Here is a 54,922-nt window from a genome sequence, read left to right on the forward strand (position 1 = left end):
GGTCGTCGAGCAGCTGTGCGCGCAGGGTGGCGGTGTCGAACGGAGTTTCGGAAAGGCTGAAATGCTTCGTCATGTCGTTGCTGCTGTTCCGGTCAGCCGCCGCTGACCGGAGGAATGAAGGCGATCTCGCTGCCGGCGCGAACCGGCTGTTCCCAGCGCGCGAACTCGCCGTCGACGGCCACGCGCAGGCGCTCGGGCGGCAGGGCGAAGCCATGGCGCGCGCGCAACGTCTCGTACAGGCCGCGCAGGTCGCCCGCCGCCTCGACCGATTCGCTGGCGACGCCGGCGGCATCGCGCAGGCTGGCAAAGTACAGCACGGTGGCCGCAGCCATCAGCCCATCGTCCCGATGTCATGGCGGCCGCCGCGCTTGCCCAGCACCCGCGCCGGGCCCAGAACGATCGCGTGCGAGAGCGCCTTGCACATGTCGTAGACCGTCAGCGCTGCCACGGTTGCGCCGGTCAGCGCTTCCATCTCCACGCCGGTTCGGTGCGTGGTGCGCACGGTGCATTCGATGCGCAGCGTGGTCGTGCCGTCCCAGTCGACGGCTATCCGGCAACCGTCGATCGGCAGCGGATGGCAGAACGGAATCAAATCATGGGTACGCTTGACCGCCATGGTGCCGGCGATGATCGCGGTATCGACGATGCCGCCCTTGGCGCTTTTCAGCCCGGATGCGCGCAACTGCGCTGCCACGGCCGGGGGGAAGCGCACCTTGCATTCGGCGCGCGCCTCGCGCGCGGTCACTGCCTTCGCGGAAACGTCGACCATGGCCGGACGGCCGTCCGGGTCGATATGCGTCAGCTGCTTTCGCGTGGATGCTTTTCGCATGGATGGAGTCTGGGCCTTCATTCAACCGCCGATCAGGTACATCTCGACATGCTGGCGCGATGCGCCAGCCGCTCCGCGCAGTTCGCTGTAACGGTCACCACGGTGCGTCCACAGGCGGGTCACGCGCTCGCGCAATGACGACTCGCCCTGCGCCAGCGCCGGTCGCAGGTCGTGGCCGTCGGACGCAAACAGGCAGGTATAGAGCTTGCCGTCGGCAGACACGCGGGCGCGATGGCAGTCGCCGCAGAACGGTTCGCTGACCGAGCTGACGAAGCCGACTTCGCCCAGGCCATCGGCAAAGGCGTAGCGCGATGCCACTTCGCCGCGGTAGTTGGCTTCCAGGGCACGCAATGGCCGGCGCGCGGCGATGCGGTCGCGCAGCTCCGCCGAAGGCACCACGCGATCGCGCACCCAGCCGTTGCAGGTGCCCACGTCCATGTACTCGATGAAGCGCAGCACGTGGCCACTGCCACGGAAATGCTCGAGCAGCGGCAGTACCTGGTCTTCGTTGATGCCGCGTTCGACCACGCAGTTGAGCTTGATCGAGGCGAAACCCGCCGCCTGCGCAGCCTCGATGCCCGCCAGCACATCGGCGATGTCGCCGCGGCCGCCGCTCATCTGCCTGAAGCGCTGCGGATCGAGTGCATCCAGGCTGACCGTGATGCGGCCCAGGCCGGCGTCGCGCAGCGCGCGCGCCTGCGGCGCCAGCAGGGAACCATTGGTGGTCAGGGCGATGTCTTCCAGCCCGCCGATCGCCGCCAGCCGTTCCACCAGCTGCGGCAGCCGCTTGCGCAGCAACGGCTCGCCGCCGGTGAGGCGCAGCTTGTTGACGCCGAGCGCCACGAAGCCGCGCACCAACGTCTCGATTTCGTCGAACGACAGGCGCGACGCCGCATCGAAGCCGTAATCGTCCGGCACGCGCTCGGCCGGCATGCAATACGGGCAACGGAAATTGCACGCCTCGATCACCGACAGGCGCAGATCACGCAACGGCCGGCCGCGCAGGTCATGCGGCAGCGACGACGGCGGCAGCGGCGACGGCGACGGTACGGCACTCATGCCGGCTGCACCTGCATGGCCGTCGGCGCCTCAAGCGCCACGACCTGGCCCGGATGGGCGACGCGGTAACCGCGGGCGGCCAGAATCTCGCCTTCCTCGCGATTGCCATAGTGGTACAGCAGGCAGCGCGCGAGCAGCGCCGCCGTGTATTCGCGTTCGAGGTCTTCGATGCCGCTGTGCGAGGGGTTGCCGTGCAGCGCGCAATCGTGGGCGATCAGCTCACCCGCATCGGCATAGCGCGCCAGCATCTCCGGGATCGGGCGGGTGTCGCCGGTCCACACCACGCTGCCATGCAGTCGCAGACCATAGGCGGTCTCGGGCCAGTGGTGGCGGGTGGCGAATACTTCCAGGCGCACGCCGTCGTGCCAGAAGGAGCCGCCGACCGGGATCACATGGAAGGCATCCCAGAAGTTGACCCCGCCTTCGGCCAGCGCATTCGGGTAGTCGCCCACGCGCTGGTGCAGCAGCGGCAACACGGTGGCCGGCACGTACAGGCGGACCTTGCCGCGCCGTTCCGGATTGAAGAAGGTCGAAACGAACAGGCGCTCGAAGCCGGCGACGTGGTCGAGGTGGGTATGGGTGATGAACAACGCCGACGGTGCATCACCGTAATACGCCTGGTACGCGGTCAGGCCTTCGCCGCCACAGTCGATGGTCAGCCATGGCGCCCCATTGCGCTCGATGGTCGCCATCGCCGAGCCGAGCTCGACCGCGGACGCATTGCCGACTCCGTGCAGGCGCAGTTGCCAAGCCATGCTCAATAGCCTCGATCCCAGGCGCGGTCGTAGGCCTCGCGCAGACGGCCGAAATCGCGCTCGACTTCCTCGACGCTGCGGTTGCCGCGCAGCTTCAGCAGCGACCTCTTGAGCCGTGCGAGGTTGCGTTCGCGCCAGGCGGTGGCGGGAATGCGCATGCGGCCACGGTCGAGGTCGATGATCCAGCCTCTACCGGTGGTGGTGAACAACAGGTTGTGGGCGTTGAGGTCGGCGTGGTCGAGGCCGGCGCGATGGGCGCGGGCGATCAGGCGGCCGGCCTCTTCCCAGGGCGCACCGTCGCCGGCGACCGCGGCGCGGTCGGCCAGGGTGCGCACGTCATCGAGGCGCTCCAGCAGGATCGCGGCGCGGTAGAACATGCCGTCGCGGCGATAACAGGCAGCGATTGGCCGCGGTACCGGCACGCCCTTCTCGGCCATGGTCCGGGTCAGGCGGAACTCGGCGAAGCTGCGCGTGCTGGCGGCGCCGTGCCACCAGTAGCGATCGCGGCTGACGCGAGCCGCCATGCCGCCGCGCAGGTAACGCCGCAACAGTGCGGGGCCGAACGGCGCGTCGACGAACCAGGCGCCACCGCGTCCGCCACTCTCGACCGGGCGCGCACGTTGCTCCCAGAACGACGGCACGAACCACTCCGGGCTCGCTTGCCGCACCCGGTTACGGTCGAACAGAATGGCTCCGTATCCGCTGTCGTCGCGGAACGGCGTCAACTCTTCGGTAGCATCGAACCCCGTCATTCCCCGGAGTCTAGCAATTCACGTGCCCAGCAACCTGCCTTCACGCGCCGCATGCAATCCGTCCGGACGGATCGACCGCGGGGCCGCCGGGCGCATGCCGCCCACGCCGAGCGGTCCTGCTAGGGCGCGCAGTCGATGAAGCCCACTGCCGCTGCACCGGAATCGATCTGCCTGCTGCGCCTGTCCGCGCTGGGTGACGTGACCCATGTCGTGCCACTGGTGCGCACGCTGCAGGCGGCCTGGCCGCAGGCACGGATCACCTGGGTGATCGGCAAGGGCGAGCATCGCCTGCTGGCAGGCCTGCCCGACGTCGACTTCGTCGAGTACGACAAGAAGACCGGCCTGGCCGGCATGCGCGCCGTGCGCCGCGAACTGCGCCAGCGCCTTGGCGGAAAGCAGCGCTTCGACGTGCTGATGCAGATGCAGGTCGCGGCCCGCGCGAACCTGCTTTCTGCCTTCATTCCGGCACGCCGGCGGATCGGCTACGACCGCTCGCGCTCGAAGGACCTGCACGGCCTGTTCGTCAACGAACGCATTCCCGATCGCCCTGGCATCCATGTCCTCGATGCGATCGGCAGTTTTTGCGAGCCGCTGGGCCTGCACCAGGACCGCGTGCAATGGGACCTGCCGGTACCCGACGAGGCGCGGCAATGGGCACGTGAGCAATGGCCCGACGACGGCACGCCGACGATGCTGGTCTCGCCCTGCTCCAGCCATGCCCGCCGCAACTGGCGGCCGGAGCGGCATGCCGCACTGGCCGACCACGCCGCCGCGCGTGGCTGGCGGGTGGTGCTGTGCGGCGGACGCAGCGAACTGGAACGGCAGACCACCGACGCGATCATGGCCGCCATGCATCATCCGGCGCTCGACCTCGTCGGCAAGGACACATTGAAGCAGCTGCCTGCCCTGCTCGAACGCGGCCAGTTGCTGGTGACTCCGGACTCCGGCCCGATGCACATCGGCAATGCGATGGGCACGAAGGTCCTGGGCCTGCACGCGGCCAGCAACCCGGCCCGCAGCGGCCCCTACAGCGACCGCCGCTATTGCGCCGACCGCTACGACGATGCCGCGCGCAAATACCTCGGCAAGCCGGCGGCGGAACTGCGCTGGGGCACCAAGATCGAGCATGACGGCGTCATGGACCTGGTCACGGTCGAAGACGCGATCGACGCATTCGAGCGCTATTGCGCCGAGCGACTGCCGCCTCGCGCGGCCCCGGCAAGTGCGGAGACGAACTGATGGCTGCCTGGTTCACCGTGGTCGCGCCGCTGCTGCCGGAACTGCTCCGCGCGGCCCGCCCGATGTTCACCCGCGGCAAGGAGCCGACCCAGATCCCGCAGCAGATCCGCGAGCTGCAGGATGCAGTCGACCTCAACCACCAGGCGATCAAGACCCTGGCCGCCGAAATGGAAATGACCATCACGGCGCTCAAGCAGGCGTCGCTGGAACTGGAGCGCACGATCGCCGAACTGCGCCAGCACCAGGCCGCGCAGGAGCAGCGCCTGGTGCGGGTGCAGATCGTGGCGGCGGTGGCCGCCACGGTGGCGGCGCTGTCGTTTGCGGTGGCCGCTTACGCGCTGGCCAACTGACGCGCTGGCCAACTGACGCGTTGGCCAACTGACAGCAAATGAGGATTACGGCGTCGCGCCGGTCCGGTAGTCCTGGTACGACTTCTCCTCCACATAGGCCGAGCCCAGCGCGAGGTTGATGTCCTTCTTGATGCGGGCGCGATCGTCGTTCTCGAAGTAGACGGCGCGGGCCAGGCGCACGAACTCCTCATCGAAGGCCTGCGCCTTCTCCTTGATGCGGATGTCGTCCTCGATCACCCACAGGCGTTCGTTGACGGCCTTGAGCTCGGCGCGCAGGCGGGCGATGTCGTTGCCGGCGGCCGGATGTGCCATCCAGGTCTTTTCCAGCGCGGACAGTTCATTGCGGACATTGGCCAGTTTGGCGGGGTCGCTCATGCGCTCGGACTTGATCTGCAGGATCGCGATCTTGTCGAGCAGTTCGCCAAAGGACACCGGGACCAGGATTTCGGACATGACGTCGCCGTTCGTTCAGGGGATCGATAGTGTAGCCGGCGGAAGTTGCCGGCAAACCGGACCTGGTGCTTGCCGCAGGCGCGCAAGCCCCGTAGAATTGCCGGCTCGCTGCACCACCCGGAGAGGTGGCAGAGTGGTTGAATGTACCTGACTCGAAATCAGGCGTACGTTTATAGCGTACCGGGGGTTCGAATCCCCCCCTCTCCGCCAGATTCACGCAAACGCCCCCTCGTGGGGCGTTTTGCGTTTTGAGGGCATTGGCGGGCCCGGGCCGCAGCGGGTCTGGATATTGCGTCGCCTCCCCCGCCTTCTCCTTGCCTCGCGGCCGCTCGGCCACGATGATTCCGTTATCCGCCATCAAGCACCCTGACAGCGACGGCATCATCGACGCATGATCGAATTCGGACACCTCACCCACGTTGGCCTGCGCCGGGAACTCAACGAAGACACCTATTACGGTGACGGCGAGCTGGGTCTGTGGCTGGTTGCCGACGGCATGGGCGGGCATGAATACGGCGAAGTCGCCAGCGCGCTGGCGCGCGAGACCATCGTCCGCGAGATCCGCGACGGCACGCCGCTGGCGCAGGCCATCCGCATCGCCGACGAAGAGATCATCCGGACCTCCAAGCGCCGCAACGACGCGCTGCCGATGGGCACGACCGTGGTGGCCGCGCGCATCGCCGGCAACCGCTTCGAAGTCGCCTGGGTCGGCGACAGCCGCGTCTACCTGTGGCGCGAAGGCCACCTGGCGCAGCTGTCGCAGGACCACAGCTACGTCCAGGAGCTGATCGCCAACGGCGCGATCACCCACGAACAGGCGCGCAGCCATCCCCACCGCAACGTGGTGACGCAGGCGCTGGGCGTGACCGACCCGCGCAACCTCAACGTCGAGACCATGACCGGCGAACTGCGGCCGGGCATGCAACTGCTGTTGTGCAGCGACGGGCTGACCGAGGAAGTCGACGACCGCGGCATCGCCAGGGTGCTGGCACAGGACGACTGCAGCGCGCAGGAATGCGTGGACTCGCTGGTCGCCGCCGCGCTGGATGGCGGCGGCTCGGACAATGTCACGGTGATCCTGGTGCGTCACCACTGACGTTGGGGTGACGATCCCGGGTGCGCTGCGCTTACCCGGGCTACGCGGAGAGACTCAGGCGGGTTCCAGGACCTGTTCGTCGGCCGCTACCACGATGAACTGGTCCCAGACGCACTTGCCGGCCTTCTTGCGCAGCTTCTCCAGACGGGCTTCGTGCGCGGCCTGCTCTTCGGCCGACACCTGCACGCGCGGACGCGCGGCGGCCGGATCGGTACGGAAGCTGACCACCTCGACTTGCGAGCCGGCGGCGTCGCTGGCAAAACCAATCTCTTCCTGGCCCGACGTCAGGGCGAGGTAGACCTCGGCGAGGATCTGGGCGTCGAGCAGCGCGCCGTGCAGCTGGCGGTGCGAGTTGTCCACGCCCAGGCGCTTGCACAGTGCATCGAGCGAGTTGCGCTGGCCGGGGAACCGCTGCCGCGCCATCAGCAGGGTGTCCTCGACGTTGCAGCGTTCGCGCAGGCCGCCGTACTGCGAGCCCACCAGGCGCAGTTCGTTGTCGAGGAAGCCGACGTCGAAGGCGGCGTTGTGGATGATCAGCTCGGCGCCATCGATGAAGGCGAGGAACTCTTCCACTACGTCGGCGAACACCGGCTTGTCGGCGAGGAAATCCAGGGTCAGCCCGGTGACCTCCTGCGCGCCCTGCTCGAAATCGCAGTCCGGCTTCAGGTAGACGTGGAAGGTGCGGCCACTGGGGCGACGCTCGACGTATTCCACGCAGCCGATTTCGACCACGCGGTTGCCGCGCTCCCAGCTCAGGCCGGTGGTTTCGGTATCAAGGATGATCTGCCGCATCGGCGCCATTCTCACACGTCAGCCGCTCGTCGGGCACGGCGACAGCGCGCAACCGGCGCCATCAGCGCGCCACCACCGAACCGCCGCGCAGGCGCTGCGCCTGCAGGCGCGCGAGCACGTCGACGCGCTCGTTGTCGGGGTCGCCGGAGTGGCCCTTTACCCATTTCCACTGAATCGAATGACGCTGCGCCGCCGCATGCAGGCGCTCCCACAGGTCACGGTTCTTGACCGGGTCGCCGCCGGCGGTCTTCCAGCCGCGGCGGACCCAGTTGCCGATCCATTCGGTGATGCCCTGGCGCACGTACTGCGAGTCGGTGTGGAGGATCACGTCGCACGGCTCGCTGAGCGTTTCCAGGGCCATGATCGCCGCCATCAGTTCCATGCGGTTGTTGGTGGTATCGGACTCGCCGCCGGCGACCTCGCGTTCGCGACCGCGGAAGCGCAGCAGCGCGGCCCAGCCGCCGGGACCCGGATTGCCCAGGCAGGCACCGTCGGTGTGGATTTCGACCTGCTTGCGCGCGCCGGTGGTGCTTTCATCTTCATTCATCGCGGCATTATCGCCGCATTGTGCAGCCACCTACACCTGGCTCCAGCGCAGGTTGCGCAGCGGCGCCGGCGGGATCAGGGCATGCACGCGCTTGTTGACGGTCAGGGCGATGCCGGCGCGCAAGCGATCGGCCGCACCGACGCCGACTTCGCCATGGGCCACGCGCCAGTGCGGCCCCAGCCATTGCAGGCTGACCGTGTCGACGGCAAACCCGGTTCGCCGCAACGCCGACTGCCAGACGCCCGGGTCGTGGGCATGCAGTCCCGTGCGCGCCCAGCGCGCGCGGTACGGACTCCACGGATTCAACGCCGCCAGCCATAGCGTGCCGCCCGGCATGAGCATCCGCGCGCAATCGTCCAGGACCAGATCGATGGCAAATCCGTCATCGAGGGCATGCTGGATCAGGATCGCGCCGAAGGCCTCGCTGGCGAATGGCAATGGCAACCGGCAGCTGACGCCGCCGAGGAAGCCGGTGCCATGCCGACGCAGGGCCAGGCCACGGCCTTCGGCGATCTCGGGCGCGGTCGCCCCGCTGACCCCGATCCACGCCCAGGGTGCCGCCGGCGGCCGCGACGCCAGCACCCGCGCCATCGCCGCCTCCTGCACCGCCAGCAGCCCCTGCCCGGCCTCGCTGCTGAACCAGGCGAGCGGCGCATGAGCCGGGTCTGGTTGACGGGGGTGGGAACGCGAGGGCATGGTCGGGACCGGTTCGGATGGGTTGGGAGCGGTTCGCGGTCGGGTCCGTCGATTGTGCGGCACTCCCACTACCCGCGGGCAAGCTCCCGGCAGTCGATCAAGCATCAAGGAATCGCGCATGCGCCTTCAGGCCCTCCCAGCCCTGAGCGACAACTACATCTGGGTCTGCGCCGAAGACGACGGCTCGCGCGCCCTCATCGTCGACCCGAGCGAAGCCGGACCGGTCCTGGCCGCGGCCGAGGCAGGCCTGCAGCCGGCCGGAATCCTGCTGACCCACCACCACCACGACCACATCGGCGGCGTGCCGGGCCTGCTCGAACGCTGGCCGCAGCTGCCGGTGTTCGCCCCGGTCGACGAGCGCATCGCCACGGCGACGACCCGCGTCGGCGACGGCGACCGGGTCGAAGTGGCCGGCTGGCAGTTCGAGGTGATCGCCCTGCCCGGCCACACCCTCAGCCACGTCGCTTACCTCGGCCATGACCTGCTGTTCTGCGGCGATACCCTGTTCAGCCTCGGCTGCGGGCGGCTGTTCGAAGGCACCCCGGCACAGATGCATGTTTCGCTTTCGCGGCTGGCCGCCCTGCCCGGTAAAACGCGGGTCTGTTGCGGACATGAGTACACGCTCTCAAACGCGGCCTTTGCCCGCGTGGTAGAACCCGGAAACCCGGCGCTGACGCGTCGCACCGAGGAAGCCCTGACGATGCGCCAGACCGGTCAACCGACCCTCCCCAGCACCATCGCCAGCGAGTTGGCGACCAATCCGTTCCTTCGCGTCGACCACCCGGAGGTGCGTGCGGCGCTGCAGCGGCAGACCGGCCGGGCCCCGGCCGACAGCGTGGAAGCATTCGCCGGGTTGCGGCGCTGGAAGGACGGATTCGTCGCGTGACCTGCGCCCACCCGTGGCGCCGGCGGGCCGCCGGACTCCTGCTGGGCTGCGCAATTGCGTTGCCCGCGGCGGCCCAGGACACCCTGCCTTCCCGGGAGACCGGGCAGGAACCGCTGCAGGCGCCGGTCGCCACGGCCGACCCGACGACCCGCAACGGCCGCGAAATCTACGAGGACTTCCGTCGCGGCCTGGCCGAACCCGAGTGCGAGGCCGGTGGCGTCTCCAAGCGCTGGCGCGAGCACTTCGCCACCGCCCCCAAGCGCCTGGCCGCGGACGACGACCTGCTGCCGCTGTTCGGCTACGTCGTCGACGCCCTGCGCCAGGCCCACCTGCCGACCGAATTCGCGCTGATCCCGTTCGTCGAGAGCGGCTACCACCCCGGCGCGCGCAGCCCCGCCGGACCGGCCGGCTTGTGGCAGATGATCGCCATCACCGCGCGCAACCATGACGTGCCGATGCGCAAGGGTTACGACGGGCGCCTGTCGCCGGTCGACTCGACCGCGGCCGCCGTGCGCTACCTCAAGACGCTGCACGGCATGTTCGCCGGCGACTGGCGGCTGACGGTGATGGCTTACAACGCTGGCGAGTATCGCGTGCTCGGCGCGCTCAAGCGCAACGGCCAGACCGCGCGCGATGCCAGGCCCGAACAACTGGAAGGTCTGTCCGACATCACCCAGGCCTACGTGCGCAAGCTGCACGCGCTGTCGTGCCTGATGGAACAGGCCGACGACCGCGAGGAGTGGCTGCGCCAGCTCGACCGGCCGGTGCCGCGATTGCAGGCAGTGACGCTGCCGGCGGAGATCAAGCGGATCGACCAGTGGGCGGACCGGACCGGCCAGGACCGCGATCAGCTCAAGCGCCTGAACCCGGTCCACGCCGACGGCATCGGCAGCCGCCCCGCCCGCCTGCTAGCGATCGCCGCTCCTGCTGCGCCTGCGCCGGTCGATGCGGTCGCATCGGCCACAGCGTCCGCCGACACCCCGGCGGCGCCCACCCAGGCCGCGCCGTCACGCCGGCATACCGTCAAGCGCGGCGAGAATGCGTCGACCATCGCGCGGCGCTACGACGTCCGCGTCGCCGACCTGATGCAGCGCAATGGCCTGGGCGCCAGCGCCGTGCTCAAACCTGGGCAATTGCTGGTCATCGACCCGCACGACGGCCAGGGAAACCGCGTCCCGAGCGAAGCCGGCTCGCCCTGACCGCGTTGCCGACCCTACGCCGCCGCATCGTCAAACCGTGTGCGGCGCCCCCGGCAACCGCCCCCCGCAGGCGGCTACACTAGAGTCTTTGCTCGACCGCGCTAGGCTCACTCGCTGCGGTCATCAACATCAGAAAGGAACGGCTCATGGGTTTTCTGCAAGGCAAGCGTGCACTGATCACCGGCATCGCCAGCGAGCGCTCGATCGCAAGCGGCATCGCCGAGGCCATGCACCGCGAGGGCGCGCAGCTGGCGTTCACCTACCAGAACGACAAGCTCAAGTCGCGCGTGGAGTCGGCCGCCGCCGAATACGGCAGCAACATCGTCCTGCCGCTCGACGTCAGCGATGACGCACAGATCGCCGCCTGCTTCGAGCAGCTCGGCCAGCAGTGGAGCGACGGCTTCGACATCCTCGTCCACGCCATCGCGTTCGCCCCGCGCGAAGCCATCGCCGGCCAGTTCCTCGACGGCCTGACCCGCGAGAACTTCGCCATCGCCCACGACGTCTCGTCGTACTCGCTGTCGGCGCTGTCGAAGGCGGCACGCCCGCTGATGAAGGGCCGCAACGGCTCGATCCTGACGCTGAGTTACCTGGGCGCCGAGCGCGCGCTGGTCGGCTACAACCTGATGGGCGTGGCCAAGGCCAGCCTGGAAGCATCGGTGCGCTACCTCGCCTGCAACCTCGGCCCGGAAGGCACCCGCGTCAACGCGATCTCCGCCGGCCCGATCAAGACCCTCGCCGCTGCCGGCATTGCCGGCTTCCGCAAGATCCTCGGCCACGTCGAAGAGAACGCCCCGCTGCGCCGCACCGTCACCATCGAAGACGTCGGCAATGTCGCCGCCTTCCTGTGCTCGGACCTCGCCAGCGGCGTCACCGGCGAAGTCACCTACGTCGATGCCGGCTACAACATCCTGGGCATGACCGGCATCGGCAACGAGTGATCCGTCGCGGATGAAAATGAAAGCCCGGCCATGCCGGGCTTTTTTTTTGGAGCAACGTCCATGGGTTCCCGCCTTCGCGGGAATGACGAGCAAAAGGTCCCGCAACAAGAAGGCCCGGCATTGCCGGGCCTTTTCGCTTCAACCATCAGGGCGATCAGAGATTGCGCTCGACCACCGTCACCTTGACCCGCTTGCGCAACTGCGACACCAGCGCGCGCATGTCATCGGTACCGCCGATGCGGGCAATCTGCTGCTGCAGCATCTCGCGCTGCGGCGCCGGCATCGACGCCACATCGCCCGGCGTCACCTTGCTCACCGCGAACAACACGACGCGACCATCCGCCAGCGACGACTGACCCGGCGTCACCTTGCCGGCAGCCGGCGCAGCGACCGCGAAGATCGCGTCCGACACACTGGCCTCCGGAATCGGCGCACCGCGCGGCACGCCCGGCAACACCTGCGGCGGCGGCAACTGGCGCGATGCCGCGATGGCCTCGAGCGACTCACCACCCTTCAAGCGTGCAACGAGCGCGTCGGCATCCTTGCGCGCCGCCTGGGCACTGCGGTCCGCGCGCACGGCAGCGATGACCTGGTCACGCACCTGCGCCAGCGTCAGCGCACGCTCGGGCGTGTGCGCAATGACACGGATCAGCACACTGTGGCCCGGTGCCAGTTCGATCGGATCGCTGATCGTCCCGTCCTGGATCAGGTTGTCGGAGAACGCAGCACGCAGCACCGCCGGATTGGCAGCGATGCCCTCGCCCTTCGTCCGCGCGAACGGACCGAGCTTCTGCAGCGGAATGTTCATCTCGCGCGCGGCCGGCGCCAGCGAGGACGGATTCTTCAAGGTCAGGTCGACCAGGCGGCTGCTGAACTCGCTGGTCGCGCGCTCGCGGTCGGCCTCGGCCTGCTCGCGCGCCAAGGCATCACGCACCTGCTCGAAACTTTCCTGCGCGCCGCTCTTGAGCTCGCGCAGCTGGATCACGTGCCAGCCGAACTCGCTCTTGACCGGGCCGCTGATCTCGCCAGCCTTCATCGCGAACAACGCGTTCTCGAACGGACCGACCATCATGCCCTTGCTGACCCAGCCCAGGTCGCCGCCGACGGCCTGCGAGCCGGAGTCGTCGCTGTTGGCGCGGGCCAGTGCAGCGAAATCGGCGCCGGGCGCCTTGGCCTGGGCGGCCAGCTGCGTCGCCTTCCGCTCGGCGGCCTTCTGCGCGGCCGCGTCCGCACCTTCGGGCACGCGCACGAGGATGTGCGAGGCCAGGCGCTGCTCGGCTTCGATGAAGCGGTTCTTTTCCTGCTCGTAGCGCTGGCGCAGCGTGGCCTCATCGGCCGGTGCCGGTGCCGGCAGCGTCGCACTGTTGATCTCGACGTACTCGATCGTCACCGCTTCCGGCGCGCGGTACTGCGTGGCATGGCCGTCGTACCACTTCTGGATTTCCGCGGCTGATACGGCACCGGTGTCGGGAACCGGAGCGGGCAACGGCAGCACGCTGACGTCGCGCTGCTCGCCCATCAGCTGCAGCAGGCGGTCCATCTCGGCGGCGGTGACGAAATTGCTGGAGGCCACGCCCACGGTCATCATCGACTGCTGCAGGCTGTCGCGCACCTGCTGCTCGAACTGGCGCTCGGTCAGCGGCGGCACCTGCGAGGCCAGTGCCAGCTTGTAACGCGTGTAGTCGAACTTGCCATCGACCTGGAACCCGGGGACTTCCTGGATCGACTTGCGCACCATCGCATCGCTGACGACGATGCCATCGCGCTGCGCGGACAACTGCTGCACGCGTGCATCGATCAGGCCGTCCAGGATCGCGCGCTTGTTGTCGACGCTTTCGAATGCACGCGCGTCGAACGCCTCGCCCTGCTGCGCGCGCTGCTGCTGGCGCGCCTGCTCGAAGGCCCGGCGGAATTCGTCGATGGCGATGGCGTCGTGCTGCCAGAACACCGACACCGGCCAGAACGACGGCGCCGACGGCCACCAGGTCGGCGGCACGTCGATCTTCGCCACCGAGTTGTCGGAGCGCTGGCCGAGGTACTGCTCGATGCCGACGAAGGCGAAGGGAACGATCAGCAGGCCCAGGATCACGGTGGCGATCCAGCCCGAGGTCTTGTCGCGAAGTTTCTGCAGCATATCCGGCACGCGTCAGTCGTAAGCCCGACAGTTTAGCGTGCTTGGAGGCCTGTAAACGGGGCCCGGCGGCGGGGGGATCCCCTACCTGGCGGCCGGGCAAAAAAAACGCGCCGTTTCCGGCGCGGTTTGAAAAAAGGGCGCCAAAGGCGCTCCATACAAAGAATAGGCGCCGTTGCCGGCGCTTCACAAAAGATTAGGGCGCCGTCGCCGGCGCTTCACAAAAGATTAGGGCGCCGTCGCCGGCGCCCTAGGTAAAACTGGCGGAGTGGACGGGACTCGAACCCGCGACCTCCGGCGTGACAGGCCAGCATTCTAACCGACTGAACTACCACTCCGCGCTTTGAAACCTGGCAAAAACGCTGCCCTTACCCTTTGGAAAACAAAGGCGCCGTTCCCGGCGCCTTTGGCGAAACTGGCGGAGTGGACGGGACTCGAACCCGCGACCTCCGGCGTGACAGGCCAGCATTCTAACCGACTGAACTACCACTCCGCACTTTTGAAAACGTTCACAGCCTGGGGCTTTTTGGTGGGTGCTGAGGGTTTCGAACCCCCGACCCTCTCCGTGTAAAGGAGACGCTCTACCGCTGAGCTAAGCACCCGAGTGCGAGTCGCTTAGTTTACGGCATCCTTGAGCGCCTTGCCAGCCTTGAACGAAGGATTCTTCGAGGCCTTGATCTTGATCGTCTCGCCGGTCTTCGGGTTGCGGCCCTGGCGGGCGGCGCGCTTGCGGACCTGGAACGTGCCGAAGCCGACCAGCGTCACCGTGTCGCCCTTCTTCAGCGCCTTGGTGACGACGCTGATCACGGCGTCGACGGCGTTGGCGGCATCGGTCTTGGACAGCTCTGCAGCTTCGGCGACGGCGCCAACAAACTCAGCCTTGTTCATTCGTTTTGACTCCCTGTGCGGATGTTGCCGCATGTTCTGATAATCGGGACATGCGCCCGATCGACTGGTGCCGCGCAGATGCTGAATTCGTCAGCCATCTGCGCGGTCGCAGCCGTTATACCAGCGGCATTTTGGGGGTGCAAGCCTGAAAGCTAGCTGTGGCGCGGCTTCCAGCGTGATCTTGTCGCGTGTCGAGTTGATCGAAACGAGCAACTGATCAGTGCTTGAGGTCCGCCTGGGTCACAGTGGCCGAGCCGTCGCGCACCGGTACCTCACCCTGCCCCGATGCCGGCACGGGTGCCAGCGGACGTTCCAGCGCGATGTCGAGCACTTCGTCGATCCACTTCACCGGAATGATCTTCATGCCCTGCGTCACCGCCTTGGGCAGGTCGACCAGATCCTTGCGGTTCTCGTCCGGGATGATCACGGTGTGGATGCCACCGCGCAGCGCGGCCAGCAGCTTTTCCTTCAGGCCGCCGATCGGCAGCACGCGGCCACGCAGCGTGATCTCGCCGGTCATGGCCACGTCGGCCTTGACCGGGTTGCGGGTCAGCATCGAGACCAGGGCGGTGGCCATGGCGATGCCGGCGCTGGGGCCGTCCTTCGGGGTGGCGCCCTCGGGCACATGGACGTGGACGTCCTGCTTCTGCAGGAAATCCAGGTCGATGCCGAGGCGATCGGTGCGGGCACGCACGACCGACAGGGCAGCCGAGGCCGACTCCTTCATGACGTCGCCAAGCTGGCCGGTCAGCAGCAACTGGCCCTTGCCCGGCACCAGCGTCGACTCGATCTGCAACAGGTCGCCGCCCACTTCGGTCCAGGCCAGGCCGGTCACCAGGCCGATCTCGTTCTGCTCCTCGGCGCGACCGAAGTCGTAGCGGCGCACGCCCAGGTACTTGTCGAGGTTCTTCGAAGTGACGCTGACCGCCGTGGTCTTGGCCTTCTTCGGCTTCGGTCCGGCGAGCGCGATTTCCTTGACCACCTTGCGGCAGATCTTGGCGATCTCGCGCTCGAGGCTGCGCACGCCCGACTCGCGTGTGTAGTAGCGCACGATGTCGCGCACCGCGCCTTCGGCCACCTTCAGCTCCTCAGGCTTCAGGCCATTGGCCTTGATCTGCTTGGGCATCAGGTAACGCATGGCGATGTTGAGCTTCTCTTCCTCGGTGTAACCCGGGATGCGGATCACTTCCATGCGGTCGAGCAGCGGGCCGGGAATGTTCAGCGAGTTCGACGTCGCCACGAACATCACTTCCGACAGGTCGAGGTCGACTTCCAGGTAGTGGTCGTTGAAGGCGTTGTTCTGCTCGGGGTCGAGCACTTCCAGCAGCGCCGACGACGGATCGCCGCGGAAGTCCATCGACATCTTGTCGATCTCGTCGAGCACGAACAGCGGATTCTTGCTGCCGATCTTGTTGAGGTTCTGCACGATGCGGCCCGGCATCGAACCGACGTAGGTGCGGCGATGGCCACGGATCTCGGCCTCGTCGCGCACGCCGCCGAGCGACATGCGCACGAACTTGCGGTTGGTCGCCTTGGCGATCGACTGGCCAAGCGAGGTCTTGCCCACGCCCGGCGGGCCGACCAGGCACAGGATCGCGCCCTTCATGTGCTTCACGCGCGACTGCACGGCCAGGTACTCAAGGATGCGTTCCTTGACCTTTTCCAGGCCGAAATGGTCGGCGTCGAGCACGTCCTGCGCGGCCTTGAGGTCCTTGCGGATCTTGCTGCGCTTCTTCCACGGCACGCCGAGCAGCCAGTCGAGGTAGTTGCGCACGACGGCCGCTTCGGCCGACATCGGCGACATCTGCTTGAGCTTGTTGAGCTCGGCCTTGGCCTTGGTTTCCACCGGCTTGGGCATGCCGGCTTCGGCGATCTTGCGGGTCAGCTCGTCGATGTCGTTGGGCGCGTCATCGATCTCGCCGAGCTCCTTCTGGATCGCCTTCATCTGCTCGTTGAGGTAGTACTCGCGCTGGCTCTTCTCCATCTGCGACTTGACGCGGCCGCGGATGCGCTTTTCCAGCTGCTGCACGTCGATCTCGCCGTCGACCAGGCCGACCAGCGTTTCAAGGCGCGTGCCGATGCCGTGCGTTTCGAGCAGCTTCTGCTTGTCGCCGATGCGCACGCCCAGGTGGGCGGCGATGGTGTCGGCGAGGCGGCCAGGTTCGTCGATGCCCGACAGCGTCTGCATCAGTTCCGGCGGCAGCTTGCGATTGGTCTTTACGTACTGCTCGAACAGGCCCATGAGCGAACGCGCGATCGCTTCGATCTCGCGCTCTTCGCGGTCGTTCTCCGGCTCGACGACTTCGGCCTGGCCGGTGAGCGCGCCACCGGCCTCGACGACGTCGTGCACGTTGACGCGCGACACGCCCTCGACCAGCACCTTGATCGTGCCGTCGGGCAGCTTGAGCAGTTGCAGCACCTGCGCCAGCGTGCCGATCTGGTAGAGATCGGCCGCGCCCGGGTCGTCGGTTTCAGCGGACTTCTGCGCAACCAGCAGGATGCGCTTGTCGGCTTCCATCGCCTGGTCGAGGGCATGGATCGACTTGTCGCGGCCGACGAACAGGGGGATCACCATGTGCGGGAACACGACGACGTCGCGCAGCGGCAGTACCGGCAGGCTCAGCGTCTCGCGGTCTGGTGAGTCGGTCATGAGGGGGGACTCCGGATAAGCGTGGACGGGCTCGGCGCCCGAGGGATCGGTGGGCTTCGAAGCCCATGGCCACGGTTATGGGGGTCCGCGCGAAAGGATGCAAGCGGCACGCAGGGAAAGCTGCGGGCCGGTCACAATTAATCGTTATGAATCAGGTATTTAGCGCTATTTTCCGGGCGCTGTCCGGAGCTCCCGGCCGAGCGGCCGGGAGGAACCTGAATGGCCCCCTCAGGGACCGTCCGCTTACTCGGCGGAAGCGACCTTGGGAGTGGCCGGCGGCGTCTGGTAGATCAGGTACGGCTCGGTCTTGTGGTCGATCACCGACTCGTCGACGACGACCTTGCTGACGTTCTCCAGCGACGGCAGCTCGTACATGGTGTCGAGCAGCACCGACTCGACGATCGTGCGCAGGCCACGGGCACCGGTCTTGCGCTTGAGCGCCTTGCGGGCGATCGCGGCCAGGGCGTCCGGGCGGAACTCCAGTTCCACGCCTTCCATGTCGAACAGCTTCTTGAACTGCTTGGTGATCGCGTTCTTCGGCTCGGTGAGGATCTTCACCAGCGCCGGCTCGTCGAGCTCCTCGAGGGTGGCGACCACCGGCAGGCGGCCGACGAACTCGGGGATCAGGCCGAACTTGATCAGGTCTTCCGGCTCGACGTCGGCCAGCAGCTTGCCGATGTCGGACTTGCGCTCACTGCTCTTGACCTTGGCGCCGAAGCCGATGCCGCCGGCCTCGGTGCTGCGCTGCTGGATGATCTTGTCCAGGCCGGCAAACGCACCGCCGACGACGAACAGGATGTTGCGCGTGTCGACCTGCAGGAATTCCTGCTGCGGATGCTTGCGACCGCCCTGCGGCGGCACGCTGGCGACGGTGCCTTCGATCAGCTTGAGCAGCGCCTGCTGCACGCCTTCGCCGGACACGTCACGCGTGATCGACGGGTTGTCGCTCTTGCGCGAGATCTTGTCGATTTCGTCGATGTAGACGATGCCCTGCTGCGCCTTCTCGACGTCGTAGTCGCACTTCTGCAGGAGCTTCTGGATGATGTTTTCCACGTCCTCGCCGACATAGCCGGCTTCGGTCAGCGTGGTCGCATCGGCGATGGTGAACGGCACGTTGAGCAGGCGCGCCAGCGTTTCGGCCAGCAGCGTCTTGCCCGAACCGGTCGGACCCACCAGCAGGATGTTGGACTTGGCGAGCTCGACGTCGTCGTTCTTCTGACGGCTCTCGATGCGCTTGTAATGGTTGTACACGGCGACCGCGAGCGTGCGCTTGGCGCGCGTCTGGCCGATCACGTACTGGTCGAGCACCTCGAGGATCTCGCGCGGCTTGGGCAGGTGGCTGCGGGCCGACTGCGCCTTCTCCTCGAGTTCCTCGCGGATGATGTCGTTGCACAGCTCGACGCACTCGTCGCAAATGAAGACGCTCGGGCCCGCAATGAGTTTGCGGACCTCGTGCTGGCTCTTCCCGCAGAACGAGCAATACAGAATCTTGTTGCTGTCGCCGGTGCTGCGGCCCTGTCGGTCGTCGCTCATGCTTGTGCCCAAGTGTTGCTTTTGGTGGTGCTTTTGGTGGTGCTCGAGCCGGAACCCGTCCAATGCTGGACGCGTTCAGGTGCTACGGCCCGAGAATAACACAGCGCTCCGGCCCGCTTCGCGGGCCGGCTCGTTGGCCTAAATGGTTGCTGGATCAAGGACCTGGACGGACTCAGGGGGGCGTCTCAGGCGGTCTGGATCGAGTCTTCCGGGCGCCGTTCCAGCACCTGGTCAACCAGACCGTACTCGCGGGCGGCCTCGGCGCTCTTGAAGTTGTCGCGCTCGGTGTCGCGCGCGATCGTCTCGAGGGCCTGGCCGGTGTGCTTGGCGAGGATCTCGTTGAGGCGCTGGCGCAGGGTCAGGATCTCGCGGGCGTGGATGTCGATGTCCGTGGCCTGGCCCTGGAAGCCGCCCAGCGGCTGGTGGATCATCACGCGCGAGTTCGGCAGCGCGTAGCGCTTGCCCTTGGCACCGGCGGCCAGCAGCAGCGCGCCCATCGAGGCGGCCTGGCCGACGCAGATGGTGCTCACGTCCGGCTTGATGTACTGCATGGTGTCGTAGATCGCCAGGCCGGCGGTGACCACGCCACCGGGCGAGTTGATGTACAGGCTGATGTCCTTCTCGGGGTTTTCGGCCTCGAGGAACAGCATCTGCGCCACGATCACGTTGGCGACATGGTCGTCGACGCCGCCGACGAGGAAGATCACGCGCTCCTTGAGCAGGCGCGAGTAGATGTCGTAGGCGCGCTCGCCGCGGCTGGTCTGTTCGACCACCATCGGGACGAGGTTCAAAGCTCGGGTCAGGTTGTCCATGGAATCGACGGCACCTTGGGTCTGGAATTGGGCGCTTGGAAGCGTAGTACGGTCAAATTGGGGCCAACCGGACCGGAGCGCAAGGGGCACGGATCAACGAGCACGCAGACAGATCGACCCGGACCGCGACGGCAAGGCCGCCGCGGTACCGGACAAAGCGATTACTGGCGGATCGCTTCGTTGAACGACAGCGGCTGCTCGGTGTGCTGGGCGCGCTCGGCGATCCAGTCGATCACCTGCTCTTCCATCACGCGCGCCTGCAGGCCCGACATCAGCTGCGGATCGTTGCGGTACAGGTCGACCACCTGCTGCGGCTCCTCGTAGGTCGAGGCGATCAGCTGCAGGGTCTCGTTGACGCGCTTGGGCTCCAGGCGCAGTTCGTTGCGGCGGGCGATCTCGCCGACGATCAGGCCGACCAGCACGCGCTTGCGGGCGGCGTCCATGAAGCCCATGTGGGCGTCGGCCGGGATCTCGCCGATGGCGCGACCCTGGCGGCGGGCCTGCTCGATGGTCTGGCGGGCCATGTCGCGGGCCTCGTTCTCGACCAGCTTCGGCGGCATCTCGACGTGCGAGTAACCGGCAATCAGCTGCTCGCCGACTTCACGGCGCAGGCGGGTCATCAGGGCGCCCTTGAGCTCGCGCTCCAGGTTGCTGCGGATGTCGGCGCGGAACTGCTCGGCATCGCCACTGCGAACGCCGAAGCTCTTGATGAAGGCGAAGTCGACGTCCGGCAGGACCGGCTCGGACACCTTGTTGGCCTTCAGGTGGACCTGGACGGTGCGGCCGGCGAACTGCGGGACGCGCCATTCCGGCGGGAATTCGACCTCGGCGACCTTCTCGTCGCCGGCCTTCATGCCGACCAGGGCCGACTCGATCGCCGGCAGCATGGCGGCCGAACCGATGATGGTGGCACCGTGCTCGGTGCCCTCGGCGGGCAGGCGCTCGTCGCCGGCCTGCGACCAGGTCTCCAGCTCGACCGCGTCGCCGGCAACGGCTTCGCGCTCGACCGGATTCCAGCTGCGGCGCTGCAGGCGCAGGTTCTCGATCATCGCGTCGATGTCGGCATCGCTGACGTCGGCGGTGTGGCGGATCACGTTGAGCTTGGCGACGTCGATGTCGCCGAAGTCGGGCACGACTTCGAAGGTGGCCACGTAGGCCAGCTCCGCGTCGGCGGCCGGAACGATCTGCGGGTTGCCGGCGATCTGCAGCGACTGCTCGCGGATCGCATTGGTGAAGCCCTCACGCAGCAGGCCGTCGAGGACCTCGGCGCGGACCTGGGCGCCGAAGCGCTGCTCGATCACCTTCGCGGGGATCTTGCCGGGGCGGAAACCCTTGATCTTGGCGCCGCGCGAAATTTCGCGCAGACGGCCACCGACGACGGCTTCCAGGCGGTCCGCCGGGAGGCTGAAAGTCATACGACGTTCGAGGTTGCCGAGCGATTCGACCGAAACTTGCATATCCACTCCTGCCACCGCGGCGACCAGCCACGGCACGATGTTGATGATCCTGTCCGACCGCGGCCGCAGCGAAAACGAGCCCGCCGGCCAGCGGAACGGGATAGTTTCGCCGATAACGGGCCGCGCCGCCAGCGTGGTGACGGATTCAGGAAGAGGTGGATGTGGGGGGCGCATAGGCCCTGCCGGGGTGGCAAAAGCCCGGCACGTCGAGGCGGCTACTCGCGAGCGCTCGTTCGACTGCAATGACAGCCTGCCGCAACCGCCCGGAGCCTTGGGGTGGCAACTCGCGACGGCTCGCTCAACCGAGTCGGCCGCCCATTATTCCGGCGGCGTGGTGCGAAAGGCGGGACTCGAACCCGCACGCCTTGCGGCACTGGAACCTAAATCCAGGGCGTCTACCAATTCCGCCACTTTCGCCTTGCCACGCACGGCCGGAACCGTCGCGGCGGCATTCTAGGCCGGAACCCCGGCGTTGGGGTGCCGGAAAAGAAAAAAGCACCTGGGGCTGCCAGGTGCTTTCCGGGATTGGTGGGCCGTCAAGGATTCGAACCTTGGACCTATTGATTAAGAGTCAACTGCTCTACCAACTGAGCTAACGGCCCGGAACAACTAGGTGCGAAATCATAACAACAAAAATCGATCTCGCCAACATCACATCACAACAATATGGGGTGGCTGAGGGGACTCGAACCCCCGACATCTGGAATCACAATCCAGTACTCTAACCAACTGAGCTACAGCCACCATAAAGCTTGTTTTCGCGTGTTTCTGACAAATGTGCCGGCACATGTGCCAGCCCACTTGTTTGGCGCGCCCGGCGGGACTCGAACCCACAACCACCGGCTTAGAAGGCCGGTGCTCTATCCGGTTGAGCTACGGGCGCCAGCGTCGCATCTTAACTGACACTTCAACTGACACTCGGCAAACACGTCGGTCGAGCACTGGCGGATGGTCGGGGCAGAGGGATTCGAACCCACGACATCCAGCTCCCAAAGCTGGCGCTCTACCAGGCTGAGCTATACCCCGAGTCCCGGACTTCCGTTGCGCGCCAACGCCGCGAAAGGCCGGCTAGTTTGGGCGGACGGCGCGCCCATGTCAACGAGACCGGGCGCTTTTTCCTTCATTCAGGCGCCCGCGTCCGAATGCACCGCCACGCCCTTGCGCGCCGGCCACAGCATCGCGATCACGGTGATCGCGCCGAGCAGCCAGCTGTAGTGAACGCTGCCGGCGAGCGCCAGCGGCGAAACCGCTCCCAGAGAAGCCGCCAGCAGGATCTGCGCGCCATACGGCAGCACGCCCTGGGTGACGCAGGCAAAGATGTCGAGCACGCTGGCCGCACGCGCCGGCGGCACACCGTGCTGCTGGGCGATGTCACGCGCCAGGCCGCCGCTGATCAGGATCGCGACGGTGTTGTTGGCGGTGAACACGTCGGTCGTCGCCGACAGCGTGGCGATGCTGATTTCGCCGGCACGACGGCTGCGGTGGCCGCGGGCGAAACGCCCGATCACCTGCGCCAGCCAGCTCAGCCCGCCGGTGGCTTTCATCAGCGCGCCGAGGCCGCCGACCAGCAGCGACAGCAGCGTGATTTCCACCATGCTCTCGAAGCCCTCCCAGATATGGGTGGCGTACGAGGCGACACTGAACTCGTCGGCGAAGATCGCGCCGAACGCACCGGCGATCACCAGCCCCAGGCTCAGCACGATGATCACGTCGACGCCGGCCAGCGCCAGGCCCAGCACGACCAGGTACGGCAGGATCAACCACGGCGACACCGGATCGAGCGGCTGCACCGGCGCGGTATCGGCCACCAGGCCCAGCACGATTACGGTCAACACCGCCGCCGGCAGCGCCAGTTTCAGGTTCTCGCGGAACTTGTCGCGCATGCTGCAGCCCTGGGTGCGGCTGGCGACGATCGCGGTATCGGAAATCACCGACAGGTTGTCGCCGAACGTCGCGCCACCGATGACCGCGCCGAGCACCAGGGCCCGATCGAGCCCCGATGCGTCGGACACGCCCAGCGCGATCGGCGCGACCGCGGCAATCGTGCCCATCGACGTGCCCAGCGACAGCGAGATGAAACCGGCAACGACGAACAGCCCCGGCAGCAACAGCGCCGGATGCACGTGGCCGATGCCGAGCGCGACGATGGCATCGACCGCACCAATGGCCTTGGACACTTCGACGAAGCCACCGGCGAGCAGGAAGATCAGGCACATCAGCACCACGTTGTGGTCGCCCATGCCCGACAGCAGCGTCTCCAGCGGCTTGAGCCCGCGCCGCCAGGCGATGAACGCCGACAACGCCAACGCCGGCAGGATCGCCACCGGCGCACGCAGCTGGTAGAAGCCCATGGCCTCACCGTGCGTCGTGTAGTAAAGGCCCGCACCGAAGAACAGCGCCAGGAACAGCAGCAAGGGCGCCAGCGCCCAGGCGCTCGGGCGGACCGATTCGTTCATCTTTCTATCCGGATGGATTTGTAAGCCGGTGGATTTTGCAGTGCAGCACGGGCGCTGTCGAGTGCATGGACGGAACGATGGCTGCGCGTGGGTGAGGATGGCGCGCAGGCGGTGACGGGTGTACGTCCAATGGCCCAAACGCAAACGGGGCGCCGAAGCGCCCCGTTTGGAACCGAACCGGACCGGAAGGATCAGATCCGGCTGGCGATCGCCTTCGCGAACGACATCGTGTTGCCGCTGCCACCCAGGTCCGGGGTCAGCGAATCCTTCGCCTCGAGCGTGGCGATGATCGCCGCGCGCAGGCGGCTCGCCTTCTCCGGCTGGCCCAGATGGTCGAGCATCTGCGCAGCGCCCAGCAGCAGCGCGCACGGATTGGCCTTGCCCTGCCCCGCGATGTCCGGAGCCGTACCGTGCACCGCCTCGAAGATCGCCGCATCGGTGCCGATGTTGGCGCCCGGCGCCAGGCCGAGACCACCGACCAGACCCGCGCACAGATCGGAAATGATGTCGCCGAACAGATTGGTCGTGACGATGATGTCGAACTGCTCCGGACGCATCACCAGCTGCATGCAGGTGTTGTCCACGATCATCTCGTTGCACTCGATGTCCGGGTATTCCGTCGCCACCGCACGCGCGGTCTTGAGGAACAGGCCCGACGTCGACTTGAGGATGTTGGCCTTGTGCACCACCGTGACCTTCTTGCGGCCGGTCTTGCGGGCCAGCTCGAAGGCGTAGCGCACGATGCGCTCGGAACCGCGACGCGTGACCTTCTGGGTCAGCATGGCGACTTCGCCGTCTTCCGACAGCGTCTGGCCCTCGCCGATGTAGGCGCCTTCGGTGTTCTCGCGCACCGTGATCAGGTCGACGCCGGTCGGGAAGCGCGACTTGGTGTTCGGGAACGACTTGGCCGGACGCACGTTGGCGTACAGGTCGAAGCGCTTGCGCAGCTCGACGTTGATCGAGCTGAAGCCCTCGCCGACCGGCGTGGTCAGCGGGCTCTTGAGCGCGATGCGGTTCTTGCGGATCGAGTCCATCGTCGCCTGCGGCAGCAGCTCGCCGTGCTTCTCGAGCGCGACCAGGCCGGCGTCGGCGAATTCGTACTGCAGTCCGACATCCATCGTGTCGAGCACGTGCAGGGTGGCGTCCATGATTTCCGGGCCGATACCGTCGCCACGGATGACCGTGATGGTCTGCGTCATAGGGGATTTCTTCCAGGCTGATGGGCGCCCTGCGGAGGGTACGGCGCCGGATGGTTAGCCCCGGAATTATGCCGGAAGCCGCCCGGTCCTGCAGGACCGGGCGGCTCGGACTTTCGTCTGAGCGACTTCGCAGCGGGCCTGGACAGGCCGTTCAGGCAGGCCCGGAATGCGCCAAGGGCCGTCGAGGCGGACCCAGCCGCCACGACAGGCACATCCTCGACCAGGCCTCAGCCGTGGTCGTGGCCTTCCGGCGCCGCCGCCTCGCCCTGCTCCAGCCGGTCGAGGAAATCGACCGCGCGGCGCAGGTGCGGGATCACGATCGAACCGCCGACCACCAGGCCGACGGAGAACGCTTCGAACATCTCGTCGCGGTTGACCCCGGCTTCCTTGCACTGGGCAACGTGGTAGCTGATGCAGTCGTCGCAGCGCAGCACCATCGAGGCCACCAGGCCGAGCAGCTCCTTGGTCTTCAGGTCGAGTGCACCGGGCTGGTAGGTCTGGGTGTCGAGCGCGAAGAAGCGGCGCACGACCTGGTTGGGCTCGGCCAGGATGCGCTCGTTCATGCGCTTGCGGAACGCGGTGAACTCGGCGACGCGGTCGCCCTCGGACTTGCCGGTCGGCTCGCTCATGCGCCACCTGCCAGGAGAGGTTCCAGGCCGCCCGCACGGTGCAGGGCGATCATGTCGTCGTAGCCGCCCACGTGCGTGTCGCCGATGAAGATCTGCGGCACGCTGGTGCGACGGGCACGGCTGAGCATCAGCTCGCGCTGCGCCGGGTCAAGATCGATCCGGACCTCTTTCCAGGTCTGGTTCTTGCTCTTGAGGAAATTCTTCGCCGCGACGCAATAGGGGCAGATCGCGGTGGTATAGATGGTGATCTCGGGCGCGACGGAACCATCGGTTCCAGGCGCGGCGGATGCGGTGCTGCTCAAAACGATCTCTCCTGGTTGATGCTCGTGACGAAGCGGGCGACTGAACTCGCCGATGCCGTTGTGGTCGAATATGGGCCTGCCCCGGGTTCATTTCCAGCCCATGCACGGAACACAGCCGTTGCGCGGGTGACCCCAAGCCCGTCCAGCGCGACCGGACTGCAGAAAGGATTAACAGCCGATTCATCCGGACGAACGCCCCGCCCCGCATCCTGCGGACGCGCCTCGCCCACATGAGGGACCACCCGCTTGCGTCGCATCGCCCTGCTTACCGCCGCCCTCACCCTTGCCGTCGCCAGCGTCTGCGCGCCGGCGCAGGAGGCCAACCTGCCCGACATCGGTTCGTCGGCCGGCGAGCTGCTGACCCCGCGCCAGCAGGGCGAGTACGGCGCGATGATGCTGGCGCAGCTGCGCCACTACGACTACCTGCTGGAAGACCCGCTGATCGACAGCTGGCTCGATACCCTGGGCACCCGCCTGGCCGCCAACAGCGACAAGCCACGCCAGCCGTTCACCTTCTTCATGCTGCGCGAGCGCCAGATCAACGCCTTCGCCACCCTAGGCGGCTACATCGGCGTCAACTCCGGCCTGGTGCTGGCGGCCGAACGCGAGGACGAGGTCGCCGGGGTGATGTCGCACGAGATCGCCCACGTCACCCAGCAGCACGTGCTGCGCGGTGCCGAACGGGCCCAGCGCGACCAGCTGCCGATCCTGCTGGCCATGCTCGGCGCGATCGTCGCGGCCCAGGCCGCCGGCGGCAATTCCGACGATGACGCCGCGCAGGCCGCCATGGCCGGCGCCATGGGCCTGATGCAGCAGCGCCAGATCGACTACACCCGCTCGAACGAATCCGAGGCCGACCGCCTCGGCATCCAGACCCTGGCCCGCAGCAATTACGACCCCGAAGCGATGGCGGATTTCTTCGCCACGCTGCAGGCGCGCTCGCGCAGCAACGGGGCCAATTACTGGGGCGAGTCGCCGGACTGGCTGATGACCCACCCGGTCACGATCACCCGCATCACCGAAGCCAAGGAACGCGCGGCCAAGCTCAAGCGCGACAAGGGCGGTGTCGCCGAGGTCTGCGTGCGCGATCCGGACGGTCCGGCGCAGTGCCGCAGCGAGAACACCGGACAGCCGCAGTACTCGCTCGACAACAGCAGCAACCCGCTGCTGCCGCCCAACCTGGACGTGGGCGGCCAGCTCACCGCCTCGGCGCAGAGCGGCGGCACCGGTCGCTTCGAGTACGCCCGCGAGCGCCTGCGCGTCCTCAGCGCCGACTCCCCCGGCGATGCCCTGCGTGAGTACGAGCGCCTTGCCGGCGGCAAGAAATTCACCGACGCACAGCGCTACGGCCAGGCTCTGGCCCGCCTGCGCGGCAACCAGCCCGCCGCGGCCGCGACCACCCTGGGCGAGCTGCTGCAGGCGCATCCGGGCGACATGTGGCTGACCCTGGCGATGGGCCAGGCCGAAGCCCGCACCGGCAAGGCGGCCTCGGCCGACGCCCGTTTCGAATCACTGCTGCGGCAGACGCCCAACAATCGCGCGGTGGTGCTGACCTATGCCGAGGTGCTGTCCGAGCGCAACACCACCGAGGCCGGCAAGCGTGCGCAGGCAGTGCTGCGCCCGCTGATGGGCAATTCCGGCAACGATGCGATCTTCCAGAATGTCTTTGCCCGGGCCTGCGAAATCGCCGGGGATCCGATCCGTGCCGGCGAGGCCTACGCCGAGGCGGCCTACCTGAATGGTCGGCCGGAACAGGCCCTGGTCCAGCTCAACACCCTCAAGCGCCGCGGCGACCTGGACTATTACGCCCGCGCCCGCATCGAGTCGCGCATCGCCGCCATCACCCCGACCGTGCTCGAGCTCAAGCGCCAGGGCATCCGCGACGAGGACCTGCGGCGGCAGTAGCCAGCGGCAGACAGGGGACGCGCCCGGTTTAGATGACCATGTCATGCCATCGTCACAAAACGGTAGTGTACTGACGCGGCTTCAAGGACCCATCCATTCGGGCCCCTTCAGTCCTATCCCCCGGTGACCGTGTGCAGAAGCGCATCCTCATAGTCGAAGACGAACCTGCCATCCGCGACATGGTGTCGTTCGCCCTGCGCAAGGGCGAATACGAGCCTGTCCACGCCGGCGACGCGCGCGAGGCCCAGGCGGCCATCGCCGACCGCGTCCCGGACCTCATCCTGCTGGACTGGATGCTGCCCGGCACCAGCGGCCTGGACCTGGCCCGGCGCTGGCGCAAGGAACAGCTCACCCGCGAGATCCCGATCATCATGCTGACCGCGCGCGGCGAAGAGAACGACCGCGTCGGCGGGCTCGAGGCCGGCGTCGACGATTACGTGGTCAAGCCGTTTTCGGCACGCGAACTGCTGGCGCGCATCCGCGCCGTGCTGCGGCGCTCGCGCGAGGACGACGAGGACGGCAGTGTCGGCATCGGCCCGCTGCGCATCGACGGCGCCGCGCACCGCGTGTTCGCTGCCGCCGACGGCAACGACCAGCCGGTGCAGATCGGCCCGACCGAGTACCGCCTGCTGCACTTCTTCATGACCCACCCCGAGCGCGTCTACACCCGCACCCAGCTGCTCGACCATGTCTGGGGCGGCAGCGTGTACGTGGAAGAGCGCACGGTCGACGTGCACATCCGCCGCCTGCGCAAGACGCTGGAACCGCATCGCCTCGACGGCATGGTGCAGACCGTGCGCGGCGCCGGCTACCGCTTCTCCGCGTCGCTGGCCGCATGAAGCGGACGCGGCCGGTGCCGACCGACCGCCGCCCACCGCCGGGCCCTCATTCGCGACGCAGTGACCATTCGCAGGGCCACACGCTGGCGGCCAGGCAGGCCGCTCGCTACGCTCGGGAAGTAGCCATCACCCTCATGGACAGTTGATCGACGGCCATGCCGCCCCGCGCCCGCTCCGCCTGGTTCCGCACCCTTGGCCAACTCGCCCTGATCCTGGCCATCGCCGCCGTGGCCGGCATGGCCATCGGCCAACCGTGGCCGGTGATCACCTTCGCCGCGCTCGGCGTGGTCGCCTGGCATTACTGGCGCCTGCGCAGCGTGCTGGTGCGCCTGACCGCGCGCCAGCGCCTGACGCCGCCAGTGGGCGAAGGCATCTGGAACGAACTCGACCGCCTGCTCCACCGCAGCCAGTCGGAAATGCGCGGGCGCAAGAAGCGCCTGATCGACATGTTGCGTGCGTACCGTGCCGCCGCCGCGGCGCTGCCCGATGCGATAGTGGTGGTCGAGCGCAACAGCCAGCGCATCCAGTGGTTCAACGAGGCGGCGATCGTCCTGCTGCAGCTGAAGTACCCGCGCGACATCGGCGGCCCGATCGTGCAGCGCCTGCAGCCCTTGCAGCTGTCGCACTGGCTCGCCTCCGGGCGCAACGCCGAAACGCTGGAAGTCGCCTCGCCGTGGAATCCGGCGGCGACGCTGAGCCTGCGCCTGATCCCCTACTCCGACGACCTGTGGCTGCTGGTCGCGCGCGATGTCAGCCGCCTGCTGCAACTGGAGCAGATGCGCCGCGACTTCGTCGCCAACGTCTCGCACGAACTGCGCACGCCGCTGACCGTGGTGCACGGCTACCTCGACATGCTCGACCCCGCCGAGCACCCGGACTGGGCGCCGATGCTGGCCGAGATGCAGCGCCAGTCGCAACGCATGACCCAGCTGGTCGAGGACCTGCTGACGCTGTCGCGCCTGGAATCGCAGGACAGCCTGCCGGCCGAGGAAACCGTGGCGATGTCGCCGATGCTGACGACGCTGCGGCGCGAGGCCGTCGCGCTGAGCCAGGGCCGCCATGAAATCCTCGTGGAGGACGCCGCGGTGGTCGACCTGTGGGGTTCCAACAAGGAGCTGCACAGCGCATTCTCCAACCTGGTCGGCAACGCGATCCGCTACACCCCGGCCGGCGGCACGATCCGCATCCGCTTCCGCCCGGAGCTCACCCGTTCGGAGGGCAAGGGCGCGGTGCTGGAAGTCGTCGACAGCGGCTACGGCATACCGGCGGCGCACCTGCCGCGCATCACCGAACGCTTCTACCGCGTCTCCACCAGCCGATCGCGCGAAAGCGGCGGCACCGGCCTGGGCCTGTCGATCGTCAAGCACGTGCTGAACCTGCACCAGGCTCGGCTGGAGATCAGCAGCGAAGTCGGTAGAGGGAGTACCTTCTCCTGTCATTTCGGCGCCGAACGCGTGCGCCCGCGCGAGGACCTCGCGCTGTCCTTCGAGGCATTGCCATGAACGCCGCAGTAGTGACACCCGCAGCTGATTCGCCGCTCGAATCCGATCCGCTGCGCGACCCCGGTCTGTACTTCAACCGCGAGCTGTCGCAGCTGGACTTCAACTTCCGCGTGCTGGCCCAGGCCCAGGACGCGACCGTGCCGCTGCTGGAGCGCCTGAAGTACCTGTGCATCTCGTGCACCAACCTCGACGAGTTCTTCGAGATCCGCGCCGGCACCCTGCGCCACGCCCAGGACCTGGGCATCGCCACCGGCGCCGACGGCCTCTCGCCGGCGACTGTGCTGGCGCGCATCCACGAACGTGCCGCCCAGCTGGTGCAGGCGCAGTACGAGTGCTGGAACCAGGTGCTGCGCCCGGCGCTGTGGGACGGCGGCGTGCGCGTGCTCGGCCGCGATGCGTGGGACGAGAACCAGGCACGCTGGCTGCGCGATTATTTCCGCGACGAGATCATGCCGGTGCTGTCGCCGCTCGGGCTCGACCCGGCGCACCCGTTCCCGAAGATCCTCAACAAGTCGCTCAACATCGTCGTCGTGCTCAAGGGCAAGGACGCATTCGGCCGCGAAGGCCACCTCGCCATCGTGCGCGCGCCGCGCTCGCTGCCGCGCATCATCCAGATTCCCGAGGAAGTCAGCGGCGGCAAGCACGACTTCGTGTTCCTGTCGGCGGTGCTGTCGGCGTTCGTCGACGAGATGTTCCCGGGCATGCAGGTCAAGGGTGCCTACCAGTTCCGCGTGACCCGCAACTCCGAGCTGATCGTCGACGAGGACGAGGTCGAGAACCTGGCGCTGGCGCTGCGCGACGAACTGGTCGGCCGCGGCTACCTGCGCGCGGTGCGGCTGGAGATCGCCGAGCAGTGCCCGGACGACATCGTGCGCACGCTGCTGGAGAACTTCGACCTGACCGAGAACGCGGTCTACCGCATCAACGGCCCGGTCAACCTCAACCGCGTGATCCAGGTCTACGACCTGGTGCAGCGCCCGGAACTGAAGTTCCCGCCGTTCCAGCCGCGACAGCTGTCGGGCATCGAGGCGATGTTCGAGAAGGTGGCCGAGGGCGATGTGCTGCTGCATCACCCGTTCGAGGCGTTCACGCCGGTGCTGGAGCTGCTGCGGCAGGCGTCGGAAGACCCGAACGTGCTGGCGATCAAGCAGACGCTGTACCGCACCGGCAAGGACTCGATGATCGTCGACAGCCTCGTGCAGGCGGCGCGCAACGGCAAGGACGTCACCGTCGTGGTCGAGCTGCGCGCGCGCTTCGACGAGGAGGCCAACCTCGGCCTGGCCGACCGCCTGCAGGATGCCGGCGTGCAGGTCGTGTACGGCGTGGTCGGCTACAAGACCCACGCCAAGATGATGCTGATCGTGCGTCGCGAGGGTCGCAAGCTGCGCCGCTACGTGCATATGGGCACCGGCAACTACCACAGCGGTACCGCGCGCGGTTACACCGACTTCGGCCTGATCACCGCCGACCCCGACATCGGCGCCGACGTCCACATGATCTTCCAGCAGCTGTCCGGGCTGGCACCTACCATCAAGCTCAAGCGCCTGCTGCAGTCGCCCTTCACCCTGCATGCCGGCGTGCTCAAGCGCATCGACCGCGAGACCCGCCACGCCAAGGCCGGCAAGCCGGCGCGGATCATCGCCAAGATGAACGCCCTGAACGAACCGCAGGTGGTGCGGGCGCTGTACCTGGCCTCGCAGGCCGGCGTGCAGATCGACCTGATCGTGCGCGGCGCCTGCACGGTGCGTCCGGGCATGCCCGGCATCTCGGAGAACATCCGGGTGCGCTCCATTGTCGGGCGCTTCCTCGAGCACCACCGCGTCTACTGGTTCGCCAACGACGGCGCGCCGGACCTGTTCTGCTCCAGCGCCGACTGGCTCGAGCGCAACCTGCTGCGGCGGATCGAGGCCGGCTTCCCGGTGCTCTCGCCGGAGCTGGCCAAGCGGGTCTACGTCGAGGCGCTCGAGAACTACCTCAACGACAACGTCAACGCATGGGAACTGCAGACCGACGGCGAGTACGTGCGCGTGACGCCGGCCGAAGGCGTTCCCGCCCACTCCGCCCAGTCCTGGCTGATGTCCAAGATCTGCGCCTGAACGACGTCCCGGCGGTCGCGGCGACGTCCATGAGCACGTCCATCCGCACAAGGATGGACGCGGCGGTACCTTAACGGGGATCATGTGCCGATGAGCGACGCCTTCCCCACCAGCAAACTGCCGCTTGCCGACGGCGACCTGCTGGCTGCCGTCGACATGGGCTCGAACAGTTTCCACATGGTGGTCGCGCGCTACGTGCTCGGCCAGCTGCGCATCGTCGACCGCCTGCGCGAGACGGTGCGCATGGCCGAGGGCCTCGACCGCCGCGGCGGCCTGTCGCCGGAAGTGCGCCAGCGCGCGCTCGACTGCCTGGCCCGCTTCGGCCAGCGGATCCGCGACATCCCGCCGCAACGGGTGCGCGCGATCGCCACCAACACCGTGCGCCGCCTCGCCGTTCCGCAGGCATTCCTGATGCCGGCCGAAGCCGCGCTCGGGCATGCGATCGAAGTCGTCGCCGGCCGCGAGGAGGCGCGCCTGATCTACCTTGGCGTCGCCCACGCGCAGCCGTCCAAGCCCGGCGAGCTGCGCCTGGTGATCGACATCGGCGGCGGTTCGACCGAATGCATCATCGGTTCGGGCTTCGAGGCGATCGAGCGCGAGAGCCTGCAGGTCGGCTGCATCGCCACCACCCGCCGCTTCTTCGAGAACGGCAAGCTGTCGAAGAAGAAATGGCGCGACGCGCTGACCGAAGTCACCGCCGAGTTCCAGCAGTTCGCCGGCACCTACCGCGCACTGGGCTGGGATGAAGCACTGGGCTCGTCCGGCACCAACAAGGCCATCGGCGACATCTGCGCGGCGATGAAGCTGACCAAGGGTGCGGTCACCGCAGAAGCACTGCCGGTCCTGCGCGATCGCCTGCTGCAGGCCGACCGCATCGACGCGATCGAACTGCCCGGCCTGTCGTCCGAACGCCGCCCGGTGATCGCCGGCGGCGTGCTGATCCTCGAGGCTGCCTTCGATGCCCTCGGTCTCAAGCGCATGGCGGTCAGCAAGGCGGCCATGCGCGAGGGCGTGCTGTACGACATGCTCGGCCGCGGTGGCGTCGACGACCCGCGCGATGCCGCCGTCGCCGCGCTCATGCAGCGCTACGGCATCGACGACGGCCAGGCACGTCGCGTCGAGGCCACCGCACTGCGCATGTTCGACCAGATCGCCCAGGCGTGGCAGCTCGATGCCGACGACCGCCTGATGCTGCAGCGCGCCTCGCGACTGCACGAGCTGGGCCTGGCCATCGCGCACAGCCAGTACCACGTGCACGGCGCGTACGTCGTCGAGAACTCCGACATCGCCGGCTTCTCGCGCCAGCAGCAACAGTTCCTGGCAGCGCTGGTGCGCACGCATCGCCGCGGCATCCCCAAGTCGGCCTTCGACGCCCTGCCCGACCGGTTGCTCTCGTCGGCGCGTCGCCTGGCCGCACTGCTGCGACTGGCGGTGCTGCTGCATCGCGCGCATGAGGCCGACCCGATTCCGCAACTCGATGCACGCGCGGACGGCAATACGCTGACCCTCGGCATGTCCCGTCGCTGGATCGACATGCGCCCGCTGGTGCGCGCCGACCTGGAAGGCGAACCGCAGGACATGGCCGGGCTGGGCGTCGTGCTGAAGCTGGAAGCGGTCTGACCCGCCCTGTCGCTGCCTAGTGCAGCGCTGCCGATTCGTCGATGGGCGTCTGCATCCGGACGATCGCGTGCGATTCGAGGGGAATGCGGAAGTGGCGACCGCCCTGCACGAGCTCGGATCGATCGCGCAGCACCCGATCGACGAACGGCACGATCAGCGGATAGTGGTACACCACCCGGATCTTCAGGATGTTGGCGTCCTGCACGTTGACGCCCGCCTTCACGGTCGTGTCGCGGAATGCCAGGTTGTCGTTGGGAAGGGCGAATCGCCCGTCATGCTGGCGCTCCTTGAACTGTTCCCACGCCTGCCTGCTGGGGCTGACGACCTGGATGCGCGAGTGGACCGCAAGATCGGCGCTGGCCTTCGCCCATGCCGCGTACACGTCCGACGGGGCACTGCCAGTCGCGTACAGCGGCATCATCCCGCGGACCAGTCCCTTGCGCATTTCATCGGCGTGGAGATGGTGCACGGCACCGGCACGGGCGGCCTCGAGCGCGGCCAGGTCGAGCACTGTCTTGGCGCGGTAGACCAGCACCATCTGGAAAATGAGCAGCAACAGGAACAGGAACACCGGAATCACCACCAGGAACTCCGGGAACGCCTGCCCGGCCTGCAGTCGCGCGCGCGCAGCAGTGGGTCGGATCTTCATTGCATTCTCCACTCGACGTTGTCGCCGACTGCGAGACCCAGTCGGCGCGCGGCGCCCGCACGCAGCTCCAGTGCGCCATGGGCGCCGCGCTTCCAGCACGCACGCCACGGTCGGACGCCTTCGAAGATGCACAGGACTGCGCCGCTTGCGTCCAGGAAGGCGACATCGAGGCTGTAGCGCATGCCGATGGTGTGGATGCCGGCACAAGGCCACAGCAGCAACGCCTCGCTGCCGTCGGCCGCAAGCGGCCTGCGAAACAGCAGCCCGCGAAGCCGGGAACGCCAGTCGTCGGCCAGATCGACGCGCGCCACGATCACGCCTGCGCGTCCATGCAACGAACCGTGCTTCACAGGATTCCGTCCTCGATCAGCCTCAGGTAGATGAAGTAGCCCAGCACCATGAAGATCAGCGGGAAGAAGCACGTCACCAGCGGCACCATCATCTTGACCGGCGCCTCCAGCGCCAGCTTCTCGGCACGCAGGAATCGTTCTTCGCGACGTTGCGCGGCTTGCGCACGCAGCGATTCGCTGAGGCTGGCGCCGACACGGTCCGCCTGGATGAGCGCGCTCGCGAAGCTCCAGACCTGTGGCGTGTCCATCCGTTCGGCCATGCGTCGCACCGCCTCGGCGCGAGGCAGGCCCGCGCGCAGGTCGCGCAGCATTCGCGAGAACTCCTGGGACAGCGGCCCCTGCGACGTCTTGCGGACGGCCAGCTCGATCGCGCCACTGGTGTTGAGCCCGGCCTCGATCGCCATCGTGATGAAATCCAGGAATACCGGGAGATCGCGGATCACGCGCTTCTGCCGTAGCTTGCGGCGCTCGCGCAACCACAGCGTCGGATAGAGCCAACCCAGGGGCGCTCCGATGGCGACGCAGGACAAGGCTGCGAAGACGCCGTCACGCCCCAGCATCGACGAGACGAGCAGCAACGCCGCGCTCGCCAGCACCGCAGCTACGATCCGCAGGCCCGCCAACTCCTCGGGACTGACGAGGTAGTCCTGGCCGGCTGCCTGGAGGGCGCGGTGCGCACGGGACAACCCGGCCGGCTTCAGGCGTGGCGCCACCCAGGCACTGGCCGCGGACACCAGCGGCCACAGCAGGCGTAACGCGAACGGCAGCGGGTCCTGGAACTGGCGCTCAGCGCGCGGCACGTCCCGCACCAGTCCGCGCAGCCCGAACAAACCGATCACGACGGCGCCGAAGGCGCATGCCGAAATGAGGACGAGGTCGCTCATATGTCGATCGTCACGATCTTCACGCAGACCTTGTAACCGACGTACTCGAGCACGACGCCGGTGGTGATCACGGCCAGACCGGGCCAGGTCTCGAACATGGGACGCATGGTGGCCGGGTACATCATCGCCAGGTAGGCCACGATGCAGACCGGAAGCGATGCCATGACGATGCCCTGCAGGCGCCCTTGCGCGGTCAAAGCCTTCACCTTCTGTTCCATCACCAGGCGGCGGCGCAGTGTCTCCGCCAGGGTCGCCAGGTTCTCGCCGAGGTTTCCGCCGACGGCACGCGAGATCGAAACCGCCGACACGAACAGGCGTGCATCGGGCAGCGGCACCCGCCCGGCGAAATGCTCGAGCGCGTCATCGGTCTTACGCCGACGTGCTGCTCACGCAGGACCAGCGCGAGCTCCTGGGTCAATGGAGGGCGACCGTCGCGGACGATGGACTCCAGCGCAGGCGTGAATCCCAGGCCAGCCCGGATGCTGCCCGACAACATCATCAGCGTGTCGGGCAACTGTGCCTGGATGGTCTCGAGGCGCCTCTGCCGCAGCCATCGGTATGCCTTTCGGGGAAGCACCGCCAGGACCGCGGCCGTGGCGATCGCTGCCAGCCACCACCCGCTCAGCAGCCACACCAGGATCGGCAGGATCGCGATCGCGGCCAGGTTGGTTGCGTAGAGCACGCGTGGCTCGACGAACAGGAACAAGTCGGACAGGTTGACCTGGGCCTGTTCGAGGAACCGCTCGCGGTAACGGGCCAGCAGCTGCTGGCCGGCGTTCACCGCGAACACGCAGGCCAGCGCCGCGGCGGCCAGCGACGTGGCGGCAATCATCATCAGGTCCATGCGCCACGCCCCTCGTTCCTGCGGAAGATCGAAAGATCCAGCGGCACGCCACGCTCGGCCAGCTCCTCCATGAATTCCGGCATGGCCCCGGTCGGGGTGAACTCGCCCGCGACCTTGCCGTCCGGCCCGGTATGCGAGCGAACCGCGTAGGTGAACAGATCCTGCAGCTGGATCACACCGCTCTCGATCCCCGTCACCTCCGTCACGTGGGTCACCTTGCGCGAGCCGCAGGGAAAACGGCGCTGATGCACCACCAGGTCGACGGCCGAGGCAATCTGTTCGCGGATCACCGTCGTCGGCAGGTCCATGCCAGCCATCAACACCATCACTTCGATTCGCGAGATGGCATCGCGCGGCGAGTTGGCGTGGGCGGTGGTCAGCGACCCCTCATGGCCGGTGTTCATGGCCTGCAGCATGTCCAGCGCCTCGCCGCCGCGGCACTCGCCCACCACGATGCGGTCAGGGCGCATGCGCAGTGCGTTCCTGACCAGGTCGCGGATCACCACCTGCCCTTTGCCCTCCAGGTTCGCCGGCCTCGCTTCCAGTGCGACCAGGTTGGGCTGCACCAGCCTGAGTTCAGCCGCGTCCTCGATCGTGACGATCCGCTCGCGTGCGTCGATGAAGTTGGAAAGGACGTTGAGCAGGGTGGTCTTGCCCGATCCCGTGCCACCGCTCACCACGATGTTCCTGCGCTCGCGCACGGCGATCTCGAGGAACCTCAGCATCCGCTCGTCCATCGAACCGAACTCCACCAGGTCGCGTCCATCGAGGCTGCGCCGGGTGAACTTGCGGATGCTCAGGCTCGGTCCGCGCAGTGCGATCGGCGGAATGATGGCATTGACGCGGGATCCGTCCTTCAAGCGCGCGTCGACCATTGGCGAGCTTTCATCGATGCGGCGTCCCAATGGCGCCACGATCCGCTCGATCGCCGACAGCACCGCGGCGTCATTGCTGAAATGCACGCCCGACTGCTCGATCCTGCCCTCTCGCTCAACGAAGATCCTGTCGTGGCGATTGACCATGATCTCGGTGACGGTGTCATCGCCGAGGAGCGCTTCCAGCGGCCCCAGGCCGATGGCCTCGTCCAGTACCTGACGGGCCAGCAGTTGCCGGTCGATCGTGGCGGGCAGCGCCACGCATTCGCGATCCATGACCTCTTCGATCAGGCAGGCGGTCCGGCTCCTCAGCTCCTCGTCACTGAGTCCATGCACGTCAATCCGGCGAAGGTCCATCTGCTTGACCAGCGATGCGTGCACGCGGCGGCGCCAGGGGCCGATATCGTCCGTCGCCGCGGTCTCGACGTTTGCATTGAGCATGGCCCGTCAACCCCCTTCCGTGGCGCCGGGCGCATCGAGCGCACGAGCGTCGATCGCACGCTTGAAGTCGCCCTCGATGCGCTGGCCCTTCTGCAGCGCTTCGACGTTGGCCGGCGACCCGGGCGTGAAGATCCTCGGTGTCACGAACACGACCAGATCGGTGCGCCCCGCGCGGAAGGCGTCGGAGCGGAACAGATGTCCCAGGATCGGGATGTGCGCCAGGCCCGGGAGCCCGGCGATGCCCTTGGAGCCGTGCAGGTCGACGAGACCTGAAATGACGATCGTCTGGCCTGCGCGCACGTTGATTTCGGTCTGGGTCCGGCGCGTGATGAAGCCGGGGATGCCCTGCACCGTCACGGCCGGATCGATCCTGCTGACTTCGGTGGAAACGGTCGTGGAGATCTCCTCGTTGCTGTTCACGACCGGCTGCACGTTCACCTTGATGCCGTAGTCCTTGAACTCGACATTGGTGGCACCGAACCCGGCCGACGTCGGTATCGGCACTTCGCCGCCGGCAAGGAATTCCGCGCTGCCACCACTGCGCGCGCTCAGCTGCGGAGACGCCAGCTCGTACGCATCGCCGTTCCGTGTCAGCAGGTCGATGGTCGAACCGATCGAGGTCGCGATGCCGAAGTAGGACTGTCCGGGATTGATACGGGCGGGCAGCGGTGCCCCTGCAAATGGAGAGCCGTCAGGCAGAATCCGGAAAGATGAGCTGGAGAAATCCTTGATCAGTCCCGCTGACGGCCCGTGGATGACATTGTCCCAGCGGATGCCCAGGTTGCGCAGGCTGTCCTTCCTGAACTCCATGATGCGCACGTCCATCAACACCATCGGCTGCATGCCGACCGGATCCTGGCTGGTCAGGTCGAGCACGGTCGGATACAGCTTCGCCACCGCCTGCACGCGCTGCGCCTCGGCGGCCCCCAGCTCGCCGCTGATGACCACCTTGCCGCCGATGTCGGTCACGACGGCCTTCGACGTGGTCCCCAGCATTCGCCGGACATCACCGGAGACGCTGCTGGCGCGCGTGACGTCCACGTCGACGCCAACGGACCGCTGGCTGCCGTCGTCGTGCCACACGTGCAGCGTGGTGAACCCAGACGTCGACGCGCCGGCGATGATCACCAGCTGGCGCCGTTCGATCGTGGTGACCTCGACGAGCGCGCTGTTGCCGACGGCGACCCGGTCGATGGGCCGGTCGGAGCGGAAGACGACGACCTGTCCGCCATGCAGCTCCAGTTTGTCCGGCAGTTGTCTCGTCTGCGCGCCGGCATGGGGCACGAAGAATGCGACCGACAGCAGGAGCGCCAGCAGCGACGCGAATCCACTCGTTGTATCAATGCGCATCAGCACACTCCTTGTCACCGATTGCCCAATATGTATTTGACGTCGCGTGCCGCGACGCTTCCGCGCTGCATGTTTCCGGTCAGTCGCTTCTCGGTCAGTCCGGTCAAGCCGAAACGCGCAGCATCACCATTGCTCCTGAGCAGGACCTGGACCTGCCCGACCTTGCGGCCGACCGCCAGTCGTTCGGCCTGTGTCGGCTCGAGTTCCAGCGTGATGCTGGAAAAGGACCCGTTGTCCTCTCCCTCGACGCCCTCGCCTACTTGCCGGCCGGTCGCGAGGACGACCACGTTCTCCAGCAGTGGCATCACGCGCTCGCCCTCGCCCCGCCCGCCGCCGGCATCGTCGCGATTGAAGGTGACCAGGACGTCGACGGCGTCCCCGGGCGCGATCATCCCCGACACCGAATTCACCTCGTCGACCTCCATCGTGTAGCCGACCTTTCCGGCAGCAATCACGTGCGAGAACTGCCTGTGCAACGGAACCAGCTGGCTGGAACTGATCGGCGCTCCCTCCCGAACCGGCGCGCGCAGCATCCGATCGACGACACCGAGGTAGTTCTCCGGCGTGACCGCGTCCGCCGGAATGTAGTCCGCGGGCACGTCCCGCGTTGACAGGTCGTCCGCCGTAACCACGGCGCCCTGTTCGAGATCGCGCTTTGGCACGACCACGGTGGTCTTGCGCACCTCGACCTTCGCAGCGGCAGTCTGCTCATCGACGCGCTTGCGCACGTAGTTCACGCTGAGCATTGCGGCGACCACGCCGAGCGCGATCGCGCCGGCGAGAAGCATCACGTTCCTGTTGATCTTCAGCCTTCCCATGGCCTGTTCCCCTGTTGGTTCGATTACTGGACTCAGTCCGGCGCCACGAAGGTGATCGACAGCGCATGCGTGAATGCGCCATGGACTTGCCGGATCGCCGCCAGCACAGCCTCCACGACGCTGCCGCCCGGACCTGCCAGCACGGCGACCGCGAGCAACGCCAGGATCGCGTACTCCACCATGGCGCTTCCGTTCTGCCCTTGCCTGCGCGGGCCTGCCGTTGGCTTCCTTCCCATCATTCCGCCTCCTTCCTTGCGTTGACGACCAGTGACGTCGCGTTGTCCTGCTGGCGAACCATGGTGATCACCATTGCGCGGCCATCTGCGTGCTCGAACGCTGCAACGCATTCGGCCGAGCCAGGCTTGCAGGTACCGGATGCGTTGTGCCTCCACCCCTGCGGTCCAAGACGTTGGACGAAGTGCTGCAGGTTCACGTAAGGGGACAAGCGGTTGCGCATCACCACCGTCCTGTTTTCCCCAGGGCCATCGTGGTGTTCGATATCGCTGAGCACCTGCGTACCGGCTGGCCGGTAGAGGTCCTGCCCCATCACTGGCACGCGTGCACTGCCAGGCAGCTTGACCACACCGATCGTGCCGGTGGTTGCGCCCGCGTTGGCTTGCAGTTCGATGGTCACGTAATGCCCGTCTTCGGCATGGCCCACGACGGTCTTCGCCCCCAGCTTGTCGACGACGTGTTGACCGGGCCAATGACGGGCGTAGAACGCGATGACGTCGTCCAGCGGCAGCCCGGTCGTGAACTGGCTGGCCCGCATGTCGATGCCGTTGTATGTCAGGTGCCTGCTGACGGTCTCGCCGGTGCTCCCTGCAGGCAGCGGTACGGACGGCCATGCCATCAACGGTCTGCAAGGGAGTGCGACCAGCGCGGCCAGAAGCACGGCTCTGATGTCGAAAGTGCGCATCAGCGGTGCCTGTACGGTTCGAGCCGGTCGATCGGAACGATGTCGGGCTGGATGTAGCCGGGACGCAGGCGTGCCGGCACACCGATGATGGGCAGGATTTCCAGGAACCTCAGCCGGTCGAGGACCTGGCTGATCGGGCGCAGGTTGGAGCTGGGCACCAGCGTGCGGACCTGGCTGTCTACACTCCGCCTGCGTCCATGGGAAGGCTGCCCCTGCAGGCCATTGCCGGCAGCGCTCCAGGTGTCCGCGAGCAATGCGTGCTGGCTGCTGAGTTGCAGATCGATTGCATCCAGCGGCTCGAGGAACCGGGCGGGCTCGCCGGTGCTGTTTCGCAGGTTGCGCGGACGGAACACTACCTTCGCGGTGATCAGGCCGTTTCGATTCGGTGGAAATTCACCGGGCAGCTTTTCGACCAGGCGGCCGCTGGCTTCAATGATCGAAGCCAATGCGGCCGCAGGCTCATTCCGATAGCGCAGCACGTCCACATCGCGACGCTCCAGCAAGGGCCGACCGGAGAAGGTGTTGAACATGGCGCCTTCGACGCGGGCGGATTCGGACGAGTTCGGCAGTTGCGTCTGGATGGGTGCCAACGCGCTGCCAAGGTGGCGATCCAGCACGCGTTGTCGCTGTCCCGCTGCATCGAGGCGGTTCCATTCGTGGTCACGGACCACGGTGGCCTCCCACGCAACCGATCGCGACGCCTGCTGCAGCCTCTGCTTGAGGTGCATGTACTTGGCGAGCGTTGATACCAGCAGCAGCAGTGGCAGCAGCACCGCCGCCAGCACCACCATCTCGGTCAACGCCTGGCCGTGCTGGTTGCCCGGCGGGCCGCACCTGGTCATGGCGCACCTGCTTGGGGCAGCATGCCCTCGAGGGTGACGTCGCCATCGACGTCGAACCGCGTGGTCCTCAGGCGATCCCCGATCTGGTCGGGCGCGGGGTCGGCCTGGAGGATGATCCTGTGGGTGTCGATGCCCGCCAGCGAGCTGAACTCGCCCCCCATGGCGGACGCATAGCCCCAATGATGGCCGCCGGTCCAGATGCAGACTGTGGCGCCGCTGTCGGACGTCCAATGGTCGCAGGGCTGTCCTGATACTGATTTCGCGACGGGCCCGCTGTACCCGACGGCCCTGCTCTCGGCCAGCGCCTGCGCATCGGGTGGGTCGATCGCTGCAACCGAAAGTTGGGCGGGATCGGCCGGACTCTCTGCGAGCACGCCGGACTCGAGGTCCAGCGTCAGGACACGCTGGCCATCCAGATGCTCGTGCGTGCCGGTGTGCTTGAGATGGAACCTGCACATCTGGCCAGGTCCCGTCCCGCCGTCGACAACGTCCCAGGCATCGCGCCGCCAGGCCAGGTGGCCCGGCACGTTCCAGACCTGCCAGCGTTCGGTGCCGATCAACGATTCCTGCTCTTCGCTCAGGGCGATGGTGGACAGTCCTGCCCGGCGGCAAAGATCGAGCGCATGTCGATAGCCCTCGCGCCGCTTGTTGATGCCGGCGTCCAGCTTCTCGATGATCTGGACCACATGCAGGCGCGCGGCGGAATCGTGCTCGCGCAATTCCGGCGCGGTCGCCTCGTCTTCGGCGACGGTCTGGCCGCAGGCGGTCACGCATGCCAGCCCGAGTCCAAAGAGCGCCGTGCGCAAGACTTCACGCACTGCAGGAAAACCACCTGGTTCTGCATTCATGTCTTACGGTCCAGTCGTCGTTGCGGCAGACAGGCCAAGGGCGGCCTGGATGGATTTCGGCGTTTCCACCAGGCGCGCCTGCCAGTAAGGACTGAACAGACTGCCCATCTCGAGTTGATGGTCGGCGCGTGGCGTGCCGTTCCACTCACGCGGCACGACGCGGCGGAACAGGGAACTGGCCGGAGGGCGGTTGAAGTAGGTCTGGGCCGTGGCGATGGCAGTCATCCGGTTGCCGCGCATCGCATTCTTGAGTTCCAGCGTTCCCGCGGGTGAACCTCCGATGCCCTCGATGTCCTCGCTGGTACGGGCATTGGCACGCGCGCTCTGCACGTGCACGGTGAACATCGGCCCGGCCTTCTCACCCACCGGAGTGCGGGCGAATCCGGGCTTCACATCCTGGTAGGAGCGCAGCCCCTCGTAGCCGCCCATGAAGGCATGACGCTTCTCGTTGAGGTTCCCGGAAGGGCGCATGGGCAAGGGTGCGTCGACCGAGGGATTCCGTGCTGCCCATGTGCCGGAGAAGCTCCTGCGACTTACGCCCCCGTACTGGGCGAGCGTTCGCGGCCGGGCGCCGTGATACGCGTCGAACCATCCGCGCTGGCGACCGTTGCGTCCGCCGCTCGTGATGCCGGGATGGAATGCCGGCTGACGGCCGGCCTGGTCCAGAGCCTGGGCTCCGCCCCATCCCAGGGGAACATCAAGGAAGAAGTACAGCGACAGGTCGACGGTGTCGAGCGCGGCCCAGCGATCGTAGTCGACGAGGTCGGTACCTCCACTGGATTCAATGTCGATGAGGGGCAGGCCAAGTTCGCTGTTACGGTCGGCACTGAAACGGTCCCGCGAGGCCATGACCACGTTGCGATACCGGTCCATCCCCGGCGTGCGGGACCCTCTCCTGCCACGCGAAAACTCGTCGAGCAGCCCATGGGCTCCACTGGACCCCGCCTGGCGAAGTTGACTGGCCAGCAGAGCCAGGCCTAGCGGCGAGATCTCCGCGGTGACGTCATTCATGCGCACGACGTCACGCGCAATCACGATTCCGTCGACCGTGCTGCCCACTTTCAGCATCGCCTCGGCGGAAGTCGCGTAAAGGCCATTGAGTTCGTCGAGGACGCGGATGGCGGCGGGGGCCAGCGCGTAGTAGCCGGCACGCATCGCCGCGGCTACCTGCTCGCCGGCCAGGTACGCCGATACAAGCGGCTTGGCGACCAGGTCGATGATCGGCACGTGACTGAGCGCGAGGAAGACGTTGTAGCCAACGACAGTGTGGGTATGGAGCATGTTCATCCACGACCACAAGCTCACCAGTTGCGCCACCGCCACTTCGTTGGCGATGCGACCACGGTTCATGTAGGCGGCGTAGTTCATCGCCCTGGCCTGCTGCACCGCGACGCTGTACGCCGCCGCGTCGGCCGTATTGGTCAGTGTGACTTTCTTGTTGACCGATTGGCCGGTATCGAACAGGAACACCAGCCCAAGGCAGAGCACGCCAATGAGCATCAGGAACAGGACCATGGCCTGTCCGCCGGCACGGCGGCGGCCATGCCGCGTCAATGTCAGGCGATTCGTCATGACAACCTCCATGTCACACATGCCGGGCGGACATCACAGCACCGGCGTCCTGCCGCGTGCCCATTGCAATGGACGGACGCCCTCCACTCGGCGCCCGTCCGGAACAACCGGTGATTACTTGTTGTTGTAAGTGTCCAGGCCCTTGGCCTTGTTCGCCTCGGCCTGCGCCTGCACGGCACGCGACTTGGCGGCGTTCACCGACGGGGTTGCGCTCTGGCCCGCAAGTTCACTGGCCATGCCGGCCACCTGGTTGCGCAGCGCGCCGCCGAAGAAGGTGACCACGCCGATCGCCGCGATGGCGATCAACGCGACGATGATGATGTATTCGGTCATGCCCTGACCGCGCTGGCGCGCTTTGAAACCACGAACGTTGCTCATGACTGTTCCTCCAGGATTCCCAGATGCGGATTCGTTATGGGTAGGCGCTGCGTACCGATGTGATCGGCCGTGTTGGCTGCCAGTCACGCCCCCCCGGCGCTCCTGGTCTGGCTGCAGCACGAGGAGTCTAGTGACGTGACGAATCCGCGCTATGGGATTAGATCCCGTAGGCGGTAGGACATTTCCTGAATGTCGAATCGATTGATTCTTTGAGACCTACTGTGTGTCGCGAATCACATCACAGTCGCAGCCATGCGCTCGCGAGCTACTTGTGCAGCGCCTCGCGCAGCTTCGCCGCACGCACCAGCACCGGTGGCGGCGTGTGCTCTTCGGGAATCGAGAAAATGCCGAGGCGACGCAGGAACAGTCCTGCCGAACGCGTCGACGTCAGCGCCACGATCGGGATCGACAGGAACAGGCCCAGGATCACCGGCGCCATCCACGCTGCCAGCGACGGCGAGACCATGTACGCCATCCAGCCGGCGATCACGCCCAGTGCCGTTACGCCGGCGTAGTTGCGCACCAGTCCCGACAGCGGCAGGGTGCCGTCGTCGCGACGCTGCGCGTCCCAGCCCGAATCCTTGCCCGCCAGCACTTCCGCGACGCCGCGCGACTGCACGTACATCGTCACCGGCGCCATCAGCGCTGCCAGCAGGGTTTCCAGCACCATGCTCAGCAAGGCACGGATCGCGCCGCCGCAACCGCGGCGTGTGTCGCGGTCGAAGAACAGCGTGAGGTAGCCCATGACCTTCGGTGCCAGCAGCACCGCCATGGTCAGGACGAACACCCAGACGAAGCGCTCCGGATCCTGCTCGCGCCAGTAGGCGGTGGGTGAGAATCCGGGCAGCTTGAGGCTGTCCCACGCCAAGCCGGCGTGCTGCAGCGGAATCGCCAGGCCGATCAGCATCAGCATGGCCCACATCGGCGAGGTGAAGTAATGCCCGATGCCCATCATCAGATGCCAGCGGCTGACCCAGTGCAGGCCCTTTGCCGGCAGCACGGCGCTGTGCTGCAGGTTGCCCTGGCACCAGCGTCGGTCGCGCACCAGCATGTCGGTCAGCGACGGCGGGCCCTCTTCATAGCTGCCGCCCAGGCCCGGCACCATGTGCAGGGCCCAGCCTCCACGACGAAGCAACGCGGCCTCGACGAAGTCGTGGCTCAGCACCGTGCCGCGGAACGGCTTGATGCCGAACAGCTCGGGCAACCCGCCCTGGTCGGCGAAGGCGCGCGTGCGGATGATGGCGTTGTGGCCCCAGTAGTTGCTCTCGGCGCCGTGCCACCAGGCGATGCCGTGGGCGATGACCGGCCCGTAGACGCGCCCGGCGAACTGCTGCATGCGCGCGAACAGGGTGTTGCCGTTGACGATCATCGGCAGCGTCTGGATCAACGCGACATCGGGATGGGCTTCCATCGCGCCGGCCAGGCGGACGATGGTTTCGCCGGTCATCAGGCTGTCGGCGTCGAGGATGAGCATCTGCGGATAGGCGCCGCCGAAGCGACGCACCCACTCGGCGATGTTGCCGGCCTTGCGCTCGTGGTTGTCCGCGCGGTGACGGTAGAACAGGTTGGCGTGGCCGCCGGTGCGCTCGCGCAGGCTGGCGAAGGCGCGCGCCTCGGCTGCACGGATTTCGCTGTTGGTGGTATCGCTGAGGACGAAGAAGTCGAACTTCGCCAGTTGCCCGGTCGCCTGCAGCGATTCGAAAATGGCCTGCAGGCCGGCCAGCAGTCGTTCGGGCTCCTCGTTGTACGTGGGCATCAGCAGCGCGGTGCGCGATGCCAGCGTCGGCAGTTCGCCCTGGCGGGTGAGCCCCAGGCGCCCGCCGCGGCGCGTGACGATGAGGATGAACCCCGCCACCGCACTGACGAAGGCCTGCGCGATCCAGGCGAACAGCGCGACGAACAGCACCAGCAGCAAGCCTTCAAGCACGTCGGTGCCGCTGCCGCGCAGCACCCACCAGATCTGGTAGGCGGCGACCAGGGTAAGCAATGCAGCGCCGCCGATGACGAGCGCGCGGCGCACGGCCATCGCATTGGGCGTGGTCGGCAGCCGCGGATTGACCAGCTTGCCTGCGTGAAGCGTCTGCACCGGCATCGACAGCGGTGCTTCGGGCGGCAGCCAATGTGCCGGCGCGGGAGCGCCGGCCGCGGGACCGGATCCGGGCGAGATCGTCACGTGGCTCACGCGGTCCACCGGTACAGCCAGGTTTCGCCGAGCGGGCCGGACGCGTCACCGAGCACGGCGCGCAATTCGATGCTGCGCTCGCTGCCAGGCTGCAGCTCGAAGGCCAGGCGCCATCCGTCCGCGCCTGGGTTGGCGTGCGCGGTGACATTGGCCACCTTGCCCTTGTTGGCCGTGACATTCGCACGAACAGGAGCGCCGTCCGCCAGGCCCTTCAGGCGACCGCCGGCGAAGTCGATCACGACCTGGCGCGACGCGCGTTGGGCCTCGGAAGCGGCGACCACCGCACCGATGCGCGTGCGCGTGACCGTCGCCAGCTGCGGCAACCAGGCGTGCTGGTCGCACCAGTGCATGCGGTAGTCGAAGCGATGCTCGGTGCCGGCTGCCAGTGCCTGCTTCGGGCGCCAGAACGAAACGATGTTGTCGTGGAACTCGTCCGCCGTCGGCAGTTCGAACAGGTGCACCGCACCGGCACCCCACTCGCCCTGCGGTTCGATCCACAGGCTCGGACGCTTTTCGTAGTGCGCCTCGCTGTCGGCGTAGTCGGCGAAGGCGCGCTTGCGCTGCATCAGGCCGAAGCCGCGCGGATTGACGTCCTCGAACGCGCTTTCCTGCAGCACCGACGGGTTCTGCAGCGGGCGCCAGATCTGCTCGCCGCTGCCGTTGACCAAGGCCAGGCCGTCGGAGTCATGCACCGCGGGACGGTAATCGTCGATACCGACGCGGTCGTTGGAGTCGAACTGGAACATGCTGGTCAGCGGCGCGATGCCGACCTGGTCCAGGGCCACGCGCGGGTACAGGCGCACGGAAACGTCGAAGACGGTCTCCACGCCGGGACGAATGACGAAGCGGTAGGCACCGGCGACACTCGGGCTGTCCAGCAGCGCATGCACGACCGCGTGATCGGCGCCGCTCGCCGGCCGCTCCAGCCAGAAGCCGCGGAACACCGGGAACTCCTCGCCCGCCGGCGCGCCGGTCTTGAGTGCCAGGCCGCGCGCCGACAACCCATAGGCCTGGCCCTTGGCCACGGCACGGAAGTAGCTCGCGCCGAGGAAGGCGCAAACCTCGTCGAAGTAGTCAGGGCGGTTGATCGGCGAATGCAGGCGGAAACCGGCATAGCCCAGGTCGTTCTCCTTCGGCGCCGCGGTGCCGTCGAAGTTGAACTGCGCCGGCCGGTACACCACCGGCGTGGCGACGCCGCCGACCACGTCGTAGATGTCGACCCGGTCGCGGAAGAAGAACCCGCGATGGAAGAACTGCGCCTGGAAAGGCACCTTGTCGCCGCGCCAGAGCGCCTGCGCCGGATTGAAGCGGATGCTGCGGTACTGGTCGTAGCCGATCTTTTCCAGCGATGCCGGCAGCTGCTTGCTCTGGGCGACGAAGGGCTTGGCCGCCAGCGCACGCGCCAGGCCGGCCACCGTTTCGGCGTCGAATGGCGTCGACGCCGCAGGCGCGGCCATGGCACGCAAGGGCACGCCGGAGAGCAGCGACATCAGGGGCCAGGACAATCCGGCCAGCAGCACTTCGCGTCGGTGCACACGCTCTCCCAGGTTTCGGTGACAGTTAACCATTCATTTTAGGGTTTCGTTTGTTAACGCCACCGCGACGCAGGGCGCAACGCGGCGCATCCGAGCACCCCAGGCGCCGGGTAACCGTTTTCAGCGCCACCGTCATCGCCACGTCACCGTCCTGCCATCCCGGTTTCACCACGCGCGAAGAACCTTGTGCAAACCGGGAGCCGCGCATGCGTTATGCGATCGTCAGCGAAACCTACCCGCCGGAGATCAACGGCGTCGCCCTGACCGTGCAGGGGTTGGAACAGGGCCTGCGCGCGCGGGGGCATGACGTCCATGTGGTCCGTCCGCGCCAGGGTGATGACGACAGCGCCAGCCTGCACGAGCTGCTGGTGCCGGGTGCGCCGCTTCCGCGATACCCGGGCCTGCGTGTCGGCTTCCCGGCCACGCGACGCCTGCGCGATGCGTGGCAGGCGCTGCGGCCCGACGCCATCTACGTCGCCACCGAGGGGCCGCTGGGCTGGTCGGCGCTGCGCGCGGCGGCGCGCCTTGGGATCCCGGCGGCCACCGGCTTCCATACCCGTTTCGACGAGTACATGCGCGACTACGGCGTGGCGTTCCTGGCCTCGACCGCGCTGCGCTGGATGCGCCGCTTCCACAACAGCGCTGATGCGACCCTGGTGCCGACCCGCGAGCTGCTCGACTTCCTCCAAGACCAGCGCTTCGAGAACGTGGTGCGCCTGCCGCGCGCGGTCGACAACGCACAGTTCGATCCGCAGCGGCGGGATTTCGGCCTGCGCGCGCAGTGGGGACTGGGTGACGACGGTTTCGCCGCGATCTATGTCGGCCGCATCGCCGCCGAGAAGAACCTCGACCTCGCCGTCCGTGCATTCCGTTCGCTGCAACGCGCGCGGCCCGACGCACGTTTCGTCTGGGTCGGCGACGGCCCGGCGCGGGCGAAACTTGAAGAAGACAACCCCGACTTCATCTTCGCCGGCGTGCAACGCGGCGACGACCTGGCGCGGCACTTCGCCAGCGGCGACCTGTTCGTGTTCCCCAGCCTGAGCGAGACCTTCGGCAACGTCACCCTGGAAGCACTGGCCAGCGGCGTACCGACGGTGGCTTTCGATTACGGCGCGGCACGCGAGTACCTGCGCGATGGCGTGCATGGCGCGGCGATTGCCAGTGGCGATGACGCCGGCTTCATCGCTGCCTGCACCCGCATCGCCGGCGACGATCTCAGTCGTGGTGCCATGCGCATGGCGACCCGCCAGGCCGTCGCAGGCCTGCGCCCGGAGCAGGTGGCCAGCGATTTCGACGCGCTGCTGCAGGGCCTGGTGCAGTCGCGACGCGACGCAGGCCTCACGGCCCTGCCCTCGACACCACCGGAACGGGAGGCGTCATGAACCGACACTCGCTGCAGCGCATGCTGCACCGTCCCACGTTGCACAAGCGCCTGGTCGACCGCGACAGCGGCTGGTGCCTGCGCGCCAACCGCTGGGGCGAAGGCGGACGCTCGCGATCGTACTTCGCCCTCGTAAGCCGTCTCGGCGATGGCGTGTTCTGGTATGCGCTGATGGCCGCGTTGATCGTGGTGGACGGCCTCGACGGCCTGGCTGCATCGGCGCACCTGGCGGCGACCGGCGTGATCGCGCTGGCGCTCTACAAACTGCTCAAGCGCTGGACGCGGCGGCCGCGTCCGTTCGCCTCGGATCAGCGCATCCACGCCTGGGTCGCGCCGCTGGACGAGTTCAGTTTCCCCTCCGGGCACACGTTGCACGCGGTCGCCTTCAGCCTGGTGGCGATGGCGCATTACCCGCAACTGGCCTGGCTGCTGGTGCCGTTCACCGCCAGCGTCGCCGCTTCGCGCGTGGTGCTGGGGCTGCACTACCCCAGCGATGTCCTTGCAGCGACGGCCATCGGCACGTCGCTGGCGGGGGTGTCGTTGTGGCTGGTGCCTGGGGTGACGCTGTTCGGGTGACGGTGGGTCCCGGGTGCGCTGCGCTGACCCGGGCTACGCATCGTGACGGTGGGTCCCGGGTGCGCTTCGCTTACCCGGGCTACGCATCGTGACGGTGGGTCCCGGGTGCGCTTCGCTTACCCGGGCTACGCATCGTACCGGTAGCCCGGGTAAGCGAAGCGCACCCGGGGTGGTCACACCAACATCGCCTCACGCCGCTACGGCGCGAACGACCTTGGCCCGGGCGACACTCGGGAAGTACTGGCTGGCCCAGTCGCGGTCGTTGGCCACCTGCGCCTGCGCGCGGCTGGCCTCCAAGGCGGCGAAGTCGAGCGTCGCCACGGCCCAGTGCTGGTCGCCGCGGGTCTGCACGATCATGCCGTCGTGCGGCAGGCCGACGTCCATCGGGGCGATCAGTGCCGCCTCGCCGGTGTTGGCATCGAGTGCGGGACTCCACGGCGCCTCGCCGGCCGTCACCGACTGGGCGACGAAGCAACGGTTCTCCAGCGCGCGCGCCAGGCAGCCCACGCGAACGCGGGTCGCACCGGCCTGCGTGTCGGTGCAGCTGGGCACGACCAGCAGGCGCGCACCTGCCTCGCACTGGGCGCGCACCGGCAACGGGAACTCGCTGTCGTAGCAGACGGCGACCGCGCTGCGCACCGGGCCGGTCTCGAAGACCTTCAACTCGTCGCCGGACTCGATAACGCCGGCGGCCTTCTCGAAACCGGTCAGTCGCAGCTTGTCCTGCCAGACGTGGCTGCCATCGGGCGCGAACGTGTAGCTGCGATTCCGGTAGCGGCCACGGCCGAGGTCGAGCAGGAAGGTGCCGGCCACCACGTGCATGTGCCGTTCGCGCGCCAGCCGTGAGAACAGCTCCAGCCACGGCCGATGCCAGGCCTGCAACGCCGCGAGCGACGCATGCAGGTCGGAGCGTGTTGCTTCGTCGAACATGGCCCCCAGCTCCAGCGCCAGGTATTCCGGCAGCACCGCCATCTGCGCGCCCTGCTGGCGCGCCTCGTCCAGCCAGCGCGCCTGCTTGCCGGCGAAAGCGGCGAAATCGTCCGGTGCACCGACGGTGTACTTCGCCACGGCGACCTTGAGCACGCGGTTGTCGAGCACGCCCTCGCTCATCGCGTCCGCTCCAGGGGGCGCAACCAGAACGTCAGTGCGTGGTCGACGACGCCGCCGCCGACCTCGCGCCAGGTCAGGTGCGCCTTCAGTTCAGGGCGCTGCCGGTAGCCGCGCTTCGTCCAGAAATCCTCGTTGCCACGATGGAAGGCCGGGCGGCGCGGATGGCCCGGCTCGCGGTCGACCGCGCAGAACGCGGTCCATGCATAGTCGCCGTAGCTGCGCGCATGGGCTTCGCGCGCTTCGAAAAAACGATGGCCGATGCCGCGCCCGCGGTACTGCGGCAGCAGTACCGATTCGCCGCAATAGAACACCTCCTGCGGATCGATCGAGACACCGTCGAACGCGTCCAGGAACGTGCTGGACTCCGCCGCCAGCGGCATCCCGGTCGAGGCGCCCACGACCTGGTCACCGTCGAACGCCAGCGCGACGATGCTGCGCGGCGAATTCAGGTAGCTCTGCAGGTACTCGGCCTCGTAGCCGGCATCGCCGTCATAGAGGTAAGGCCAGTCGCGGAACACCGCGATGCGCAACCGCGCCAGGTCGGCCAGCCACGGCGAGATCGCCGCGCCGCTGTAGCTGCGCACTTCAAGCGCGGAAGGCGTTTCAGGGGCTTTGGCATCCATCACGTACATCTGGGGTTCCCTGTCGCGGTTGGAGGTGGATGGGTCGGATCGGCGGAACGTCCGGGCAGTGCGGTCAGGCAGGTTCACAGATCACGCGGCGCCGGTCGCGATCCGGCCAATTGATACCAGTCGACCCGGCGGGTGACCACCATGATCGCGGCCAGGACCAGGAACAGCAGTCCGGCGCCGAGCACCAGGGCGTTGTCCTCCGACACCAGCAGCCCGTACAGCGCAGCATAGAGCGTCGCCAGCATGCCGGCGAAACCCAGGCCCCGTCCGACGCTGCGCAGCACCGCGACCAGGTAGAAGCCGATCAGCCCGATGCAGGCGACGCTGGCGACCAGGTAGGCGATGGCGAAGGCGATGTGCTCGCTCAGGCTGACCAGCAGCAGGAAGAAGATCGCCAGCGCCAGGCCGACCAGGCCGTACTGGATCGGGTGGATCGGCAGCTGCTTGATCAGCTCGAAGATGAAGAAGCCGACGAAGGTCAGCAGCACGAACAGCAGGCCATACTTGGTCGCGCGATCGGCCTGGGTGTAGATGTCGACCGGGTCGATCAGCGACACCCCGACTGCGTCGATGCCGTCCATGCCGGCGATCCCGCTGCTCAGGTCCGGCAGGATCTGTCCCTGCTGGAACTGGCGCTGGGCATTGGTCGCGACCGAGGCGATTTCCCAATCGGCCTTGAAGCCGGAGGCGTCGGTTTCATGTCGCGGCGAGCTGCCGCCGAAGCTTGGGTGCAGCCAGCTCGACTGAAGCGCGAAGCGGTTGCTCTTGCCCAGCGGCACCATCGCCAGCGACTCGGTGCCACCCAGCACCAGGTCCAGCTGGGTGTCGAGCTTGATCACCTCCCCGGCCCGCGGCTCGGCCAGGCGCGCATGCAGACCCGAACCACTGCGGCTGCCGAGCCCCTCTTCCACCAGCTGGCTACGGCCATTGATGCGCAGCTGCGGCGAGGCGCGCAGGCCGCGCACGTCGGCGATGGCATAGCTCAGCCAGGGCTTGCCGATCTTGCGTGGAACCGTATCGGCTGCCGGGATCTGCGCTTCGAAATGCGCCGTGGCCTTGCCATGCCATTCGTACACGCGCACTTCGTGCAGGCCGCGCTTTCGCGTGCTCGGCCGCATCGGTCCGCGCACGTCGAGCGTGGTCGGGAAGAACGTCCAGTGATGGGTCACTTCGCGCTGCACCTTGCGCAGGATGTTGTACTTGTCGGGCTCTTCGACCTCGACCGTCTCGGTATAGGGCACCACCAGCACCGGACCGGCGAAGGACTGCGCGCCGGCATAGCTGCGGGCGATGTCGGCGACCGCCTGGGCACGGTAGTTCTGGCGGTCCTGGATGACGCCGCGGATCATCAGCAGCGGAACCAGGATCGCAATGGTCATCGCGACGACCATGACGATCTTGAAGGCAAGGCGCATGTGCAACTCCTGTCGGGTATTGGCGACAGGATCCAGGGCGAACGCGGGGCGACGATGGCGCCACGGTGAAGCGAGGGTGAAGTCAGCCCGGCAGCGACAGGCGCGCGACCGCGCCACCACCTTCGCGATTGTCCAGGGTGGCCTCGCCCGCGTGCAGGGTCGCCACCTCGGCGACGAAGCAAAGGCCAAGGCCGCTGCTGCGGCTGCCATTGCCGGGGCGCGGCAGGGAGTAGAAGCGCTCGAACACGCGATCGCGCGCGTAGTCGGGAATGCCGGCGCCGCGATCGCCCACTTCCAGCACCTGGCGTTCGCCCGCACGCCGCAGCCGCAACTCGATGCGGCTGCCTGCCGGGGCGAAATCGACCGCGTTCTCGATCAGGTTGATCAGCGCCTGGCGCAGCAGGAACGGATCGCCCTGGACGGCGGGCAAGCCGGATTCGAGGTCCGCATCCAGCACGACCCCGGCACGCGCCAGGCGCGTGGTGCATTGCGCGATGGCCTCCTCCGCCAGGCCCGCCAGCATCACCGGCTCGGGCTGTTCCAGCCGCTGGCGATGTTCGACCGCGGCCAGCGCCAGCATCTTGTCGATCATCTGTGCCAGCCGTTCGCTCTGGCTGCGGATGCTGGCCGCGAAGCGGATGCGGTCGGCTTCGTCGAGCGGGCCTTCGAGCAGCTCGGCACTGCCACGGATCGCCGCCAGCGGGCTCTTCATCTCGTGCGTCAGCGTGTGCACGTATTGCTCGACGTACTGCTTGCCTTCCAGCCGAACGCGCATGGTTTCCAACGCCTGGCCGAGCTCGCCGAACTCGCCGGCGGCGCGCGGCACGGTGACGCGCTCGCCCGCCGTTACGCCGTTGGCATACCGGCGCAGTTCGCCCAGCTGGCGCGACAGCCACCAGGCCGCGACCAGGCCCACCAGCAACGACGCGCCCAGCAGCACCGCGCCCCAGCGCAGCACCACGGCCTGGCTGCGCTCGATGAAGGGGGCGATGGCGCTGTTCGGCTTGGCCACCGTCAGCACGCCGATCACCTTGCCCTGGCCATCGCGGATGGGCGCGGCGACGTGCATCACGGTCGAGTCGGGGTCGGCGTATTCGCTGCGGGTGGAACGCGCGCCGTACTTGCCGCGCAGGGTCAGGTAGACGTCGTTCCAGCGCGAATAGTCCGCACCGACGTCGCGGCCGCTGCTGTCGAACACGACCCGTCCGCGGGCATCGGTGACGTAGATGCGGTACTGCGAGGAGCGCTTTCCGAATCCCCAGATGCGGGCACCGTAGTCACGCCGCGCCATCGCCCGCACGCGGTGGGCGAAGACGCCATCGTCGATGCGCCCGGCGATGAAGTCGTCGGTGGCCAGTTCGGCGAGCACGTTGGCGGTGTCGACCAGGGTGTCTTCCATTGCCTGGCGCACGCCCGGCTTGACCTCGGCGACGAACACCTGGGCCAGCAGCAGCCCCGCCAGCGCGACGATCAGGAAGTAGCCGAGGAAGATGCGCAGGCCGATCTTCATTCGCGCGCGGCCTTGCCGTTGCCGTTGCCCGGCCCGTTGGCAATGTCGAGCGAATACCCCAGGCCACGGTGGGTGCGGATCGGGTCGAGCTCGGGCGCGACGTCGCGCAGCTTCGCCCGCAGGGTCTTGATGTGGGTGTCGACGGTGCGGTCGCCGCTGTCGAGGGCGTTGCCCCAGACACGGTCCATCAGCTGCGCG

At 67.4% G+C, this 54,922-nt stretch carries 54 protein-coding genes and 9 tRNA genes (2 of these 63 running past the window's edge); 14 read left to right on the top strand and 49 right to left on the bottom strand.

What is annotated here, in order from left to right; translation table 11 throughout:
* The 6 genes in view from ACFOPO_RS13225 to ACFOPO_RS13250 are tightly spaced (at most 19 nt apart) and all read right to left on the bottom strand, a layout consistent with a single transcriptional unit that may run on beyond the window.
* Positions 1-73, bottom strand: the 5' end (the start) of a protein-coding gene (locus ACFOPO_RS13225) for a molybdenum cofactor biosynthesis protein MoaE (protein WP_386703665.1). Its footprint begins 353 nt before the window's first position; 73 of the gene's 426 nt are visible here — the first part of the coding sequence; it begins with the start codon at positions 71-73; the stop codon falls past the left edge of the window.
* Between the two features lie 19 nt (positions 74-92).
* A complete protein-coding gene (gene moaD, locus ACFOPO_RS13230; RefSeq protein ID WP_386703887.1) occupies positions 93-335 on the bottom strand; it encodes a molybdopterin converting factor subunit 1 in 243 nt (80 codons plus the stop codon).
* Complete coding sequence (gene moaC, locus ACFOPO_RS13235) at positions 332-850, bottom strand: cyclic pyranopterin monophosphate synthase MoaC (protein ID WP_386703666.1); 519 nt, start codon at positions 848-850, stop codon at positions 332-334. Before moaC ends, moaD begins: the two co-directional genes overlap by 4 nt.
* Positions 851-1,888 (bottom strand): GTP 3',8-cyclase MoaA, encoded by a 1,038-nt coding sequence (gene moaA, locus ACFOPO_RS13240; RefSeq protein ID WP_386703667.1) that lies wholly within the window; start codon positions 1,886-1,888, stop codon positions 851-853.
* Positions 1,885-2,643 (bottom strand): MBL fold metallo-hydrolase, encoded by a 759-nt coding sequence (locus ACFOPO_RS13245; protein WP_386703668.1) that lies wholly within the window; start codon positions 2,641-2,643, stop codon positions 1,885-1,887. The genes moaA and ACFOPO_RS13245 overlap by 4 nt, the downstream gene beginning before the upstream one ends.
* Positions 2,644-2,645: 2 nt before the next feature.
* Complete coding sequence (locus ACFOPO_RS13250) at positions 2,646-3,395, bottom strand: 3-deoxy-D-manno-octulosonic acid kinase (RefSeq protein WP_386703669.1); 750 nt, start codon at positions 3,393-3,395, stop codon at positions 2,646-2,648.
* Between the two features lie 135 nt (positions 3,396-3,530).
* On the opposite strand from ACFOPO_RS13250, the gene ACFOPO_RS13255 reads away from it, so the two are divergent.
* Positions 3,531-4,634 (top strand): glycosyltransferase family 9 protein, encoded by a 1,104-nt coding sequence (locus ACFOPO_RS13255; protein WP_386703670.1) that lies wholly within the window; start codon positions 3,531-3,533, stop codon positions 4,632-4,634.
* Positions 4,634-4,984: a hypothetical protein gene (locus ACFOPO_RS13260; RefSeq protein ID WP_386703671.1), complete on the top strand. Its 351-nt coding sequence runs from the start codon at positions 4,634-4,636 to the stop codon at positions 4,982-4,984. The genes ACFOPO_RS13255 and ACFOPO_RS13260 overlap by 1 nt, the downstream gene beginning before the upstream one ends.
* A 45-nt stretch (positions 4,985-5,029) precedes the next feature.
* Here ACFOPO_RS13260 and ACFOPO_RS13265 read toward each other — a convergent pair whose 3' ends face one another.
* On the bottom strand, positions 5,030-5,437 hold the full coding sequence (locus tag ACFOPO_RS13265) for a DUF6165 family protein (RefSeq protein ID WP_386703672.1): 408 nt from the start codon (positions 5,435-5,437) through the stop codon (positions 5,030-5,032).
* A 119-nt stretch (positions 5,438-5,556) separates the two neighbouring features.
* Between ACFOPO_RS13265 and ACFOPO_RS13270 the strand changes: the two genes are divergently transcribed.
* A tRNA-Ser gene (locus ACFOPO_RS13270) sits at positions 5,557-5,647 on the top strand.
* A gap of 181 nt (positions 5,648-5,828) precedes the next feature.
* Positions 5,829-6,533, top strand: a complete 705-nt coding sequence (locus ACFOPO_RS13275) for a PP2C family serine/threonine-protein phosphatase (RefSeq protein ID WP_241919898.1) — start codon at positions 5,829-5,831, stop codon at positions 6,531-6,533.
* 54 nt (positions 6,534-6,587) lie between these two features.
* Here the strand turns inward: ACFOPO_RS13275 and dnaQ are convergent, their stop codons facing one another.
* The 3 genes from dnaQ to ACFOPO_RS13290 all read right to left on the bottom strand — a co-directional run bounded on the left by dnaQ (position 6,588) and on the right by ACFOPO_RS13290 (position 8,568).
* Complete coding sequence (gene dnaQ, locus ACFOPO_RS13280; RefSeq protein WP_386703673.1) at positions 6,588-7,325, bottom strand: DNA polymerase III subunit epsilon; 738 nt, start codon at positions 7,323-7,325, stop codon at positions 6,588-6,590.
* A gap of 61 nt (positions 7,326-7,386) precedes the next feature.
* Positions 7,387-7,872, bottom strand: coding sequence for a ribonuclease HI (rnhA, locus tag ACFOPO_RS13285; protein WP_386703674.1), 486 nt, complete (start codon positions 7,870-7,872; stop codon positions 7,387-7,389).
* A gap of 30 nt (positions 7,873-7,902) precedes the next feature.
* Positions 7,903-8,568 carry a hypothetical protein gene (locus ACFOPO_RS13290; protein WP_386703675.1) on the bottom strand — a complete coding sequence of 222 codons (666 nt, stop codon included), beginning with the start codon at positions 8,566-8,568 and terminating at the stop codon, positions 7,903-7,905.
* Between the two features lie 118 nt (positions 8,569-8,686).
* On the opposite strand from ACFOPO_RS13290, the gene gloB reads away from it, so the two are divergent.
* The 3 genes from gloB to ACFOPO_RS13305 all read left to right on the top strand — a co-directional run bounded on the left by gloB (position 8,687) and on the right by ACFOPO_RS13305 (position 11,594).
* Positions 8,687-9,454: a hydroxyacylglutathione hydrolase gene (gene gloB, locus ACFOPO_RS13295; protein ID WP_386703676.1), complete on the top strand. Its 768-nt coding sequence runs from the start codon at positions 8,687-8,689 to the stop codon at positions 9,452-9,454.
* Complete coding sequence (locus ACFOPO_RS13300; protein ID WP_386703677.1) at positions 9,451-10,653, top strand: transglycosylase SLT domain-containing protein; 1,203 nt, start codon at positions 9,451-9,453, stop codon at positions 10,651-10,653. The genes gloB and ACFOPO_RS13300 overlap by 4 nt, the downstream gene beginning before the upstream one ends.
* A gap of 146 nt (positions 10,654-10,799) precedes the next feature.
* Positions 10,800-11,594, top strand: coding sequence for an enoyl-ACP reductase (locus tag ACFOPO_RS13305; RefSeq protein WP_386703679.1), 795 nt, complete (start codon positions 10,800-10,802; stop codon positions 11,592-11,594).
* Between the two features lie 154 nt (positions 11,595-11,748).
* On the opposite strand, the gene ACFOPO_RS13310 is transcribed toward ACFOPO_RS13305, so the two are convergent.
* The 18 genes from ACFOPO_RS13310 to grxC form a co-directional block, all read right to left on the bottom strand.
* The gene (locus ACFOPO_RS13310) at positions 11,749-13,728 is read right to left on the bottom strand and encodes a peptidylprolyl isomerase (protein ID WP_386703680.1); all 1,980 of its coding nucleotides are present in this window, start codon (positions 13,726-13,728) and stop codon (positions 11,749-11,751) included.
* 258 nt (positions 13,729-13,986) lie between these two features.
* Positions 13,987-14,063 (bottom strand) — tRNA-Asp (locus ACFOPO_RS13315).
* Positions 14,064-14,141: 78 nt separating this feature from the next.
* Positions 14,142-14,218, bottom strand: a tRNA-Asp gene (locus tag ACFOPO_RS13320).
* A gap of 34 nt (positions 14,219-14,252) precedes the next feature.
* Positions 14,253-14,327, bottom strand: a tRNA-Val gene (locus tag ACFOPO_RS13325).
* 13 nt (positions 14,328-14,340) lie between these two features.
* Entirely contained in the window at positions 14,341-14,613 is a 273-nt protein-coding gene (locus ACFOPO_RS13330; RefSeq protein ID WP_158734067.1) for an HU family DNA-binding protein, read from the bottom strand.
* 217 nt (positions 14,614-14,830) lie between these two features.
* Positions 14,831-17,263, bottom strand: a complete 2,433-nt coding sequence (gene lon / locus ACFOPO_RS13335) for an endopeptidase La (RefSeq protein ID WP_386703682.1) — start codon at positions 17,261-17,263, stop codon at positions 14,831-14,833.
* Positions 17,264-17,506: 243 nt separating this feature from the next.
* Positions 17,507-18,796 (bottom strand): ATP-dependent Clp protease ATP-binding subunit ClpX, encoded by a 1,290-nt coding sequence (gene clpX / locus ACFOPO_RS13340; protein ID WP_386703683.1) that lies wholly within the window; start codon positions 18,794-18,796, stop codon positions 17,507-17,509.
* 185 nt (positions 18,797-18,981) lie between these two features.
* Positions 18,982-19,608 carry an ATP-dependent Clp endopeptidase proteolytic subunit ClpP gene (gene clpP / locus ACFOPO_RS13345; protein ID WP_386703684.1) on the bottom strand — a complete coding sequence of 209 codons (627 nt, stop codon included), beginning with the start codon at positions 19,606-19,608 and terminating at the stop codon, positions 18,982-18,984.
* A gap of 161 nt (positions 19,609-19,769) precedes the next feature.
* Positions 19,770-21,065 carry a trigger factor gene (gene tig / locus ACFOPO_RS13350; protein WP_386703685.1) on the bottom strand — a complete coding sequence of 432 codons (1,296 nt, stop codon included), beginning with the start codon at positions 21,063-21,065 and terminating at the stop codon, positions 19,770-19,772.
* Between the two features lie 332 nt (positions 21,066-21,397).
* A tRNA-Leu gene (locus tag ACFOPO_RS13355) sits at positions 21,398-21,482 on the bottom strand.
* A 109-nt stretch (positions 21,483-21,591) separates the two neighbouring features.
* Positions 21,592-21,667: transfer RNA gene (locus tag ACFOPO_RS13360), tRNA-Lys, on the bottom strand.
* A gap of 65 nt (positions 21,668-21,732) precedes the next feature.
* Positions 21,733-21,809, bottom strand: a tRNA-His gene (locus tag ACFOPO_RS13365).
* A gap of 62 nt (positions 21,810-21,871) precedes the next feature.
* A tRNA-Arg gene (locus tag ACFOPO_RS13370) sits at positions 21,872-21,948 on the bottom strand.
* Between the two features lie 66 nt (positions 21,949-22,014).
* Positions 22,015-22,091, bottom strand: a tRNA-Pro gene (locus tag ACFOPO_RS13375).
* Positions 22,092-22,189: 98 nt separating this feature from the next.
* Positions 22,190-23,521: a Na+/H+ antiporter NhaC family protein gene (locus ACFOPO_RS13380; RefSeq protein ID WP_386703687.1), complete on the bottom strand. Its 1,332-nt coding sequence runs from the start codon at positions 23,519-23,521 to the stop codon at positions 22,190-22,192.
* 191 nt (positions 23,522-23,712) lie between these two features.
* The gene (locus ACFOPO_RS13385; RefSeq protein ID WP_386703689.1) at positions 23,713-24,720 is read right to left on the bottom strand and encodes an isocitrate dehydrogenase; all 1,008 of its coding nucleotides are present in this window, start codon (positions 24,718-24,720) and stop codon (positions 23,713-23,715) included.
* A gap of 227 nt (positions 24,721-24,947) precedes the next feature.
* Entirely contained in the window at positions 24,948-25,349 is a 402-nt protein-coding gene (locus ACFOPO_RS13390; protein WP_386703690.1) for a carboxymuconolactone decarboxylase family protein, read from the bottom strand.
* A complete protein-coding gene (gene grxC, locus ACFOPO_RS13395; protein WP_386703692.1) occupies positions 25,346-25,651 on the bottom strand; it encodes a glutaredoxin 3 in 306 nt (101 codons plus the stop codon). Before grxC ends, ACFOPO_RS13390 begins: the two co-directional genes overlap by 4 nt.
* A gap of 246 nt (positions 25,652-25,897) precedes the next feature.
* Between grxC and ACFOPO_RS13400 the strand changes: the two genes are divergently transcribed.
* From ACFOPO_RS13400 to ppx, 5 genes are all read left to right on the top strand, one after another.
* Positions 25,898-27,556, top strand: coding sequence for a M48 family metalloprotease (locus ACFOPO_RS13400; protein ID WP_386703693.1), 1,659 nt, complete (start codon positions 25,898-25,900; stop codon positions 27,554-27,556).
* A gap of 131 nt (positions 27,557-27,687) precedes the next feature.
* Positions 27,688-28,395 carry a phosphate regulon transcriptional regulator PhoB gene (gene phoB / locus ACFOPO_RS13405; protein ID WP_386703694.1) on the top strand — a complete coding sequence of 236 codons (708 nt, stop codon included), beginning with the start codon at positions 27,688-27,690 and terminating at the stop codon, positions 28,393-28,395.
* Positions 28,396-28,550: 155 nt separating this feature from the next.
* The gene (phoR, locus tag ACFOPO_RS13410) at positions 28,551-29,897 is read left to right on the top strand and encodes a phosphate regulon sensor histidine kinase PhoR (RefSeq protein ID WP_386703696.1); all 1,347 of its coding nucleotides are present in this window, start codon (positions 28,551-28,553) and stop codon (positions 29,895-29,897) included.
* A complete protein-coding gene (gene ppk1 / locus ACFOPO_RS13415; RefSeq protein WP_386703697.1) occupies positions 29,894-31,993 on the top strand; it encodes a polyphosphate kinase 1 in 2,100 nt (699 codons plus the stop codon). The genes phoR and ppk1 overlap by 4 nt, the downstream gene beginning before the upstream one ends.
* 90 nt (positions 31,994-32,083) lie before the next feature.
* Entirely contained in the window at positions 32,084-33,613 is a 1,530-nt protein-coding gene (ppx, locus tag ACFOPO_RS13420; protein ID WP_386703698.1) for an exopolyphosphatase, read from the top strand.
* A 16-nt stretch (positions 33,614-33,629) separates the two neighbouring features.
* On the opposite strand, the gene ACFOPO_RS13425 is transcribed toward ppx, so the two are convergent.
* The 16 genes from ACFOPO_RS13425 to ACFOPO_RS13500 form a co-directional block, all read right to left on the bottom strand.
* Positions 33,630-34,262 (bottom strand): TadE/TadG family type IV pilus assembly protein, encoded by a 633-nt coding sequence (locus tag ACFOPO_RS13425; protein WP_386703699.1) that lies wholly within the window; start codon positions 34,260-34,262, stop codon positions 33,630-33,632.
* A complete protein-coding gene (locus ACFOPO_RS13430; RefSeq protein WP_386703700.1) occupies positions 34,259-34,597 on the bottom strand; it encodes a DUF192 domain-containing protein in 339 nt (112 codons plus the stop codon). Before ACFOPO_RS13430 ends, ACFOPO_RS13425 begins: the two co-directional genes overlap by 4 nt.
* 11 nt (positions 34,598-34,608) lie before the next feature.
* Positions 34,609-35,496 (bottom strand): type II secretion system F family protein, encoded by an 888-nt coding sequence (locus tag ACFOPO_RS13435; protein ID WP_386703701.1) that lies wholly within the window; start codon positions 35,494-35,496, stop codon positions 34,609-34,611.
* Positions 35,493-35,831, bottom strand: a complete 339-nt coding sequence (locus tag ACFOPO_RS13440) for a type II secretion system F family protein (RefSeq protein WP_386703703.1) — start codon at positions 35,829-35,831, stop codon at positions 35,493-35,495. Before ACFOPO_RS13440 ends, ACFOPO_RS13435 begins: the two co-directional genes overlap by 4 nt.
* Positions 35,714-36,340 (bottom strand): type II secretion system F family protein, encoded by a 627-nt coding sequence (locus tag ACFOPO_RS13445; protein WP_386703705.1) that lies wholly within the window; start codon positions 36,338-36,340, stop codon positions 35,714-35,716. The genes ACFOPO_RS13440 and ACFOPO_RS13445 overlap by 118 nt, the downstream gene beginning before the upstream one ends.
* The gene (locus tag ACFOPO_RS13450) at positions 36,331-37,656 is read right to left on the bottom strand and encodes a CpaF family protein (protein WP_386703707.1); all 1,326 of its coding nucleotides are present in this window, start codon (positions 37,654-37,656) and stop codon (positions 36,331-36,333) included. The genes ACFOPO_RS13445 and ACFOPO_RS13450 overlap by 10 nt, the downstream gene beginning before the upstream one ends.
* Before the next feature lie 6 nt (positions 37,657-37,662).
* The gene (locus ACFOPO_RS13455; protein WP_386703708.1) at positions 37,663-39,006 is read right to left on the bottom strand and encodes a type II and III secretion system protein family protein; all 1,344 of its coding nucleotides are present in this window, start codon (positions 39,004-39,006) and stop codon (positions 37,663-37,665) included.
* A gap of 14 nt (positions 39,007-39,020) precedes the next feature.
* On the bottom strand, positions 39,021-39,824 hold the full coding sequence (gene cpaB, locus ACFOPO_RS13460; protein WP_386703710.1) for a Flp pilus assembly protein CpaB: 804 nt from the start codon (positions 39,822-39,824) through the stop codon (positions 39,021-39,023).
* Between the two features lie 32 nt (positions 39,825-39,856).
* Positions 39,857-40,006: a hypothetical protein gene (locus tag ACFOPO_RS13465; protein WP_386703712.1), complete on the bottom strand. Its 150-nt coding sequence runs from the start codon at positions 40,004-40,006 to the stop codon at positions 39,857-39,859.
* A gap of 53 nt (positions 40,007-40,059) precedes the next feature.
* Positions 40,060-40,743 (bottom strand): hypothetical protein, encoded by a 684-nt coding sequence (locus tag ACFOPO_RS13470; protein ID WP_386703713.1) that lies wholly within the window; start codon positions 40,741-40,743, stop codon positions 40,060-40,062.
* Positions 40,743-41,585 carry a TadE/TadG family type IV pilus assembly protein gene (locus ACFOPO_RS13475; protein ID WP_386703714.1) on the bottom strand — a complete coding sequence of 281 codons (843 nt, stop codon included), beginning with the start codon at positions 41,583-41,585 and terminating at the stop codon, positions 40,743-40,745. Before ACFOPO_RS13475 ends, ACFOPO_RS13470 begins: the two co-directional genes overlap by 1 nt.
* Complete coding sequence (locus ACFOPO_RS13480) at positions 41,582-42,403, bottom strand: hypothetical protein (RefSeq protein WP_386703715.1); 822 nt, start codon at positions 42,401-42,403, stop codon at positions 41,582-41,584. Before ACFOPO_RS13480 ends, ACFOPO_RS13475 begins: the two co-directional genes overlap by 4 nt.
* 33 nt (positions 42,404-42,436) lie before the next feature.
* Positions 42,437-44,005: a TadE/TadG family type IV pilus assembly protein gene (locus ACFOPO_RS13485; RefSeq protein ID WP_386703717.1), complete on the bottom strand. Its 1,569-nt coding sequence runs from the start codon at positions 44,003-44,005 to the stop codon at positions 42,437-42,439.
* Positions 44,006-44,119: 114 nt separating this feature from the next.
* Positions 44,120-44,383, bottom strand: coding sequence for a pilus assembly protein (locus ACFOPO_RS13490; RefSeq protein WP_386703718.1), 264 nt, complete (start codon positions 44,381-44,383; stop codon positions 44,120-44,122).
* A gap of 265 nt (positions 44,384-44,648) precedes the next feature.
* Entirely contained in the window at positions 44,649-46,556 is a 1,908-nt protein-coding gene (gene mdoH, locus ACFOPO_RS13495) for a glucans biosynthesis glucosyltransferase MdoH (protein ID WP_386703888.1), read from the bottom strand.
* Positions 46,557-46,561: 5 nt separating this feature from the next.
* Positions 46,562-48,100 carry a glucan biosynthesis protein gene (locus tag ACFOPO_RS13500; RefSeq protein WP_386703719.1) on the bottom strand — a complete coding sequence of 513 codons (1,539 nt, stop codon included), beginning with the start codon at positions 48,098-48,100 and terminating at the stop codon, positions 46,562-46,564.
* A gap of 206 nt (positions 48,101-48,306) precedes the next feature.
* Here ACFOPO_RS13500 and ACFOPO_RS13505 point away from each other — a divergent pair, with 206 nt between their 5' ends.
* Positions 48,307-49,482, top strand: coding sequence for a glycosyltransferase family 4 protein (locus ACFOPO_RS13505; protein WP_386703720.1), 1,176 nt, complete (start codon positions 48,307-48,309; stop codon positions 49,480-49,482).
* Between the two features lie 20 nt (positions 49,483-49,502).
* Entirely contained in the window at positions 49,503-50,057 is a 555-nt protein-coding gene (locus ACFOPO_RS13510; RefSeq protein WP_386703889.1) for a phosphatase PAP2 family protein, read from the top strand.
* Between the two features lie 189 nt (positions 50,058-50,246).
* Here ACFOPO_RS13510 and ACFOPO_RS13515 read toward each other — a convergent pair whose 3' ends face one another.
* The 5 genes from ACFOPO_RS13515 to creB form a co-directional block, all read right to left on the bottom strand.
* Entirely contained in the window at positions 50,247-51,167 is a 921-nt protein-coding gene (locus tag ACFOPO_RS13515) for a carbon-nitrogen hydrolase family protein (RefSeq protein WP_386703721.1), read from the bottom strand.
* Positions 51,164-51,790, bottom strand: coding sequence for a GNAT family N-acetyltransferase (locus tag ACFOPO_RS13520; protein ID WP_386703722.1), 627 nt, complete (start codon positions 51,788-51,790; stop codon positions 51,164-51,166). Before ACFOPO_RS13520 ends, ACFOPO_RS13515 begins: the two co-directional genes overlap by 4 nt.
* Before the next feature lie 83 nt (positions 51,791-51,873).
* Positions 51,874-53,214 (bottom strand): cell envelope integrity protein CreD, encoded by a 1,341-nt coding sequence (creD, locus tag ACFOPO_RS13525; protein WP_386703723.1) that lies wholly within the window; start codon positions 53,212-53,214, stop codon positions 51,874-51,876.
* An 82-nt stretch (positions 53,215-53,296) separates the two neighbouring features.
* A complete protein-coding gene (creC, locus tag ACFOPO_RS13530; RefSeq protein WP_386703724.1) occupies positions 53,297-54,724 on the bottom strand; it encodes a two-component system sensor histidine kinase CreC in 1,428 nt (475 codons plus the stop codon).
* Positions 54,721-54,922: the 3' portion of a two-component system response regulator CreB gene (gene creB, locus ACFOPO_RS13535; RefSeq protein ID WP_386703725.1), read on the bottom strand. 503 nt of this gene lie beyond the right edge of the window; 202 of the gene's 705 nt are visible here — the last part of the coding sequence; its start codon lies beyond the right edge, outside the window; its stop codon occupies positions 54,721-54,723. The genes creC and creB overlap by 4 nt, the downstream gene beginning before the upstream one ends.

This window comes from Lysobacter sp. GCM10012299 (genome assembly GCF_042649405.1).
Taxonomy (GTDB): domain Bacteria; phylum Pseudomonadota; class Gammaproteobacteria; order Xanthomonadales; family Xanthomonadaceae; genus Lysobacter_J.

What these genes read in the sequence shown, in the direction of transcription:
- ACFOPO_RS13505 (WP_386703720.1), top strand. Translation starts at nt 48,307, where the DNA reads ATGCGTTATGCGATCGTCAGCGAAACCTACCCGCCGGAGATCAACGGC.
- clpX (WP_386703683.1), bottom strand. Translation starts at nt 18,796, where the DNA reads ATGAGCGACGACCGACAGGGCCGCAGCACCGGCGACAGCAACAAGATT.
- moaC (WP_386703666.1), bottom strand. Translation starts at nt 850, where the DNA reads ATGAAGGCCCAGACTCCATCCATGCGAAAAGCATCCACGCGAAAGCAG.
- ACFOPO_RS13445 (WP_386703705.1), bottom strand. Translation starts at nt 36,340, where the DNA reads ATGGACCTGATGATGATTGCCGCCACGTCGCTGGCCGCCGCGGCGCTG.
- creC (WP_386703724.1), bottom strand. Translation starts at nt 54,724, where the DNA reads ATGAAGATCGGCCTGCGCATCTTCCTCGGCTACTTCCTGATCGTCGCG.
- ACFOPO_RS13450 (WP_386703707.1), bottom strand. Translation starts at nt 37,656, where the DNA reads ATGCTCAATGCAAACGTCGAGACCGCGGCGACGGACGATATCGGCCCC.
- ppx (WP_386703698.1), top strand. Translation starts at nt 32,084, where the DNA reads ATGAGCGACGCCTTCCCCACCAGCAAACTGCCGCTTGCCGACGGCGAC.
- ACFOPO_RS13310 (WP_386703680.1), bottom strand. Translation starts at nt 13,728, where the DNA reads ATGCTGCAGAAACTTCGCGACAAGACCTCGGGCTGGATCGCCACCGTG.
- gloB (WP_386703676.1), top strand. Translation starts at nt 8,687, where the DNA reads ATGCGCCTTCAGGCCCTCCCAGCCCTGAGCGACAACTACATCTGGGTC.
- ACFOPO_RS13245 (WP_386703668.1), bottom strand. Translation starts at nt 2,643, where the DNA reads ATGGCTTGGCAACTGCGCCTGCACGGAGTCGGCAATGCGTCCGCGGTC.
- lon (WP_386703682.1), bottom strand. Translation starts at nt 17,263, where the DNA reads ATGACCGACTCACCAGACCGCGAGACGCTGAGCCTGCCGGTACTGCCG.
- ACFOPO_RS13390 (WP_386703690.1), bottom strand. Translation starts at nt 25,349, where the DNA reads ATGAGCGAGCCGACCGGCAAGTCCGAGGGCGACCGCGTCGCCGAGTTC.
- ACFOPO_RS13490 (WP_386703718.1), bottom strand. Translation starts at nt 44,383, where the DNA reads ATGAGCAACGTTCGTGGTTTCAAAGCGCGCCAGCGCGGTCAGGGCATG.
- ACFOPO_RS13455 (WP_386703708.1), bottom strand. Translation starts at nt 39,006, where the DNA reads ATGCGCATTGATACAACGAGTGGATTCGCGTCGCTGCTGGCGCTCCTG.
- ACFOPO_RS13435 (WP_386703701.1), bottom strand. Translation starts at nt 35,496, where the DNA reads ATGAGCGACCTCGTCCTCATTTCGGCATGCGCCTTCGGCGCCGTCGTG.
- cpaB (WP_386703710.1), bottom strand. Translation starts at nt 39,824, where the DNA reads ATGGGAAGGCTGAAGATCAACAGGAACGTGATGCTTCTCGCCGGCGCG.
- creD (WP_386703723.1), bottom strand. Translation starts at nt 53,214, where the DNA reads ATGCGCCTTGCCTTCAAGATCGTCATGGTCGTCGCGATGACCATTGCG.
- moaA (WP_386703667.1), bottom strand. Translation starts at nt 1,888, where the DNA reads ATGAGTGCCGTACCGTCGCCGTCGCCGCTGCCGCCGTCGTCGCTGCCG.
- ACFOPO_RS13515 (WP_386703721.1), bottom strand. Translation starts at nt 51,167, where the DNA reads ATGAGCGAGGGCGTGCTCGACAACCGCGTGCTCAAGGTCGCCGTGGCG.
- ACFOPO_RS13485 (WP_386703717.1), bottom strand. Translation starts at nt 44,005, where the DNA reads ATGACGAATCGCCTGACATTGACGCGGCATGGCCGCCGCCGTGCCGGC.
- ACFOPO_RS13465 (WP_386703712.1), bottom strand. Translation starts at nt 40,006, where the DNA reads ATGGTGGAGTACGCGATCCTGGCGTTGCTCGCGGTCGCCGTGCTGGCA.
- ACFOPO_RS13470 (WP_386703713.1), bottom strand. Translation starts at nt 40,743, where the DNA reads ATGCGCACTTTCGACATCAGAGCCGTGCTTCTGGCCGCGCTGGTCGCA.
- ppk1 (WP_386703697.1), top strand. Translation starts at nt 29,894, where the DNA reads ATGAACGCCGCAGTAGTGACACCCGCAGCTGATTCGCCGCTCGAATCC.
- ACFOPO_RS13380 (WP_386703687.1), bottom strand. Translation starts at nt 23,521, where the DNA reads ATGAACGAATCGGTCCGCCCGAGCGCCTGGGCGCTGGCGCCCTTGCTG.
- ACFOPO_RS13275 (WP_241919898.1), top strand. Translation starts at nt 5,829, where the DNA reads ATGATCGAATTCGGACACCTCACCCACGTTGGCCTGCGCCGGGAACTC.
- ACFOPO_RS13305 (WP_386703679.1), top strand. Translation starts at nt 10,800, where the DNA reads ATGGGTTTTCTGCAAGGCAAGCGTGCACTGATCACCGGCATCGCCAGC.
- ACFOPO_RS13290 (WP_386703675.1), bottom strand. Translation starts at nt 8,568, where the DNA reads ATGCCCTCGCGTTCCCACCCCCGTCAACCAGACCCGGCTCATGCGCCG.
- clpP (WP_386703684.1), bottom strand. Translation starts at nt 19,608, where the DNA reads ATGGACAACCTGACCCGAGCTTTGAACCTCGTCCCGATGGTGGTCGAA.
- ACFOPO_RS13330 (WP_158734067.1), bottom strand. Translation starts at nt 14,613, where the DNA reads ATGAACAAGGCTGAGTTTGTTGGCGCCGTCGCCGAAGCTGCAGAGCTG.
- dnaQ (WP_386703673.1), bottom strand. Translation starts at nt 7,325, where the DNA reads ATGCGGCAGATCATCCTTGATACCGAAACCACCGGCCTGAGCTGGGAG.
- ACFOPO_RS13385 (WP_386703689.1), bottom strand. Translation starts at nt 24,720, where the DNA reads ATGACGCAGACCATCACGGTCATCCGTGGCGACGGTATCGGCCCGGAA.
- ACFOPO_RS13425 (WP_386703699.1), bottom strand. Translation starts at nt 34,262, where the DNA reads ATGAAGATCCGACCCACTGCTGCGCGCGCGCGACTGCAGGCCGGGCAG.
- phoR (WP_386703696.1), top strand. Translation starts at nt 28,551, where the DNA reads ATGCCGCCCCGCGCCCGCTCCGCCTGGTTCCGCACCCTTGGCCAACTC.
- ACFOPO_RS13260 (WP_386703671.1), top strand. Translation starts at nt 4,634, where the DNA reads ATGGCTGCCTGGTTCACCGTGGTCGCGCCGCTGCTGCCGGAACTGCTC.
- ACFOPO_RS13475 (WP_386703714.1), bottom strand. Translation starts at nt 41,585, where the DNA reads ATGACCAGGTGCGGCCCGCCGGGCAACCAGCACGGCCAGGCGTTGACC.
- ACFOPO_RS13520 (WP_386703722.1), bottom strand. Translation starts at nt 51,790, where the DNA reads ATGGATGCCAAAGCCCCTGAAACGCCTTCCGCGCTTGAAGTGCGCAGC.
- rnhA (WP_386703674.1), bottom strand. Translation starts at nt 7,872, where the DNA reads ATGAATGAAGATGAAAGCACCACCGGCGCGCGCAAGCAGGTCGAAATC.
- ACFOPO_RS13265 (WP_386703672.1), bottom strand. Translation starts at nt 5,437, where the DNA reads ATGTCCGAAATCCTGGTCCCGGTGTCCTTTGGCGAACTGCTCGACAAG.
- ACFOPO_RS13255 (WP_386703670.1), top strand. Translation starts at nt 3,531, where the DNA reads ATGAAGCCCACTGCCGCTGCACCGGAATCGATCTGCCTGCTGCGCCTG.
- tig (WP_386703685.1), bottom strand. Translation starts at nt 21,065, where the DNA reads ATGCAAGTTTCGGTCGAATCGCTCGGCAACCTCGAACGTCGTATGACT.
- ACFOPO_RS13250 (WP_386703669.1), bottom strand. Translation starts at nt 3,395, where the DNA reads ATGACGGGGTTCGATGCTACCGAAGAGTTGACGCCGTTCCGCGACGAC.
- ACFOPO_RS13510 (WP_386703889.1), top strand. Translation starts at nt 49,503, where the DNA reads ATGCTGCACCGTCCCACGTTGCACAAGCGCCTGGTCGACCGCGACAGC.